Genomic DNA, 57,671 nt, shown 5'->3' on the forward strand with positions numbered 1-57,671 from the left:
CACGAAACAAAATCAAAAGACTTAGATATAGACTATACTCCGCCAAAACCAAAGAAGCCCCGCATTCCACCAATGAATCATCCCTGGCGTCGCCAACAGTTTGGAAAGTTTGTCAAACAGCAAGAACACCACCAGAATGATCAAGATACAAAAATTGCCTGAGGAATGAAACGAATCAATTTAACAAGCCCCAGCAAAAAGCCGGGGCTAATACTTCAATTATTTTAGGACATTTTCAAAAACGCTTGACATCAGAATGTATCAGGCCTCTATATCCTCAATATCCTCTCCATCCGGTACCGGCCAGATATTGATACAGTTTGGGGTCTCGATCTTACGTGGTTTGCCCTTCATCATAATGATGTTCTTCTCGTAGTCAACCTTGAAGGTTGTAATGCTGTTGCTGGAGTGGTTGGCAACGGCAATGTGCTGATTATCCGGGAAAATAACAAGGTCTTTCGGATAATCACCACTTACAGGAAGAACAAATTTACGATCCAGAAGACCAGTCTCACCATCTACCTCAAACATACCTACTGTATTCTCACCTGCTGTAGTGCAGAATAAATGCTTGCCATCCGGTGCAAGAGCAAGACCTGATGCGGCATTATGAGATACGCTTCCGTCTTCCTTCTTCGCAAGGGTGGAAACACTTTGAAGCAGCTCAAACTCCGGAGTATCACCCTCTCCATTGTAGCTGTACACTTTAATCTCATTGCTCAGCTCAAACAGAACATATGCATAACGTCCATCTGCGCTGAAACGGATAATACGCGGTCCGCTCTCTCTCGGGCAGCGGACAATATCAACAAGCTCCAGCTTATCTGTGCGCTTATTGATCCGGTAAACCTTGATCTGGTCAATTCCATTATCTACTGCGCAGAGATATTTATTATCCGGAGTAGGACGTACACAGTTTACGTGAGGACGGAAGTTACGCTCTGCAACACTTCCAAGACCAGTGTGGAAAACACCGTCCATAACACTTCCAAGACGTCCATCCTTATGAGTGTGTACAACGGTTACCTTTCCATCGTGATAACCTGCTACGTAAAGATATTTGCCATCTACGTCTGTAGCAAGGAAACAACCTCTCATGCCATCAATATCCACGCTGTTGATACGTGCCAAATCGCCATTATGATCACGCTTGAATACCGCAACGCCCTCATCCTCGATAGAATAAAGGTATTTTCCATTCTTGGATACCGCAGTATAAGACGCATTACTTACTTCCACTTCACTTCTCTCTGTGAGAGTACCTTCTTCCAGGTTCACGTCATAAACCTGAATTCCCTTGCTGGTTCCGTGAGTATAGGTTCCTACATAAGCCACATATTTCTTACCCATTTGTCTAGCCTCCTACAGTCTCTTTCTGGAAACCGTCCGTTCACGCTGTTCTTCCGATCTTTTTTACAGCGTAGCGGGTCACTGTGCAGCTCTGAATATTACTGCATTCTCTATATCAGTAAATCCTCTGCCACGGTTCATTTATTACAGCCGCATTTTATTACAGCAACTCGTATTCTGGTTTCTTTTATGTAATTGTGTCTAAATTATACCACACACATTTTCAAAGAACAAGCTTTACTGCATCCAGAGTTTCCATAATAATTTCATCTGTATGAGCCGCTGACAGGAACATGGCTTCAAACTGGGACGGAGCCATATGAATTCCCATATTCAGCATTTTTTTGAAATATTCTGCAAATGCCACTGTGTCAGAAGATTTTGCAGAAACATAATCTACAACAGGCTGTCCCGTAAAGAACAGGCTTCCAAGAGAGCCCACATAATTCATCTGGTAATTCAGACCTTTTTCTTTCACGATTTTTCCCATTCCACCGTAGAGAAGCTCTCCCTTTTTCTCCAGTTCCGTGTAAATTTCCTGATGGTCATACAAATATTTCAGCTGGGTAAGCCCGGCAGCCATAGCTACCGGATTTCCGCTTAAAGTACCTGCCTGATATACTTTTCCTGCCGGAGCAACCAATTCCATCACATCTCTTCTTCCGCCATATGCACCTACCGGCATTCCGGCACCAATGATTTTTCCATAAGTAACCAGATCCGGTGTTACACCAAAATACTGTGCTGCGCCGCCAAATGCAAGTCGGAATCCGGTGATCACCTCATCAAAAATAAGAAGGGCATGGTATTGGTCGCAAAGAGCGCGAAGTCCCTGCAGAAATCCTTCCCTTGGCGGAACTACACCCATGTTGGCTCCAACTGCTTCCACGATCACTGCTGCCACCTGGCCATCTGCCTGCTGAAAAAGAGTCTCCACACTGCCAAGATCGTTGTAAGCTGCCAGCATAGTATCCTCTGTACAGCCTTTTGGAACACCGGCACTGTCCGGCACACCACTTGTCATCACACCGGAACCTGCGCTTACCAGCATGGCATCACTGTGTCCATGATAGCAGCCTGCAAATTTGATGATCTTATTTTTCCCCGTATAACCTCTTGCAACACGGATTGCACTCATAACAGCTTCTGTACCAGAATTGACCATTCGGATCATATCCACATGCGGGATTCTGTCACAGATAAATTCAGCCATTTTCACTTCGATCTCTGTAGCGCATCCAAAGCTCAGACCTTTTTCACAGGCCTTCAGAACACTTTCCCGTATTGCAGGAAAATTGTGTCCCAGGATCATTGGTCCCCAGGAATCTATGTAATCAATATAGCGGTTGCCATCTACATCATAAATATAGCAGCCTTCTGCACGTTCAATAAATCTCGGTGCTTCTCCAATAGCGCCATATGCACGCACCGGACTGTTTACACCGCCAGGGATTCTTTTTACCGCTCTCTCAAAAAGCTTCTCAGACTTTGTCATTATCCGATTCTCCCTTCCTCCATCATTTTTGCAATTTCTTCTGCAAAATAAGTGATATAAATCTGGGCACCTGCACGATAAGCTCCCACAGCCATTTCTCCAATGATCCGCTCTTCGTCGATCCAGCCCATCTTTGCCGCCGCCTTCACCATGGCATACTCACCACTTACACTATAGGCAGCTACCGGAACATTCACAGCCTTGGAGATCTCAGATACCATATCAAGATAAGACATGGCAGGCTTCACCATAATAATATCAGCGCCTTCTTCAATATCCATAAGAGCTTCTTTCATTCCCTCTCTTCTATTGTGGAAATCCATCTGATAGCTCTTGCGGTCTCCAAAAGCAGGAGCACTTCCGGCTGCATCACGGAACGGGCCATAGAACGCAGAAGCGTATTTCACCGCATAAGACATGATTGGAATATTGGTATAACCGCCCAGATCCAGTTCTTTACGGATGGCAGCTACACGTCCGTCCATCATATCGGAAGGCGCGATCATATCAGAGCCAGCCTGCGCATGAGACAGAGCTGTTTTTGCCAGAAGCTCCAATGTCTTATCGTTGTCAACATCATGGCCGCAAAGAACGCCGCAGTGACCGTGAGAGGTATATTCACACATACACACATCTGTCACATAATACATCTCTGGAAATCTGCTCTTTGCTTCCCGAAGTGCCTTCTGTACAATACCATCCTGAGCGTAAGCGCCGCTTCCGACTTCATCCTTATGATCCGGGATTCCAAAAAGCATAATGCTGTTTACTCCTGCTTTTTCCAACTGCTCCAGCTTATAGGGAAGACGGTCCAGGCTGTAACGGTACTGCCCTTCCATGGAAGGAATCTCTTCCTGGATTCCATTTCCTTCCATTACAAACAGCGGATAGATAAGAGAAGATTTGTCCATTCTGGTCTCTCTCACCATTTTTCGCAAATTTGCACTGCCCCTTAATCTTCTAGGTCTCTTAATCAGTTCCATTTTTCTTCACTCCTCTTCAGTGTCTCAACCAGTTCGATCAGACTGTCGATGGTTGCTTTTTCTGACATATATGTCTGCATTCCATAAGAATCCGCCGCTGCACGAGTCTGTTTCCCAATACATGCAGCACGAACCCTGGAATAATCAAGTCCTTTGGTACTCTCCACAAAGCCTTTCACTGTGGAAGCACTGGTAAATACAGCCAGGTCAATGGTGCCCTCTTCAAATTCTTTCTTCTCATTAATAAGAGGACTGCTTACATATCCGGTCTCATAAGTCGGAACATCATCCACCTGTGCACCTGTTTTTTTCAGTTCTTCTGCCAGCTCCCTGTTTCCAAGGGAGGCTCTTGGAATCAGAATCTTTTCTGTTCCATTTAAAAGAGCGCCAAGTTCTTTTCCAAGGGTATTTCCATCATAAACAGAAGGCATGAAATCCGGATAGATTCCTCTTTCCAGAAACTTCTTCTTTGTGCCCTCACCGATCACCGCGATTTTTGCATTTCCAAGAGAACGCAGGTCGATCTTCTTTTTCTCCATTTGCCTGAAGAAAACTTCCACGCCTGCAGGACTTGTAAATACCAGCCAGTCATAGCTGCGGATATGAGAAAAGGCCTGGTACAGTCTGCTCTGATCCTCCAGAGGGATAATACTGATGGATGGAAGTTCCAGTACTTCTGCACCTTTCTCCCGAAGAAGGGCCGCAGTTCTGGAAATATTCTCCTTTGGCCGGGTGACAAGGATCTTCCAGCCTGCCAGAGGTAATTTCTCATACCAGGCAAAATCATCTGCCAGAGTGCAGACCTTTCCTACCACAATAATGGCCGGTGTCTGGATCTTCGCCTGGTCAGCCGCGGCTTTCAGGGTACCAACAGTAGCCACCACTCGTTTCTGACCTGCTGTGGTTCCTTTGGACAAAACAGCGGCAGGCATATCCGGTTCCATACCAGCTTTCATAAGACCATTGCAGATATCCTCCATGGCAGTGATTCCCATAAGAAAAACAAGAGTTCCCTTTGTATGCACCAGTGCCCCAAAATCAATGTCGTACTCCATACCCTTGCGTTTATGTCCGGTGATAACATGGACAGAGGAACAGAAATCCCGATGTGTCACAGGAATCCCATTGTATGCAGGTACGGAAATCGGGGATGTCACACCAGGAACTATTTCATAAGGAATGCCCTCCTTTGTAAGAAGCTCCAGCTCCTCTCCTCCTCGTCCAAAGAGAAAAGGATCGCCGCCTTTCAGGCGTACTACCTTGTTGCCCTTTTTTGCCTCTTCAGCAAGAACCTGATTGATCTTCTCCTGGGACATGGTATGGTGGCCGGCACGTTTTCCCACGTTGATCAATTTTGCAGAAGCAGGAATTCTGGTCAGGATTCCCTGTCCTACCAGGCTGTCATAAACAACCACATCTGCCTGTTCCAGCACCTGGGCACCTTTCATTGTAAAAAGTCCCACATCTCCAGGACCGGCTCCCACTAGCCAGACTTTTCCCGGTTCTTTTTTGTTGTCTTCCTGCAAGCCAGACTCTTTGTATTCCACTTTGCAGCGCTCCTGCAGTTCTTTTGCAAGAGAAGTTCCCAGTTCTTCTGCATCTGAAGGATTTCCTGTTTTATATCCTTTCAGGTAATGTCCGGTTTCTTCCTCGTAATAAAGGCCGGTAAGTTTCAACTGACCATCTTTGATTTCTCCATAGGCTGCCACAGGAGAAGTACAGCCTCCGTTTAAATATTTCACAAAGGCACGCTCCGCTGCTGCCGCCTGGTGTGCCTGCAGATCGTCATATCCTTCCAGATATTCATAATCCAGCCCTTTTCTTCCCTGGACAGCCAGGATTCCCTGACCTGCTGCCGGAACCATTTCTTCTGTATCAAAATACCGGCTGATTCTTTTTTCAAGTCCCAGACGCTTCAACCCTGCGGCTGCAAGAACTAACCCAGCATAATCTCCGTTATCCAGCTTCTCCAGTCTTGTCTGAAGATTTCCACGAATGCTTTTCACATTCATATCCGGATAAATTTCTTTCAGCTGCAGTTTTCTTCGAAGACTGGAACATCCGATGGGTTTGGATGGATCCAAAGTATAGCAGCCTTCTGGAAGAACCAGTACATCCCTTGCATCTTCACGTCTGGAAAAAGCAAGTATGGGAAGTTCCTCTGAGATTTCCATTGGCATATCTTTCAGACTATGAACCGACAACTGGCTTCTTCCTTCCAGAAGCGCCCGGTCCAGTTCTTTTACAAACAGACCTTTTCCTCCGATTTTATCAAGCGTACGGTCCAGAATTTTGTCACCTGTGGTCTTCATGGTAAGAATTTCCACATCTGTTTCCGGGTGCTTGCAGACAATATAGTCCCTCACCATCTGGCTTTGCAGTACGGCAAGCTTGCTTTCCCTGCTTCCGATCACAACTTTTTTATTCATAACTATCCTCATCTTTTTCCAGTTCTTCCAGAAGTGCCTGCATTTTTTCTCTTACTGCCTTAGCCTTTTTGTGATTGACACCGCTGGCCGTGATTCCCACTACAATATCATCCTTCAGACAAATTCCGGGAAAGTAAAAATCGCACAAATTCTTATCACTTGCAACATTTACATAAATTCCCTCTTCTTTACAGATACGGTAAATTTCCTCATTTAACTCACTGTTATTCGTAACAGCCAGCACCATATAAGCCATAGAGAAATCTGATTTTTTCACAGGGCGGGGCTGGATCTGAATTTTTCCCAGCTTGCCCAGTTCCCAGAGATCTGCTGTCATCTTCGGTGCGATTACTGTAATATTCCTGGTAAATAATAATAATGCTTTCACTCTTCTTGTAGCAATGGTTCCCCCACCCACTACCACAATATTCTTATCCGATAAATCCACATACAGTGGAAAATAACGCTTATTTTTCATATGTTTTCTCCAGTCCTGCTACACATTCCAGAAATGCCTGTTCATTCATGCTGTCCCTGAGTCCAAACAACATTTTGTTTACAACCTTTTCCATTGCACGGTCCACTGCACTCAACAGCTGCTCTTTTTCCTGCTCTTCCATATGAGTGTTTTTCAGAGGCTTCATAATTCTTAAATTAAAATCATTTACTGCATTTTCTTTAATTTCCTGTATACGCGGGATCAGATTTTTCCCTTCCAGCCATTTAAAAAATTCATCCATCTGCTCACGGACGATTTTTCCAGCTGCCTCCAGATGTTCCTGAAGCTCGGCAGGCTTCTCATCCGTTTTGAAGCTGTCCATATCATATAAAGTCACACCTTCAAACCTGCCCACCTCCGGTTCAATATCTCTTGGAACCGCCAGGTCAATAAGTACAATGGTTTTCTCCAGTTCCAGATCCTCAAACAGCTCTTCGCGCAAAGTGAAGTTTGGACTTGCCGTGGCGCTTACCACAAGATCGCATTTTGGCAGATATTCCATTCGTTCTCCATAATTAATTCTTTTACAGCCAAAAGGAATGCTTACCATACCACTTCGGTACTGGCGGACTGTTACTGTTACATCTGCTCCGCTCTCCATTAGGGTCTGAGCTGCCACCTTTCCCATCTCACCGTTTCCGATCACCATACAGACCTTTTCTTTTACTGAATAGCCTTGTTTTTCCAGCATTTGTATAGCCTGATGGATCACAGATGGATTTCCATGGGAAAATGGGACTTCTGTTTTGATCTTCTTGCCTGCTGTCACGGCCATTCGAAAAAGTACCTCAAGAGCTCCGTCTGTGGTAAAATGTTCTCTGGCAATTCCAAGGGCGTCCTTTACCTGCGTCAGGATCTGGTCTTCACCCAAAATCTGGGATTTCAGCCCTGATGCAAGATAAAACAGATGTTCTACAGCGTCATGACCTTCCCGTTTTATAAAATACTTCTCGTATTCTCTGTTCTGTATTTTTTTTAATCTGCAAAGCTCTTCATATAAAGAAATCTCAGTTTCCTCATCAACGCTTGCCCAGACTTCCAGGCGGTTGCATGTGGACAGGATAATGCAGCCGTTGATTCCAGGCTGCTCTTTTATTTTCTCCATTGCCTCTCCTGCATTTTTTCTGGTAAATGCAAATAAGGCTCTTATATCTATGGGAGCCATACTATGGTCGATTCCAATCATGGAAATACTCATCTTATGTAATTCTCCTTAAAAACATTTTGCTTTGGCGTTTTGTGTTTCTATCTTTTTTCCGCCACCGCTAATTTTACTAATTTGCAGGGAGATTGTCAATAAAACAACAATGAAAAACTTCCAGGCGGTTCGATTATGGGCTACTTATCCGTCTGGAAGTTTTCTTATATTCTTCTTATCTTTTCATTCCCTATGAGTGCCTCTAACCACCTGAATGCCTCTGTCTTCCAGCATTTCACAGATACGGGTTATTCTTGGGCACTCTTTTTTGCCGTCGATCAGACAACATACACCAACATGCATAACTTTTATGTCTTCACTGACCAGCCTGTCAATTTTTTCCAGAATTCCTTTGTCATCATCTGGTTCTGCAGGATTCATACTTTTACATCCATTGCATGTCATCATTGCTGCCAAACAGGTATCCTGGGAATATTCCTTAAAAAAGGCCTCCCGTTCCATAAAAGCCTTCAGACATCCCACCCTGGCACAGACATCGTTGGAATGAAGACAGGTCAAAGTTCCGATCTTTGTCATTTTTCTCACCTTTTAACTCTTGTGCCTGTTTATTTTATAAGAACAAAATATGCATTTTCCCCTGACTGTCATAGACAACTTCTGATTCCACCTTATAAATCCGTCGGATCAGCTCCGGTGTCAAAACTTCCCCAGGAGTACCCTCCCCCTCCAGAACACCGTCTTTTAAAACATAAATCCGGTCGCAGTATGCAGCTGCAATGTTCAGATCATGAATTGCAGAGATCACGGTAACATCCAGATTCTTTACCAGCTTCATCAGCATGATCTGATGAGTGATATCAAGATGATTGGTAGGCTCATCCAGGATCAGGGCAGGCGTCTGCTGTGCAAGAGCTCTTGCAAGAATCACGCGTTGCTGCTCGCCTCCTGATAAAGTGGAAAAGCTGCGGTCTGCAAATTTGTCCATCTGAACGGTTTTCAGCGCTTCCTCTACGATCCGGTAGTCATCTGCATTGTCTCTTTCCAGAGTTTTTTTATGAGGCGCACGCCCCATCAAAACTACTTCTCTTGCGCTGAAATCAAAATTATAGTAATTGTGCTGGGCTACCACCGCCATTTTCTTTGCGGAGCTTTTTGCATTCATAGCATAAAGTTCTTCCCCATCAAGATATACAGCTCCGGAATCTGCCTTTAATACACGGTAAATACATTTCAGCAAAGTGGACTTTCCACTTCCGTTAGGTCCAATGATTCCCACCAATTCCTTATCTCTGGTTTCAATGGAAATTCCCTTAAGGATTTCTTTTGCCTGAAAATTTACCCGGATATTTTCTGTGGTTATTTTCATCCCTTTTTCCCTCCGAAACCATAAGATTTGCGAACCAGTAAATAGATAAAACAAGGCGCTCCAATAATGGAAACCAGAACACCGATAGGCATTTCTGAGTTTTTCAGGATCACACGGCACGCCACATCACACCAGATCAGAAAGGAACTTCCAAGCAGAGCACTAAGGGGAATCAGGCGGCAGTGATCTGTTCCAAACAAGATTCTTACCACATGAGGAATCACCAGACCTACAAAACCGATCACTCCGGCACAATACACGGCAAATCCTACCATCACAGAAGAAAGAATCAGATATGCAGTCCGAAATCTGTGCAGATCTGTTCCCAGGGTAATAGATACTTCATCGCCCAACAGCATCAGATTCAAATTCCTGTACTGCGTCCAGAAAAGCACTACACACACCAGCGTCACAGGAAGCATCACACTTACCCTTGACCAGTTGGCCCCGGCAAGACTTCCCATGGTCCATTTCATAACCTCTGTGGCACCATTTTTGTCATTTGTTATGTAGATCACAAAATTGGAAAAAGCAGAACAGACTGCGCTGATTGCCATTCCTGCAAGAATCAGCTTCGCCGATGTTGCTTTGCCTCCCATATTGGCAATTGCAATAACCGCAAAGGATGTGAGCATGGCTCCTATAAATGCGCAAAGCCCTACGGAGTTTCCTCCAAGGAAGCTGCCGATTCCAAGCATGATCGCCAGAGTTGCCCCGAAAGAAGCACCAGAAGAAATTCCAAGTACATAAGGATCTGCCAAAGGATTCTGCACAATTGCCTGCATGACCACGCCACACACAGAAAGAGCCATACCTACCGCCAGTGCTAGAAGAACCCTTGGAAGCCGGATCAGCCATACAACATCATGAATGGCCCCCTCAGAGTAGGAGGCCATACTTTTTATGTGGAATATTTTGTACAGAATCACGCTGTATACATCTTTCAATGACAGATCTGCATTTCCAAATGTAACAGCTGCCAGAATGGAAAAAAACAGAAATGCGGCAAGTCCCACAAGAGCTGTTGCATAGATAGATGAACGAAAAATTTTCTCTTTTTTCACTGTTTTTTCCTCAATATATCCATTCCACAATCCAATTAATCAATTGCAACATCTGGATATAATCCCTTAGCAAATGTTTCCACTCCGTCCTGGGTACGGGTTGCACTTGCGTACATTTCGCTGAGCATAATTGGATATACACGGCCATTCTTTACTGCGTCAAGGCTCTGGAGGGCTTCATCATCCTGGATCACGGCCATCTGGCTTTCCAGAACACTCTGTGGATCGTCACCTGCATATGGCATGTATACCACAAAGATCACATCCGGGTTTGCTGCAATAATGTCCTCTTTTCCAACGGTAGAAGCATCTGGATTTGCAAGAGTTGCACCTAACTTGGTTACCATATCTCCTCCGAGACTGCTTGCGCCATAGTTTGTAATGTCCTCACCAAGTGGCTCAAGAACCATTACTGTAGGTTTCTCTTCTACATCTTTTGTTGCCTCAAGTGTGTTGTCAATTACAGCTTTGATATCGTCAACAATTGCTTCTGCCTTATCCTGTACGTCAAAAATCTTACCAAGGTTCAGAATATCTGTATATTCATTTTCCAGTGTTCTCTCACCGCCTGGACGGGTATTAGAGTTATAATAAGTGTTGCAGCCTTTATCGATCCAGTTGGTTACATTTCCAAGGTTCTTATCAGAAAACAGGGAACTCCAGGAAAGGATCATATCTGGCTCCAGCATAGTGACAGTTTCAAGGGATGGGGTAAATTCATCAAGATAATTTGTTTTAGAAAATGCTTCTTTCAGATCATCCGGAACTTCGTTGTCAAGACCTGCAGTTGCAACAAGGCGGTCCTCAAGTCCAAGTGCCAGCATTGTCTCAATGCTGCCCTGATATACTGCGATAACCTTTTCCGGTGCTTTTTCATAGATGGTTTCGATCTCGTTTCCATCGTAATCATAGGTAGTGATGGTTAAAGGATACTCGGTTCTGGTCTCACCCTCAGAAGCATCCTCTTCCTCGGAAGCATCTGCAGTCTCTTCAGTCGGCTGGTTATCCTCTTTGATGGTCTCAGAGTCTGCACGCTCTGCTGCATATACTGCAGGCGCTGCGGACATGGTCATAGCAGCAACCATCATCATAGCCATGATTCTTGTAGTTAAAACTTTGTTTTTCATTTCTTTTCCTCTCTTTTCGTTTGTTTTCGTAACCGAAAAGATGGGGCTTCAAAAAGCGTCACTGCTACCCGTGACTTAAAAGGCACTTTTTACGGAAGCTCCTCTTCTTACCTTCGTCAAGCAGGTTTCCTGACTCGCAGGTAGTAACAGCATGGCTTCCCTTCTCACGCATATACGCAATGGTTTTCATAAGCCAGCCTTCCTGTATACAGTGGCCGCAACCGTTCAGGCGTTGCACCTGATTCCCTCTCACAGCGAAATCGCCGTTCACTTAACTGGTATTCAATTACTTCAACAGTCTAGCATATCTCTTCTTTAAAAACAACAATATTATTACCAATTTGCAAATTTTTTGGTCAATTATCTGGCAGTTTTTATATGCTCTACAAACAGCCTCCGAATGCTTTCGTATTCGCCAAGACCCTTCAAAACAGTTTCTACTTTATAGCCTTTCGCTCCGATCACATTTTTCCAGGAATCCGCTTCCTCCCCTGCCATATCATTCTTGGCATGGTCACCTGCCACGATCATAAATGGTGCGATCACAACTTTCTTGGCATCGCTTTTCTCCAGCTGGTTCAAAGCCTGGTCAATTTCCGGATAACCCTCTACGGTTGCCACGATCACATTTTCATATCCCATATCTTTGAATCTGTAATCAAGAGCGGCATAAACCGTATTTGCATAATGCTCTGTTCCATGACCCATAAGCACAAGTGCAGTCTTCTTATCCTGAATTACAGGAAATACATCTGTAATTGTTTTTACCACATATGCATTGTCTTCTTCTGTGGTAAGCAGCGGATTGCCGAATTTCACAGACTGGAAGTGATTAGCAGCTGCAAGAACGTCTGCTTTCATAAGATCGTTCTCCACTCCATTCATTACGTGAGTTGGCTGAACGATCACCTCTTCGATTCCGTCCTGTGCCATGCGCTCCATAGCTTCTTTCACGTTATCATAATGAATGTGATCCCGTTTTTCAATCTTCGCCAGGATCATCTTGCTTGTCCAGGCACGATAAATCCTGTACTGGGGAAAAGCGGCTCCAATTGTCTCTTCAATTGCGTCAATAGTCACTTTTCTGGTATCCTCATGGCTGGTTCCAAAGCTTACCACAAGAATTGCTTTCTTGGTGAGATTACCCATTCTCTTACCTCCATAGTTTTATTTTTACACTGTAATTATAAGGTAAAAATAAATTTTTTCAACTCAATTTTTAATAGCTTTAGCGTCTTGTCCTTCCTTTTTATTTATGGTAAATTTTACCTTGGAGGTGTTACTTTTATATGAATAAAGAAAATCAGTCTAAGATCATAGAACTTGTAAGACAGACAAAGCCACTGATCTTTCAGGAAATGACACATGAAAAGGTTACAGAAAAAGGAGCTGCAGATTACGTCACAAACGTAGATGTAGCTGTGCAGAAGTATCTGAAAGAGGCGCTTGGAAATGAATTTCCGGATATCGCACTGATTGCCGAAGAGAAAGAGAACCTTGGGCTGGATCCGGATAAATCATACTGGATTCTGGATCCCATTGACGGGACTACCAATCTGATCCGGGATTATCACTTAAGTGCAGTTTCTCTTGGGCTTTATGAAAATGGGGAAATTACTTTCGGTGTAGTTTATAATCCATTTACCGAAGAACTGTTCTATGGGGCAAAAGGGGAAGGTGCTTACCTGAATAGAGCTCCTATCCAGGTTTCTAATCAGCCGGAATTCAAGGACGCGGTAGTATCCTTCGGTTCTTCTCCTTATGAGAAAAACAGGGCAAAGGAATTGTTCCCGATATTTTATAATATCTTTATGAACTGTGCTGACTTCAGACGTACTGGTTCTGCTGCTCTTGATATCTGCTATGTGGCATGCGGAAGACAGCATGCTTATCTGGAGCAGAATCTGAAGCCTTGGGACTACAGTGGGGCTTCTATTATTTTAAGGGAAGCAGGCGGCGTCATCACAGACTGGGGAAATAAGGAGCTGCCTTATCTGGCTAACTCAGATATACTGGCTTGTGTGCCACAGTTCCGGGAGATTTTGCTGAAGCTTATAAATGCGTAACAAGGCTGCAGCCTGTTCTCAAAAGCTCTAAGTTCTCATATAAACACGCTCTAGCTCGTTGTCCGCAAAATGAAAGACACCACTTCAGATTTTTATACATATAAAATCTAATAAAAATTGTTAGGTTTTATAAACGATCTGTTAAGGTGTCTTTTTTATTTAAACATATCTGCTTATATTCTTCCGCTTTTATTCTGCTGTATATTCACGCACTCTCAAGGGAATACCTAGCTTCTCTGCCACCTTGCGGCTTTTCTCAACATTTTCCTCGCCAATGCAGTCTACGACCGTAAATTTTACATTTTCTGTATACTGTTTGCAATCTTCTGCAAATTTCAACATGGCATCAAATGCTTTTTCTCCATAGGCCGGACGCACTACTTCATTGTAGGACTTTGCGTCTGGCATGTTCAGACTGATAGAAACAATGTCTACAGCCTGACAGACTTCCCTGGCTATAGAACGCTTATTGATCAAGTCACCAAGTCCATTTGTATTCAGACGTAACCTGATTCCCGGACAGAGCTTGCCATCTCGGTCTGAATGTGCAGGATATTTACTTCTTACATATTTGCTGACTGCGATCAGCTTATCTAATGCCATAGTCGGCTCCCCGTACCCGCAGAAAACAGCTTCCTTGTAACCGGAAAAATCAAACGCATCAATGGCCTTGTAGATTTCTTCCATTGTAGGTTCTTTCTCAAACCATAATGTTTTCGCACTGCCTACAGAATCACCGTTGTTTCGGATGCAGAAGGTACAGTTGCAGGGACATTTATTAGTTAAATTAAAATACACTTCATGATTATAACAATAAACAATATCAGCCATTATTCACTCACTCCTCCATAATTCGTGTTACGCCTCTCGCCATTCACAGCAGCTGTTTCATTTTTCTATTTTACACAATTCCTCAAGATATTTCTCGAAGCAGACTCCGTCATTTCGGTCCGTGCCCTCCTGTACAGTTTCCGCGATTGCTTTGGAAAGGAATTTTACTGCCAGCTCTACACAAGTCATCATAGACATTCTCTTCACTAACCCTGCACTGAGTACAGAGGCAAACAGATCACCGGTTCCCGAATAGCTGCCCCCGGTCTTTGGGGCAAAACACCAGTAGACCTGACCATTTTCCACCACCAGATTTCCCATCTGCATAGAGTTCTTCTCATTCCTATCTGAAATTAGCGCAGGTGCTGCTTTCTGCTCTTTCACATATTCGATTCCCGTAATTACAGCTGCCTGTAAACAATATTCATTTGCCAGCTTCTCGCCGATTTTTTCAATCTGCTCCAGACGTTTCTCCCCATCCAGTTCCAAAAGCCCGGTGTATCTTTTTTCCATCTCTTCTTTCCCATACAAAAGAAGCAATGCTTCTGTCAGATTAGGGGTGATCACCTGTGCGCTTCTCACCAGCTGGACCATCCGTTCCCGCAAACCTTCTGTATAAATCCCATAAGCACCGCCATTATCTCCCATAACCGGATCCACCAGCACCACGGTCTTCTCTTTCCGGAATCTTCTGAGAAAATCCAGGATCTTATCTGCCTGCTCCTCGTCAGCCAGAAATCCTGTATAAATTCCATCCGGGGAAAATCCCCGTTTCTCCCATTCATCCATGATCTGTTCCATGTGCTCTGTATAATTGTCACAGTAATAGGAAGGATAACCGGTCTGGTTGCTGAGTACTGCTGTTGGCAGCGGTACAGCCTGCACGCCCATCACCGAGATCACCGGAATTGCCGCTGTCAGGGAACATTTTCCAAGCCCTGACAAATCCTGAATTACCGCTATTTTTTTCAAATATATCACTCCTGATTTTTATTGTAAATTTTTCGTTTATATTATAAAATATCATCTAAGTGTATGTACAGAAATATCCAAATTCAACTTTTTTAGAAGGGACAGTTTTATGTTAGACATTGAAAAGAATCAAACCCGCACTACGCATCTTTATATGGAAGTTTACGAATACTACCGGAAACTGATCCTGGATGGAAAAATGACACCCGGAAGCAAAATGCCTTCTCTCCGCAAGTGTTCCCAGGAGCTGAAGCTTTCCCGCACTACTATTGAAACTGCCTATCTTCAGCTTGCCGCAGACGGCTACATTATGGCAAAAGCCCAAAGCGGCTATTATGTCACAGAGATTGCCTCCCACCAGCATAAAAACAACCAGCCGGGTACTCATAAAGAAACTCATTACCGCTATGACCTGGCATCTTCAGGTGTAGATAAAGAAAGCTTTCGTTTTGACCTGTGGAGCCGTTACATGAAAAGCGCCCTCCGGCAGAATGAACGCATGCTGACCTACGGCGAACCCCAGGGGGAAGCGGATTTCCGGGAAACTTTGTCAGATTACATCCGTGAGAGGCGGAACATTCTTTGTTCACCGGATGATATTGTAGTAGGCGCCAGTTTCCAAAGCCTGCTGCAGATTCTCTGTCCTCTTATTCATGAAGTATGTCCGGAATTTCACTGGGTATCCTTTCCAACCCCTTCTTTCGTTCACGGAAGCACAGTTTTCGGGGACTATGGATATGAGATCTGTTACCGTGACAAAGACTGTGATGTGGTCTATGTTTCTCCTGCACACATGACAAAGTGGGGCGAAATCATGCCGGTAAAGCGCCGTCTGGAGCTTTTGAAATATGCAAATGAGCGCCATCATCTGGTAATCGAAGATGATTTCGAAAACGAATTTGTCTATTTCCAGAAGCCTACCCCCTCCCTTTTCGGACTTTCCGGAGGACAGGGCGTAGTTTACATTGGTTCATTTTCCAGATTGCTGCTGCCTTCTATCCGTATCAGCTTTATGATCCTGCCTCCTGAGCTTCTCAATGCTTATAAAAAGAAAGCCGGATTTTACAACCAGACTGCTTCCAAGGCAGAACAGATTGCTCTGTGTCAATTTATCCGGGACGGTCATCTTGCTGCACAGACCAGAAGGCTGAAACGACTTTATTCTTCCAAATTAAAACAGCTTCGCAGCTCAGTCCGTCAGGTATTTGGCACTGGCTGTCAGATTCAGGTGGGCGCAGCCGGTACCAGTCTGGCTCTTACTTTGCCTTATGAAAAAAGCGGGGATGAATTAAAAAAACAGGCTTCTGAAAAAAGCCTGCATTTACAAATTTTAAAAGAAAGTGAAAAAGATGTGACGGTACTTATGTCCTGCTCTTCCATGCCAGTACAGGATTTCATCCCGGCCTGTGAACTGCTGAAGTCTGTAGTTTTTGACTAAACAGACAGCGTATACTTTGCCATTTACCATAGACAGAGTATACGCCGTTTTTTTATCCCCGGTTGTTGTCAATCATATACAGCAAGGCATTACAGATGCACGCTGCGATATTTGATCCACCCTTACGCCCGCGGGCTACAATGTACGGTACCTCTGTATGCATGATCAGTTCCTTGGACTGCACCACATTCACAAACCCCACAGGCACACCGATGATTAACTCCGGATCCAGCTTTTTCTCCTCGATCAGCTCATAAAGGCGAACCAGTGCTGTAGGTGCATTTCCAATGGCAAAGATCAGTTTTTTATCCAACCCGGCCGCCTTGTCCATGCTGGCTGTGGCACGGGTGGAACCATTTTCTTTCGCAATCTTCGCCACATCCTCATCTGACATAAAACAGTAAACCTCACCGCCATACCTTGCAAGGGCACGTTTATTGATTCCTGCTTTTGCCATCTGGGTATCGGTTACAATACAGGCGCCATCTTTAATTGCCTGAATCGCTTTTTCCACTGCGTTTTCGGAAAAGCAAAGATTTTTCGCGTAATCAAAATCAGCGCTTGTATGAATACATCTCTTTACCACCAGCTCTGTTCCCGGGATCAGAGGGGTATCACCAAGCTCCTCTGTGATGATCTCAAAGCTTCTTTTCTCTATGTCCATTGGTTTTACATTTTCCAGTTCTACCTTCATATTTATACCCCCTCTTCCAGGATTTCATATATTTTCTTCATATCCAGATGTTTCCGGAGCTCTGCTGCCAGAATATCATACTGGGTTTCCTTAAATGCCTGAAAATCCATTCCAGTCATTCCGGATACGTCCAGCCCTTTCTTTTCTCCAATGATCTGTACAACTGCCTCAGCTACTGCCTCTTTATCGAAAACACCATGGACATAAGTTCCGCACACATTGTCAAGATAAGCACCATCCGCCTTTCTCTCTCCGGTTACGCTATCCTGAATATTTGTAGATGGCTTTGCATCTCCCTTCAGGGCAGTCTCACCCATATGGATCTCATATCCTTCCAGAGCAGTATCACTAAGCTTTGCAAACGCACCAGTCAGCTGGCTAAAGGAGCCTTCCACTCTGGTTCTGGTCTTTTTCCTGGCAAAAACGGTATCCATTGGAAGAAGGCCCATACCTTTGATCGTTCCGCCAGCTTCCACTCCATGAGGATCGCTTAAAGTCTCGCCCATCATCTGATAGCCGCCGCAGATTCCAAAAATCAGCTTTCCTTTCGCAGCCTCCTTCAGGATCAACGCTTCCAGGCCATTTTCTCTCATCCACAGAAGATCTTCCATTGTATTTTTGGTTCCCGGCAGAATGATCATATCCGGATTTCCAAGCTCTGATGGATTTTTTACATAGCGAAGGGAAACCCCCTGGATACTCTCCAGCGGATTAAAATCTGTGAAATTAGAAATTCTGGGCACTCGGATCACCGCAATGTCAATCATGTCTACTGTCCGATTTGTCTCAAAACGTTCCGTCAGGCTGTCCTCATCCTCCACCTGAATATTCAGATAAGGAGCTACGCCCACAACCGGAATGCCGCTTCTCTCCTCCAGCATTTCCACTCCGGGATCCAGAATGGTTTTGTCTCCACGGAATTTATTGATGATCAGGCCTTTTACCATCTCCTTCTCGTCTTCTTCCAGAAGCATGACAGTTCCGATCAGCTGGGCAAAAACACCGCCACGGTCAATATCTCCCACCAGAAGGACCGGAGCCTTTGCCATTTTCGCCATACCCATATTTACGATATCATCACTTTTCAGGTTGATTTCCGCCGGACTTCCGGCTCCTTCTATAACAATAATATCATTTTCCGCTGCAAGAGCATTGTAAGCCTTCATAATATCCGGCACCAGTTTTTTCTTATATTTGAAATAATCTCTGGCGCTCATGTTTCCCAGAACCTCACCGTTTACGATCACCTGGGAGCCTACATCGTTTGTAGGCTTTAAAAGAACAGGATTCATCAGAACAGAAGGAGCAATTCCGGCTGCTTCTGCCTGCATCACCTGGGCACGTCCCATTTCCAGACCTTCTTTTGTGATAAAAGAATTCAACGCCATATTCTGGGACTTGAAAGGTGCCACACGGTAACCGTCCTGTTTAAAAATTCTGCAAAGGCCTGCTGCCAGAAGGCTTTTTCCGGCATTGGACATTGTCCCCTGCACCATGATTGCTTTTGCCAAAATGTGTTCCTCCTTTTATAAAATCACATTTTCAACTTTGGTTCTATCTATTTCTTTCTATTTCTTTCAATGCCCTGACAAGCTGCTGATTTTCTTCATGTTCCTTCACCGCAACCCTGTAATATCCTTTGGAAAGTCCGGTATAATTGCTGCAATCGCGTATCAGGATCTTCTTCTGCTCCAGCTTCTCATACAAATCCAGCGGACCTGTAAAAAACACATAATTTGCCTGAGATGGGTAAACCGGATAACCAAGAGCAGTCAATTGCTCTTTCAAGTAAGCTAGCTCTTCAAATGTCACCTGTCTGCCCTTTTCTACATATTCCGTTTCCTGTAATGCAGCCAGACCTGCTGCCTGTGCCATGGAAGAGACATTCCAGGGCTGACATACACCTTCTATTTTTTCCAGAAGTCCTTTATTTCCGCAAAGACCATAGCCAAGTCTCACACCTGCCATAGCATAGCGCTTTGTAAAAGCTTTCAGAAGAAACAGATTGTCATAGGTTTCCAGATATTCTTTTAGCGTATATTTTTCTGGTGATGGAACGAAATCCAGGAAGCATTCGTCCACAGCCATAAGAATATCAAGTTCCTGACAACGCTTCAGAATTTTTTCCAGCAACGGTTTTTCCACCAGAAGCCCGGTTGGATTATTGGGATTACACAGGAAAATAATGTCAATCTCTTTTGTCAATGCCTGTAAGAAGTCTTCCTCCAGCACAAACCCCTTTTTCCCATTCAGGGGAAAAAACTCCACCTGGCAATCCACACTATATAATGCCTGTTGGTATTCTGCAAAAGTCGGAGCCGGCACCAGAGCCCGTCTTGGATTCACCGCCCGGCAAAGGGAAAAGATCACCTCTGCAGCGCCGTTTCCGCAGATCACCTGATCCGGCTTCGTATTCTCATATTCTGCAATGGCTTTTTTTAAGGGAGTGCAGCCTACCTGGGGGTAATCGTTTATATGCTCCAGACTTTTAATGATTGCTTTTTTGATTCCCTCTGGGGTACCAAGAGGATTGCAGTTTGCTGAAAAGTCAATGCACCCCTGATGATGATACACATCACCGCCATGTATGTGTTTTTCCATTGTTGTCTCCATTCAAGTAATTGCACGCTCTAGATGTGCATCACAATTTTAAAACATACTTTAATCTTTTATTTGTTACTGTTTTTTCAGCAAAATCTGCTATAACACAGTTTTCAGAAGAACACTCAGCCCGAAGAATAAAATTGCTCCCACAATACAGGTTGCATAAAGCAGTTTATTCGCTCTTGGAATATCCTCGATTTCAACCGGGCGGATCGGATCCCCGATCGTCGGTTTTTCATATAGCTTACCAAAATAATAAGCATTTCCTGCCAGCTGTACATCCAGGGCTCCTGCCATAGCCGCTTCTGTCTGGGCAGAATTGGGGCTTGCATGATTGCGGCGGTCTCTTCTGTATATTTTCACTGCATTTTTGGTATCCATTCCAACAAATACTGTGGACAATGCCATCAGCCAGCCGGAAATTCTGGCTGGAATATAATTCGCCACATCGTCAAGTCTGGCTGCACATCTTCCAAAATACAGATATTTATCGTTTTTATATCCAAGCATAGAATCCATAGTGTTGATGCCCTTGTACAAAAACATCAGGGGAATACCGCCAATTGCCATGTAAAGCATAGGGGCAATAATTCCGTCAGAGGAATTTTCCGCAACCGTTTCCACAGCTGCCTTCGTCACTCCGATTTCTGAAAGTGCCTGTGTATCACGTCCCACGATCATGGAAACAGCATACCGTGCTTCCTCAATGGTTCCGTTTTTCAGGCGGTCATATACTTTCATACTTTCCACTTTCAATGATTTTGTTGCAAACAGCTGTCCGCACCAGAAAGTCTCCAGTGCAAAGCCCAGCCAGAAATTCCATTTATAAAGCAGATGGATTACAACGTAAGGAATAAAAAAGGTAATAAAACAGACAAGGACAACTTCCAGAATGCCTCCTACCCGCTCACCCTTATCTGTTTTCGGAAACACCTTTCGTATTCCTTTTTCCAGTATGCTGATCAGATTTCCTATAAGACATACCGGATGATATAGCCATCTTGGATCTCCCATAAGCAGGTCAAGAATAAAACCTGCCGGAAGAGTTAATAATCGTATCATTTTTGTAACTCCTTATACTCCAGACACTTTTTTAAAAATGCCTGTGGGATTTTCGGATTTGCGTAATAATATAAATGAGGAAAGCCAGCTAACAAATGATCAGAGCCGTGCATGCAGTCCCACCCGCGTTTGCTTTCCGGTTTGGAAGCATGAAATGCAGTTCCACAATTATCCGAATCAAAATAATGAAATTCATGGGCCGGACTTACTCCAAGATCTGACTCCCCAAGAATTGCAGTTTCCTGTTTTCCATGGGAAATCCCCTGATTCTGCTTCAAAGTAATATAGCCAAACCGGGTCAGTCTGGGTGTGCGCCATACCTTACCCGGAATAACGCCTGCCATTTCATAGAATTTCCCATCCATTCCCTCCATGCTTTCGTGGAGATACATGTACCCACCGCATTCTGCAAGACAGGGCATTCCATCCTTTATGGCTGCCGCAATTTCCTGCCGCATAGAAAGATTCTCCTCCAATGCTTTTCCATTTAATTCCGGATATCCACCATAGAGAAGAAGTCCGTCCAGATTTTCTGGTAAATGTCCGTCATGTACAGGCGAAAAAGCCACCAACTCGGCACCCATGGAACGAAGAAGATCCAGATTATCCTCATAAAAGAAGCAGAATGCCTCATCTTTCGCAAGACCGATCCGAAGCTTCTTTGGGCTTTTCCAGGTATACACCTGACTCATTTCAGTCAATGCATCCACTTCTCTTTTCACCTTTTCAGCTATTGCACTGGTTCCAGCTGGCTGACATAGGGATCTCTCATCTGTCTTTTCCAACAATGGATATTCCAACACTGGTGCCTCATTGGCCAGTTTTAAGATCTCTTCTATTTCCAGACTGTTTTCCAGCACTTCTGCCAGCTTCAAAAGCCGTCCCTTCAGTTCCGGGATTTCTTCTGGCAAAATCAGTCCCAGGTGTCGGCTCTCGATCACACAATCTTCCACCCTTGGCACATAGCCCAGCACCTTAATGCCAAGCTCTTCTTCTATCAGCTTTTTCATTCGGGGATAAAGCATGGGCGACATCTGATTAAAAATCACGCCTTTTATATGGCTGTCCTTTTTATATTCCATAAATCCTTTTATGTAAGCAGCAAGTGAAACACTCATTCCTTTGCTGTTTACGATCAGAAGCACAGGCGTATCCGTTACCCGGGCCAGATCATAGGCACTTGCTCTGGTTGTAATTCCTGCCACGCCGTCATAAAAACCCATAACGCCTTCCATCACTGCAATTTCACAGTCAGCACTGTTTTTTGCAAGAAGAGATCGGGTAATATCCTCTCCTGTAAAAAAAGTGTCCAGATTTCGGGATTTTGTACCAATTACCTGGGTATGGAACATGGGATCAATATAATCCGGTCCGCATTTAAAGGAGACTGCCTTTATCCCTCTGTTTACCAGTACCTGCAGCAGACCACAGGTGAGAAGTGTTTTTCCGCTTCCGCTGGCTCCTGCTGCAAGCAAGATCCTGGGTATTCTTTTTTTCATGATAGTCCTCCTCTTCTTTCCTCGCCAACAGCCTTTTTCTGCACTCTAAAAAAAACCACACCTGTCATATCCGCGCCCGGGGGCTCTGGCAAGTGATAATATAAATAGGATTCTCTCCCATCATTAGATGGTATTTTCCAATCTCTTTTGATCTGGAGGCTGTAAGCTGCACTGCTTCCTGATCTGCGAAATCGTATTCTTTCAATATTTCCAGTGCCTCACTGATAGTCTCCAGCGTAATGCAGTTGATCACGATCCGCACATCCCGATTCTTTTCTAAAAGCAGGGCAACGATTTCTTTCAGATTTCCTGATGAACCACCGATAAACGCATGAGTAGGAACCGGCAGTTCTTTTAGTGCTTCCGGTGCCTCGCCCTTTATAATTTCCAGATTATCCGCTGCAAACCGCTGTTTGTTTTCGTAAAGAAGAGCCACCGCGTCATCCTTTTTCTCAACAGCGAAAACCTGTCCCTGATCTGCGCGAAGAGCCATTTCCACAGAAACAGAACCTGTTCCGGCACCTACATCATAACAGATGGAATCTTCCTGAAGACGAAGCTTAGAAAGGGAAACACATCTCACCTCTTCTTTTGTCATAGGTGCTTTTCCACGGATAAATTTCTCATCTGGAATTCCATGAGTGGAAAATGCCGGTCTGGCTTTTTCATTAAAAGCACAGACAACGCTCAATGCCTGACCCTCATAGGAAGTCAGTTCACTGGCGTTCGCCTGGAATATTTTTTCATCTGGATAGGAAAGGTTTTCTCCAACATAAAGAACCACATCTCCCATCTCATATTCCACCAGTTTCTGTGCAAGTTCTGCAACCGCACTTTTTGTTCCCAGAATGGAAAATACCTTCTGATTCTGCTTGATCATGGAAACCAAATTGCAATTTTTGCCGTGGGCGCTAGTGATCTTCGCATCATCCCAGGATAAACCGATCTGGGACATAAAATAAACTACAGAAGAAATTCCGCAGATAATCTCAATGGAGACACAGCCATTTCCTTTTTCACTGTCCTCCTGCTCTTTAAAATCATCTGCTAAAACACCCTCTGGTTTCCTTCCATTCAACACATCCAGCAGCTTCTTCGCTCCGCTGTAGAATCCAACATCCCCGGACAAAGCTATCACAATATTCTCATATTCCGGATGGCTCTTAATATAAGCTCCAATCACATCACTGCGGTATTCATACACCACCGGCTGTCCCGGCTCCCGGATGGAGTCTGCCATGCGCCTGGCTCCAATGATCAGATCAGCTCTTTGAACTGCCCTTTTTCCCTGAATTGTGAGGGTTTTCTCACTTCCCATCCCAATTCCCAGAAGTGTAACGTGAGGTTTTAGAGTAAGTCCAAAATATTCCGTGAGCATATGTTTACATTCTGCCACAGAAAGACCCTCTTCCTGCAGCGGTCTTCCAATTATAACAGGAATCACATCGCACATAAGTGCAGCATCAATTTTCTCCTGGAAACCACCTGCTTTTCCTGTATCCTTTGTCACAAGGTATCTGCAGTCATACTGACGAAGCATGGCTGCGTTTAATTCCATGGAAAAGGGTCCCTGCATACCGATCAGATGTTTGCCCTCAAAGCCATACCCTTTGCAGGTTTCCATCACAGATGGCAAAGACAGAACACGGGCATAAATGCGTTCTCCTGCATCCGATAAAGCTGTAAATTTCCCAAGCTCTTTGCTGCCTGTGGTAAGCAGGATATTTCCTTTTGTACCTTCCAGAAATTCCACTGCTGCCTCTGTATTCTCCACATAAACAGCCTTATCCTGATAAGCACCGGCCTCTCTTAATACTCGCTGGTAGGAAAAACCTGTATTTTGGCAGGCAGCCCGAATATTCTCCGTTACCTCGGCAGCATACGGATGGGTAGCATCCAGCACCAGTCCGGGACTGAGTTCTTTCAGAAGATTTTCCATCTCCTCCCCATTCAGGCGGCCAGCGTGGATTTTCAGATATTCGCCCTCTTTTAATGATTTGCTGCCGTAATCGGTAGCGACACATGCAAGCACACTTACTTTATTTTTTGCCAGAAAGCTGCAGATTTCACAGCCTTCTGTGGTGCCTGCAAATACGACAATATCAAACATTTTTATATCCTCTTGGTGTTACCATTTTTCCATCAATATTTCTGGTCTGTGAATTTCCGATAAATACAGTGGTAAACATATCTACCTGTGTTTCTTTCAATTCAGCCAGAGTCATAACCCTGGCAGTTTCACCCTCGCGGTTAATATTCTGTACGGTACCGCATACTGTTTCCGGAGATTTGTGTTGAAGCATAAGTTCACAGGCTTTTTTCAGATAATCGTGTCTCTTGTGACTGGACGGATTGTAAAGAACAATCACAAAATCAGCTTCCGAAGCCAGAAGAAGACGCTTCTCGATTTTTTCCCATGGTGTAAGCAGATCACTGAGACTGATCAGACAGAAATCGTGGATCAATGGAGCACCAAGCACTGCTGCTCCTCCGGTTGCTGCTGTAACACCTGCAACTACTTCCAGCTCCACATCCGGATAGTTTGCGCCGATTTCATACATAAGACCAGCCATTCCGTAAACTCCCGCATCACCACTACAGATCATGGAGACTATCTGACCTTTCATAGCCTCATCAAAAGCCATTACACAGCGATCCACTTCCTTTCTCATAGGTGTGGTGAGAAAAGATTTTCCCGGAAAATGATCTTTTACAAGATCAATATAAACAGTATATCCAACGATCACATCACTTTTTTCAAGAGCTGTGGCTGCAGCTCCTGTCATTCCTTCATAAGAACCTGGTCCGATTCCTACCACATAAATTTTCTTTTCTTTACTCAAAACGTATCCTCCAATCTCCAAGGACAAGAGACGTAGTCACGCCCTCTGCTCCCCGTTTTCTCTGTATAAAATGAATGCCAGTATAATTTTCTGCGGCTTTCACCGCGCTTCGTTCACACACATTATCCACACCTACTGTCTTACTCACAAAAGAGGATGAGGTGAATTCACCCTGCACAGACAGAAGTTCCTCACTGGAAAATGTTTTGAAAGGAACTCCCAGCTTTTCTGAAAGAGCCAGAAGCCCGGGTTCTTCTTTTTTTACATCAATGCTTGCAAGAGCTGCAACTGCCTCCGGATAAATGTCATTTTCTTTCAGGCAGCTGAATGCTGCTTTTTCCACGGCTTCTGATTCTTTATTTTTCCGGCAGCCCATTCCAAGCGCAGCAGCTGGTGGAACTACATGCGTCGTTGAGGCAAAGGGATGACAGCTTTTATGTACGGTCACGGCAATTCCCACCTCTGGAAGTGGTGTGCCATCCACAGTTTCATACTGTATTTCAGAAAGTGATATGCCATTTTTTTGACACCCGATCAGTCCCTCTGGCAGTTCTCCCTCCCAGGGAAATTCGCTGTAGAATCCAACCTTCTCACCTGCCAGCAGCGCGGCAGAAACCTCTTTCGCCTCTTTCATTCGAAAAATGTGACAGTTATTTTTTTTTGCAAACACATCCACAGCAAATTTCCCCTCAAGATCTGTGGCAGTTGTGACTACAGGGATTGCCTGTAAAATGTCTGCAGCCAGACAGGCAAGTTCATTTGCCCCGCCAAGATGTCCAGACAGCAGGGATATCACGAATTTGCCCAATTCATCTACTACCAGCACAGCCGGGTCTTTCTTTTTGCTCTGTATAAAGGGGGCGATGCTGCGCACTGCGATTCCTGCTGCTCCAATGAAAATGATACTGTCTGCAGTTTCGAACTGTTCTCCCGTCCATTTCCCGCAACTGCCCTTTATAGAGTCTGGAATGTATTTACTCTTTGTAAAAAGAAAAACCATATTTCCTTCTTTTTCCAGTCCCTTTTTTAGTTTCTCTCCTGTCTGCTGCCCTGTCAGGGTGTAGCATATCATGGAAATTTTCATCCGTTTTCCTTTCATCTGGAACAGGCTCTAGAGTCTTATTCTTATTTCGTTGCTTCACGGAACTCAGTTGTAAATCCTGGATCGTATAATTTAGAACGATCATAATGAGCGGCATTTACACAGTCTCCAATGATCATAAGTGCAGTCTTCGTAATATGATTCTCCTTCGCGGTCTGCGCCAGAGTTCCTACCGTGCACACAAATTTCTTCTCATCCTCCCAGGTTGCCTTATACACAATCGCAGCAGGAGTATCTGCCGTATAACCGCCTTCGATCAGTCTTCTGCTCAGCTCTTCCAGCATTCCTGTGCTGAGAAAAACAACCATAGTTGCCTGATGCGCGGCAAAGGACTGAATGCTTTCCTTTGGCGGAACCGGAGTTCTCCCTTCCATACGGGTGATGATCACGCTCTGGGAAATATCCGGCAGCGTATATTCCAGATTTAAAGCACTTGCCGCACCGCAGAATGCGCTGACACCAGGACAGTAATCATAAGCAATCCCTTTCTCATCCAGCACATCCATCTGCTCACGGATGGCACCATAAATACAGGGATCACCTGTGTGGAGTCTTACTGTTGTCTTGCCTGCTGCTTCTGCCTTTTCCATAACAGAAAGCACCTCTTCCAGTGTCATCTTTGCGCTGTTATAAATGGTACAAATATCCTTTGTGTACTCCAGAAGTTTGGGATTTACCAGAGATCCTGCATAAATAACTACGTCTGCTTCTTCCAGATATTTCTTTCCTCTTACGGTGATCAGATCCGGTGCTCCGGAACCTGCTCCTACGAAATGAATCATGGCTTTCTCTCCTTTTTCACTATAATTTCTATTATGCGGCAAAGTTTTATAGTTCTTACTTTAATAAATTTTTACTCTGCCTACATTGGTTTTCATTTACATTATCTTACTTTTCCTTCACAATGATTAACGAATAATAACCTGCATCATCTGGAATTTCTTCCACACTTCTGTAAATTTTCTCATCTGGCATTCCGCAATTTTCGATCATCTCTGCCTTGTTTCCAGATGCTTTGATCTGTGCTTTCACTTCCTGCATTTTTTTGCCGGTTTTCATCAGAACCTTCGTTCCGGGAAGCTTCAATGCTTCTTCTATCTGATAGGAGGCAGGGATTACATGAAGCTGCTGGGATTTTTCCACCAGTCCTTCATTAAATCTGGCACTGACTGCGCAAAAGGATGTAATGCCGCTGACGATTTCCGTTGCATATCCCAGCTGCTCCACCCTTTTATGAACATAAATGTATGTAGAATATACGGTTGGATCTCCCAGGGTAAGGAATACTACATTTTTTCCTTTCTCAAGCCATTCTGCAATTATTTTTGCTCCTTCATCATGAACACGTTTCAGTTCTTCTCTGTCTTTGATCATGGGCATTGGCAGGGAAATCATCTGTTTGCTGTCAATTTCCGGGTACGCACCTTTCATGATCCTGTACGCTACAGATTCTTTTGGGTTTTCCCCTGGAAAAACCAGTATATCTGCTTCCTTTGTAAGTCTTAAAGCCTTTAAAGTGATCAGCTCCGGATCCCCCGGGCCAACTCCTACGCCATATAATTTTCCTGTCATAGATCTCTCTTTCTGAAATAGTTTTTAAGCATAACTACTCTGTTTTTTATTTTTCTCTTATAAATTGAACAAATCTTTATTCGCAAAACGCCTTACAGCATATTTTCCATATCCAGAGCCTGTTTACATTTGAAGTTTAAGCATTTCATCCTGCTTCTGAATTTCCTGAATCAGTTCACCGGCATCTCTTGTTTTTCCCAGATATCCATATACATTGTTAAAAACAACCGCACCAAGCTTAATTTGTTCATAGGAACGGTGATCCAGATAAAACTGGATTCTTTCCATAATTTCTTGCATTGCAGGCTCTAAAAGGCCTTTTTCGTGCAAAATATCAAGGGCTTCATCTGTGGTATTGCAATTCAGGATACCTCTTGCAGTATCTCCATCCGCTCCCACTCTGAGGGCATTGGCTGCAAGCACTTCCATACGGGCATCTGCACTGTGGGAATGGGTGTTCATAATTCCTGCTGCTACCTTTACAAACTTGCCAATATGGGCCACAAACAGAATTCCCTTCACGCCCATGTCTACAGCCATATCAATGGTTTCTCCCACATAATTGCTGCACTTGATATTTCGTTCAAAAGGTAAGGTCATGTGCTCACGCAGATAATCTGCCCCATAGTTTCCCGGAGTCACAAGAAGGTACTTCTCACCCTGGGTAAAGTGCTGCTTCATTTCCACATGAATGCTTTCTACAAGAGCTTTTTCACTCATAGGCTCCACAATTCCGGAGGTTCCAAGAATGGAAATTCCCCCTGTGATTCCCAGTCTGGGATTGAAGGTCTTCTTGCCGATTTCTACACCTTCCGGGACAGAAATCACAACCTTCAGACCGCCCTCATAGTCATGGGAAACTGCAGCTTCTTCTGCTTCCCGAAGGATCATTGCACGAGGAACAGGATTGATTGCCGCTTCTCCCACTTTCTGGGAGAGCCCGGGTCTTGTAACTCTGCCTACGCCCACTCCTCCATCTATAACAATTCCGGCAGTATCCGTCTTCCACACTGTAGCATAAACAAGAATGCCATTTGTTGTGTCCGGATCATCTCCGGCATCTTTTCTCACTGCACAGGTAACCTGATTTTCACTGATCTGAATGTCATGCAGCTCCAGGTCAAGGAGGATTCCCTTAGGAGTCATAAGCGGTACAGATGTTAACTTTTCTTTTCCCAGAAGCATCAGGCAGGCGCCCTTACAGGCTGCTGCCGCGCAGGAACCTGTGGTATAGCCAAAACGCATTTTCTTCTGTCCGCGGATCACATAATAATCTTCCAATCCTGTCTTATGTTCCATGTTTCTTGCCTCCAAAGCTATAAGGAACCCGCTATGCGGGCTTCCGGAATTGTGACGTCCCATCTGTTACGTAAATAAAAGAAGCCCTGTCCTGACAACAAAGCTTCTTTCCTATCAGTCTTATCCCGGTTGCCGCAGGAAATCCTGTTTCTGAAAAAGCAACCAGTATCTGACTGTACAGTAACGGACTTGTGCAGGAATTACACCTGGCTTCCTGATCATGCTTTTCCCTGTTTTTATCCGTTACATTATATAATTTTGCTATTTAAAAGTCAATAAAAGGGGATAGCTTTCCTTATCTTTTGCAGTTACCTTTTACACAACTTTATGTTCCATCCATTTTCCACTCTTAAACCGCAGACCGAACACGATCGCACGTACCGTCCAGTCTGTAAACATTCCAATCCAGACAGCCATCGGTCCCATGCCGCAAACCCGGATCAGATAAACGCACAGGCAAAAGCGGAAGGTCCACATAGTAATGCAGGAAGTAATCATGGAAAACTTCACATCTCCTGCTGCACGCATGCCGTAAGCCGGAATAAACGCAAACATCCATACGATTGGTTTCACAATGGTGATCCAGAACATCATATCCAGACACATTTCAGCGCTTTTGGCTTCCATTCCACCGATCATGGTAATCGGTCGTGCAAGGACATATACCACTGCACAGCAGGCGATGAGAAAGACTTCGGAAAAGATCATCAGTTTCTTCATGTAATAAACTGCCTCATCTTTTCTTCCAGCTCCAAGGCTCTGTCCCACTACCGTCATAAGTCCAATTCCAACACCAATTACAGCTGTTCCATTTAACATCTCCAGCATATTGGTCATAGCCTGGGCTGCAATTGCAGTGGTTCCAAGTGTAGAGACTGTAGACTGGATTGCCAGCTTTCCAAGCTGGAACATGCTATTCTCTATACCGGAAGGAATACCAAGAGCAAGTATCCTGCCAATCATTTTTCCATCCGGACGGATTTTCAGATAATCACGTACCACAATTGGCTGCCTGTCTTTTCTAAGCTGGTACAGCACTACTACTGCACAGAAAATTCTGGACACCAGCGTGGAAATAGCCGCTCCGGCAACTCCCATATGAAATACCCAGATCAGGATTCCATTTCCCACAATATTCATCACATTAGAAATAATGGAAATTACCATCGGTCCTCTGGTGTTTTCCTGTGCACGGAAAATGGATGCTCCGGCATCATAAAGCGCAATAAAAGGATAGGACAGCACAGTATAAAAGAAATATACCATGGAATTCTCCATAACATCCGCGTCTACTTTTCCGAAAATAAAGCTAAGAAGCGGTGCACGGAAAGCAAGTCCAAGCACAACGATGAAAACAGAAATAGCCGTTATAATAAAAAGTGCCTGCCTGGCTGATTTGTTTGCCATCTCGTGATTCTTCTGTCCAAGATACTGGGTACAGATAATAGTACCTCCTGCTGCCAGTGCAGAAAAGGCCTGAATGATCAATACATTGATGGAGTCCACAAGAGAAACGGCGGAAATGGCCGCAGAACCTACATTGCTGACCATCATGGTATCTACCGTACCCATCAAGGCATTTAATAGCTGTTCCATAATAATAGGAACAAGAAGCGCCCGGAGCATTTTGTTTGTAAAAAGATGTTGCTGTTGTTTCATATGTTTCCTCTTTTTCCTTAAATGTATAAATAGTTCCTGTCGCATGGATGTATATCTCATAAAACTGCTTCAGATACTTCCATACAAATATTTTCTGTGCTATTATACACCTTGAGCAAAAAAATTACAGTATTTAATTACGCACAATCCTTATGTTTCCGCATAATTTTAATACAATTTCAGGAGGAACACCTTGGACAGAATTCTTACATACACTATAAAGCCAGAGCAGGAAGGAATGCAGCTTCTTGATTTTCTCAAGAGCAAGGGCTTTTCCCGGGGAATTTTATCTTCCATGAAGGCAGATAAAAATGCGATTCAGCTAAATGGTGAGCGGGGATTTGGGAAATCAGTTCTTCAGGTCGGAGATTCTCTTCACATACATATTCCGGAAGCGGACAACACTGAGAATATCCTGCCTGTGAGAATGGACCTTTCTATTCTATATGAAGATGAAGATATTTTAGTCATAAATAAGGCGGCAGACATGCCTGTGCACCCTTCCATTGGAAATTATGATAATACACTGGCTAATGGAGTTGCCTGGTATTTTAAAGAAAAAGGACAGCATTTCGTCTACCGCTGCATCAACCGTCTGGACAGAGACACCACAGGAGCCCTGATTCTGGCAAAAAACCCTTATAGTGCAGCAGTTCTCTCTGCCCAGATGAAGCAGCGTCAGATCCGGCGTACCTATCTGGCAATTGTACAGGGACTCACACCAGAGCAGGGAACTATTGATGCGCCTATCGGGCGTGCAGCAGATTCCACCATCAAAAGACAGGTGGATTTCGCAAATGGGGAGAGTGCGGTCACACACTATGAGCAATTAGCCACCTATCATTCCTACTCTCTCATCGAGCTCCATCTGGAAACCGGACGCACTCATCAGATCCGTGTGCATATGAAGTACATTGGACATCCGCTGCCAGGAGACTTTCTCTACAATCCAGATTACAGAATTATAAAAAGACAGCCCCTGCACTCCTTTCAGCTGGAATTTACTCACCCTGTTACAGGAGAAAACATGTGTATGACTGCCCCTGTCCCAGAAGATTTTGCAGATGCCTTTCATCGTTCCTAACGGCAACCGAATTCGGGCAAAACAGGTCAGAACCTCATAACCGTGAAGTTCTGACCTGTCTCATTTTTCATTCTCAGAAAGCTTATAATTCTTTTCTGTTCTTCTCATATATAATGAGCAAACCTTTTAACAAAAGATCCTCATCCAACAAAATCTCCCGCTTGCAATGTGGGATAATCTTACGGGCAAGGCCACCAGTTGCAACAACTGTAATTTTCTGTCCAAGCTCTTCTTCAATTCTGTCAACAATTCCGTCAAGGGCTGCTGCATTGCTATAAATCACACCGCTTTTCATGCATTCAATAGTATTTTTTCCAATGATGCGCTTCGGTGCTTCAATACTGATTCCGCTAAGCTGAGAAGCATGGGCTGTAAGGGCATCCAGGGACACTCCCATTCCGGGAAAAATCATGCCTCCCACATAATGCTTCTTCTCATCTACTACGCTTACCGTACTTGCAGTTCCCATATCAATAATTGCCAGTGGAAGAGAATATTCATGAATTCCTGCAACTGCATTTGCTACAAGATCTGCTCCAAGCTGTCCGGGATTATCCATCAGGATATTCAGTCCTGTTTTTACACCTGGTCCCAATACCATAGGTTCTTTTTTCAGAACCTTTTCAGCTGCAAGCTTCACGGCATTGGTAATCTGCGGTACTACAGAGGAAATAATGCAGCCTTCAATATCAATCCGCTTAATATGATATAAATCCAAAACTGTCTTCAGGTCAACTGCGTATTCCAGTTCTGTTTTTGTACGGACAGTGGAAAGTCTCTCAATGAAATAGGTTTGCTTTGAATCAATGCAGCCAACCACAATATTTGTGTTTCCAATATCAATTGCTAAAATCATTTTTTCCTCCATGATTTCTCTATCATCAGCCAGACTGCTTTCAGCCGCAATCAGCGGCCATTTTTGCAAACAGTCTGTCTGTTTCCAATTTTCTTAAACTTCTGCTGTTTTTACCACTTTCTCAGATTTCTTCTCTGTTTCCGGAAGAAGCCTTGCCTTGTAAAGGGCTGCACCTACAGCGCCTGTGATAACGGTAGCGGAAAGCATTTCACATACTGCGTTGATTCCTACAAATGTACAGATGAACAGAATCACGTTTTTTCCACCCATAAGTCCCTGTACATACTCGGTATTTCCGAAAAGGCCAACTAATAACCCCATAAAAAACAGAGTATTTAAAAATGCGGAAAGAAATCCTGTTACAGCGCAGGAAAGATAAATATTTTTTGATTTTCTGCGGACTCCCTGGAAAATATATCCAAGAAGAAGTCCGTCAACCAGTCTTGGAATAAATCTCTGAACAAACGCCAGGAATGGATTGATTCCGAATAAGGTAACACCCATAAGGCTGGTACCGCCAATGCCGATACACTGTCCAAAGCTGGTAAGTCCGAATACGGCTCCCGCAATGGCTCCGCCTACAGGTCCCATTGTAATTGCGCTGATGGCAACCGGAATAATATTAAAGGTGATTGCAAGAGGCCCGATATTCAGGTAGCCAAGAGGTGTGTAAGCCATAAGAAGCAGAATTGCGATCATAAGGCCCAGTAAGGTGATTTGAGATGTTGTAAATTTTTTGTTCATATTGTCCTCCTTGTTATCGTTCCCTATATTAGAGCCTGTTCAGCTCCAGGGATACAATACGGTATGGAACAGCGGGCATGTTTTTTTGGTATTTACCCGCCACTCTGAAAAATGTGTTATCCTCTGTCCAGATTTACAAAATACAATCTGCGAATATAACACCAGTGCCACTGCCTGCGGCTTCGCAAAAGATTTATAAATGCTGCCAGAATGACAGCCTGTAAATAACTATCTGCGAACTCTCTCAAGCAGTATTTTATCCAGGATCTTACCGGCTGCATCCTCCTTGCTCATTAGCGGGAGTGATACTTCCTCATCCTGTGTAATCAGAGTCAGAACATTGGTGTCCCCCTGGAATCCGGCGCCTGCCATTTTTACATTGTTGGCAGCCACCATATCCAGATTTTTCCTGGTAAGTTTGACTCTGGAATTACCGATCATATTCTCTGTTTCCATGGAAAATCCACAGAGAAACTGTCCATCCGGTTTGTGCTCTCCAAGATATTTCAGAATATCATCTGTTCTCTCAAGGGCAATGGACATGTCATCGTCTTTCTTTTTAATTTTTTCATCGCTCACACTGGCCGGACGATAGTCTGCCACTGCTGCTGCTTTAATGATAATATCCTGTTCCTGACTGACAGAGGTTACAGCCTCATACATATCTCTGGCTGTTACCACTGGAACCACTCTCACAAATGGTGGCGGTGCAAGTGCAGTACGTCCACTTACCAGTGTGACATCTGCTCCGCGCAACATAGCCATTTTTGCAATGGCATAGCCCATCTTGCCGGAAGAATGGTTGGTAATATAACGGACAGGATCAATTGCCTCCTGGGTAGGACCGGCGGTAACCAACACCTTCAGCCCTTTCATATCCTTCTCACAGGCACACTCTCTCAAAATATAGTTTAAAAGAGTCTCAGGCTCCGGCATTTTTCCCGCTCCGGTATCGCCGCATGCAAGATAGCCTACAGCAGGATCGATTACTTCGTATCCATAATGCTCCAAGGTTTTTAGATTATCCTGGACAATGGGGTTCTCGAACATATTGGTGTTCATCGCCGGAGAAATAAATTTCTTGCATCTGCATGCCATAATGGTGGTTGTAAGCATGTCGTCTGCAATTCCATGAGCCAGCTTTCCTATCACATTGGCACTTGCCGGTGCGATCATCACAACGTCAGCCTTTTTCGCAATGGACACATGCTCTACCTGGAACTGGAAATTCCGGTCAAAAGTATCCACAAGACATTTATTCCCGGTAAGTGTCTCAAAAGTAATGGGATTAATAAAATTAGTGGCATTTCTGGTCATTAGCACATGAACGTCTGCCTGCTGTTTCTTCAACGCGCTTGCAAGATATGCAATCTTATATGCTGCAATACTTCCTGTAACTCCCAGAAGAACTGTCTTTCCCTCTAACATTATCTTCCCTCATCTCTCTTTGAAATCTTTTGGACAAAATTTATCTGTAATTTTATATTTTTTGTCCGTTCCGTTTATTATAATGCAAAGAGACGTATGAATGCAATGTATTTTTTATATGTTCGGCTTTTCATACATAATTTACCTTTATATGCATCTTTTCTTTGTTTTTTTATCTGTTATAATAGCCTTGGATTTTTAACAGCCATTCCAGAGCATGTAAAAAAATCCTTCCCGTAACGTGCACGCCCCACTTTGCGGGAAATTTTGCCATCTGTTTTCGTCTTTTATAATAAGGATACTACAAAAGAAAGGAACCATTATGAACTACCAGATCACACAGTGGTGCGCCCACTTTATCTCAGAGCATGTAAAAGAGGGAGATCTTTGCATTGATGCCACCATGGGTAACGGAAATGACACTCTGCTTCTTTCCCGTCTTTGTGGGAAAAAAGGGCATGTACTCGCTTTCGATATTCAGGAAATGGCACTTGCCAATACCAGAGAGCGGCTTGAAAAGGAAAATGCTCCCCACAATTATGAACTGTTTCTGGATTCCCACGTAAATATGGGGAAATACGCAGAGCCTGTGAGTGTAAGCTGCATTGTATTCAATTTCGGCTATCTGCCGAAAGGCGATCATACTCTTGCCACGAGAGCAGAATCCAGTATTCAGGCACTTACCGTATCCCTGTCCCTTTTGAAAAAGGGCGGGATCCTGATGCTGTGTATCTACAGCGGCGGAGATTCCGGGTTTGAGGAACGGGATGCACTGCTGGAATGGCTGAAAGTGCTGGATTCCAGGAAATTTCTGGTTATTAAAACAGAATATTACAACCGGCCTAATCATCCGCCTATGCCCGTACTTGTAGTCAAACTGTAACTTGTATACAAAAAGCAACAACTTTTTTCCCATGTATTTACTCAAAAAACACCCCTTAGACAAACTGTAATTATTTGTGTCTGCCAAAGGGGTGTTTTTATCTTCGGTATTCTCAATCTGTACTTTGTCAGTCAATAATGGTAACGCTTGTCATCACCGGCTGCTCATCTGCTGAAATGGTTCCATTGTTATCTGTAGGCTTTGCATCCTTGCAGATCTGGTCAACAATGTCCATGCCCTCTGTCACATGTCCGAAAGCGGCATACTGTCCATCCAGATAGGTACTGTCGGACTGCACGATAAAGAACTGGGAGCTTGCACTGTCCGGGTCTGAGGATCTTGCCATGGAGATCACACCTCTCTCATGGGAAATGTCGTTCTTTACGCCATTCTCAGAAAACTCACCCTTAATAGTCTCATCAGAGCCTCCTCTTCCAGTTCCTTCCGGATCTCCGCCCTGGATCATAAATCCATCAATAATACGGTGGAAAGTAAGTCCGTCATAGAAATGCTCCTGTGCCAGTTTCACAAAGTTGGTTACACTGATAGGTGCTGTGTCCGCATCCAGTTCCACCTTAATGGTGCCGTAGTCCTTCACCTCAATCTCTGCATGATGAAGACCCGTAAGAGGCTCTGAGGTATCCAGAACAGTGCTGGTATCGTCTGCTGTCTCATCTGTACCTTCTCCATCCCCGGAACCGTCTGTAAAGCCGGAAACTTCTTCCTCCGTTCCTTCTGACTGGTCAGCACTTTCCTCTGTACTTTCCTCTTTTGTTTCTTCTGTGTCTTTATTTTCTTCTGTATTCTCCTTAGTATCTGCTGCTTCTGTGCTCTTGCTTTCCTCTTTCGTATCATCTGAACCACAGCCTGCCAGCATTCCTGCGGAAAGAGCTGCCACCATCAGCATTGCCAGAATTTTTCTTTTTTTCATGATTTTATGCCTCCAATTCTTGATGCCATCTTTTTCTATTATAACGAAAATCACGTAAAAAACAATTGTTTTCACAGATTGTTCAATTTCTTTTTCTTTGTCTTGCCACAGCTTGTATTGTCTGCTAAAATCAAGAAAGAATTTATCAGAAAGCGAGGTCTTTTTTATGGAAAAGATTACCAGTTTCACAATAGATCACATCAAACTTCAGCCAGGCGTTTACGTTTCCCGCAAGGATCCGGTTGGAAATAGTGTGATCACCACTTTTGACATCCGTATGACTTCCCCAAATGAGGAGCCTGTTATGAACACAGCAGAGCTTCACACCATTGAGCATCTTGCTGCTACTTTTCTTCGCAACCACAAGGAATTCGGACCGAAGATGATCTACTGGGGACCAATGGGCTGCCGTACCGGCAATTATCTGCTGCTGAACGGAGATTATGAATCTAAGGATATTGTTCCGCTTATGGTTGAAACCTTTGAGTTTATCCGTGATTTCGAGGGCGAGGTTCCTGGTGCTTCCCCGAAAGATTGTGGAAATTATCTGGATATGAACCTTGGAATGGCGAAATATCTGGCTAAGAAGTTCCTGGATGAAGTGCTGTATGATATCAAACCAGACAGACTGGTTTATCCGAAATAATTTGATTTGATATATTCAGAAATCTCCCTCTTACCATTTCATGGCAGGAGGGAATTTCTTTAGTACTCAAAAAACGCTATGCAAACGATAATATCATCCATTTACATAGCGTCTTTCATCTCATCATTTCATCGCTTAAATTTCCAGCCTGTCAGCCTGCGACAGCCTCATCAGCTGCAGCATCTGCGCTTCCTTCTGTAGCTGCCTGATCAGCAGTTCCATCTGCGGCTGCACCGTCAGCTGCCACTGCACTTACATAATCACCGGATACATAAGCAGTCTGTCCCTCATAGGAAACCTCAATCCAGCCATTGTCGCATACACCTGTACTTGTAAGCTGTGTACCGCTTGTTACACCTGCGATCCAGGTAGCATCTGCACTTGCATCTGCACGAAGGTTAATATCTGCATTCGCAACATATGTACCATCCTGCTTGGTTACATTCACACCGCTTGCAGTCTGCTCTACAACTGGTTCTGGAGTAGGCGTAACTTCTGGTGTAGGAGTTGCCTCAGGGGTTGGTGTTGGAATAGGGGTCGGGGTTGCCTGTATAACTGTAACGCTTGCTCCTGCACCTTCCTCAAATCCACATCCAGGGATGCAAAGCGCTGCGCCCAGAAGCAAAACGGCCAAACCTACTTTTTTCATAATATAGTTCCTCCTTTACAAAGCAATGGTGCTTTGAATTGATTCATCTTCTTTTAAATAATATTACAAAAACAGACTCATTTCGCGAATCGTTACAATTAATATACAGTATTATTACAAATTATGCAACCCCTAAGTGTATCTTTGCAATAAAGCATATCCTTCAGATTCCCAGAACAGCAGATATCTTAATCTCCTTTTCCGTTTCACTGAGATCAAAGTCGCCGCCATCTTCCACAGTCATGTGTACCTCATACAGTACATCTTCGGATAATGTATCCGGTGTTTCACCATCTTCTGTCTGGATATGCCATTTCTCTGCCGGAACTTCTTTCAAGGTACCATCTGTGCCGTATGCATACAGCTTCAGAGAACCTGTTTCCCCAGAGATTCCTTTCATACGTATTGCAACGGTTGTATTCGGATGTACGTTCTCAATTGTGATCGTATTCAGCCATCCTTCCACATCTCCCAGACCACCATCTGCCGCAAATTTCTCCTGGCTTAACACATTGCGCATTGCCTGATCCAGATCAACCTTACGATAAGGCATTTCCGGCAGATAAACGAATCTGTCCTGAAGTCTCAGAAGTTCCAGATAACCGGTAGGACAGTAAAGTGCATTTCCGCTGTTTCCGGCATACATTCCGATAGCCATGTTGTTGTACATAGGCTTGCTGGCAACATCCATGGAAAAAACAGTTTCACCGGTCTCAAAATCAAGTATAATATACTGCCACATACCGGTTTCCAAATTCTGTACATATCCGTAGATATATCCGGTTGCCGTAGATAATTTCAGCATGGAAGTATCTGACAGATCACTTCTGCACCAGATACTCTTCATTTCGTATCCATCCTCAGTCTTAATCGTATCTACGCGTTCCACACCCGGCGTGATCATTTTATTTCCCTGTTTCAACCAATTTTCATCATAAATATTTGTATAACTCTGAATGGAGGAATCACTGTCCTCTTTTCCCAGGTTGGCACTTCCTGCACCAAACCAGTTACATACGATGGTACTTACGGTTCCTGCACCGTTATCATACACGATCGCAGAATTTTCAACAGATACCTGACTGCCCTCCGGAAGTTCATCGATTACAGGGAGACTTGCAACAACTTCTCCTGTTTTCATATCCAGGGCAAGAAGATTTACGGTCTCCTGATTATCAGTAAACATCACCAGATCTTTTGTAAGGGATGGAGAGCATCCGCTACCCCAGGCAAGACCTCCGCCAGTTGTTTCATCCCCTTCTTTGCTTTCTTTCGCACCAGCACTCTCGTAAGGAGTTTCCCAGATTTTCTTCACCCCATTGTCTGCCTGAAGCAGATAACAGTTCTGATTCGTCAGGATCACTGCTCCATCCTTGGATGCTGCAATTCCGTTCTCTGCACCCTCTCCCGGAGCCAGCTCATATACGAAGACTGCATCTGACAGATCAGTTTCCTCTCCATTTAAAATGGCATCAATAGCTGTACGGGAAATATAGCCCATAGCACCCTGCTGTTTCCTGTCAGGGTAAATGCGGAATCCTCCGGTTGCAAACCAGAGATTTCCTTCATAGTCAAACACTACCGCAAGAAGATTCTGATCCAGTGTTTTTCCAAGTGCTGCCTCTGCCGCTGCTTTAATATCAATATCCAGCACTTTCTCAAATTCCGGAAGTACGTTTCCGTCTTCATCTGTTGCCTTCAGCATCAGCACATGGTTATTATTGGTCGGACACACCAGACGGTTACTCTCATCTACAAAGGAATAGGAGCTCTGGATCAGATATTCTCCATTGTCATGCTGTTTTGGAGAAAAATATCCCAGTGTCTGTGTTTCCTCTGCATTGATATCACGAATTGCCAGTCCACCAAGCAACGGAACCACTGCATGTCCATAAGAATCGAAAAAGATAGCAGGAGACGCATTTGCATTGGTTTTTTCATAAGAAACATTAATTTCTGAATAAATGCCTATCGGTAATACCTCGTCTGTGGAATCTGTATTGTAGCAGTCATGATGAATATTGGAATCACTTGCTGCCATATAAGGATTCTCGTCAATAACCTTCTGTGTAAGTGTCTTTATGGGCAGTTCTGATGTCTGACCTGTATTTTCCTCTGTCTGTATTTCTTCTGCCTGTGTTTCCTCTGCACGTACCATATTTATTGATGGTTCAGATGTTGCAGCAGCTATAAAAGTAATCATTGCAAGAATTAAAGCTCTTTTCTTCATATTGTTTTCCTCCAAAGTGTTTTTGTCATATTACATTGCTGCGTTCAAACCAAATGGAAAGTCCTTCTTTTATTTTTTGCTCTTCCACAGGTTTCATAAAAAAATATTCTATCCGCATCCTGAACGCATGAAGCGAAAAATCAAGATCACTGCACCAGATGATCCCACATTTGGGATATAAGGAACGAAGATGTTCTGCAGCATTCAGCCCGGACACACCAGGTAATGCAAGAAGCACCACTGCCGGTACTGTTTTTCGTGTCCACTCAAAAAATTGTTCCTGATCCTGATAAATTTCAATCAATGGAAAAACTTTCTTTTCTGTACAGTAATTCCTGATATATTCCGAACATTTCTGTCCTTCCTGTTTCTGATCAGTCAATATAGCAATACAATACACGACATCCCTCCTTTTCCATCTGATGTCTCCCATTTGTTATTCTCATTATAAAAAAGTCGAAAATTATTTCAATAATTCTGTCACGAAACGACAGAAAATGACACGAATTGTAAATCTATGGTATTTAGATAATTTTAAGTTTGGGGAATTGTCTGTCGGAGCGGACAGGGATTAATTTCTTTTTTTAGCAGTGGCATCACATCTATATTTTATATACTCAAAGAAAACAGACTGATCCACATATCTTCTGTAGAAGCCAGCCTGTTTTCTTATTGTTTTACAATGTGATCTTGTACGTGTTACAGGAACATTTTCCCATTCCATAACTTATACCCGCTCAAATACCACCGTCACCTGCCCGCCGCAGATCATTCCAAGACTGTCCTGGCCGTCTGCTGTTAAGGCATAGTGTTTTACTTCTTTTTCTTTTACTTCTTTACAATGACTGATGGCTTCGTACTCTACTTTGCCGCCGCCAATGCTGCCTGTAATGTGTCCGGACGGTTCTACGAACATTTTGCTTCCTACTCCTCTTGGAGAAGAGCCGGATTTCTCTGCGATGGTGACCATGACACCATGACGACCTTCCAGAACTGCTGTCTCTACTTTTTCATCACAGTAGGCGGAATAATGCTGATTTTTTACCTTAATAATCTCTGCCATAATGCTCACTGCAATTTCCTCCGGAAGCTGTCCGCCAAGAGGGATTCCAATCGGTGCATGGACTTCATCCAACTGCTCTTTTGTATAGCCTTCTTTCAAAAGATTTTCCCTGGTGATCCGTACTTTGTTTTTGCTGCCGATCATGCCAAGATATTCATAGGGACGATGGAGAAGCCTGCGAAGGCAATCAGCATCACCAATGTGGCCTCTGGTAAGTATTACATAGTAGGCATTTTCATAAGGAGTAATATATTTGTCCAGTTCTTTGAAATCACCATAGACCAGCTGGTCTGCTTCCGGGAATCGCTCCTTTGTCACGAAATCTTCTCTGTCATCCATGATCGTTACATGAAAGCCAAGCATTTTTCCCAGATGGGCAGTTGGCTGTGATACGTGACCACCGCCAAAGATCACAAGCCTTGGATTCTTACGGTAATCTTCTACGAAAAGCCGGTGACTGTCTGCTTCTGTTACTTTTGTCTCTTTCGTCTCACTCAGAATATTCAGATAATTATCCCATATGGAAGCATCTTCCGTTTTCTCGGGGATCAGCTGTACACCTGATTTTTTTTCAGCAGCTTCACCACAGTTTTCTTCTCTAATAACCGTTTCCGGTTTCAAAATGCACTTCTTTCCCATATATGGTCCATCCAGAAAAATTCCAGTTTTTGCCCTGCCTTTTTCATCAAGAATCTGATAAATTTTATTATACATGATTTTTCACTCCATCCTGTCATATCAACTACCCAGCCCTTCCTGCCATCATTACCAGGCATTCTTTAATCAATCCCTTTTATTGTTACTGTTCACTCCGTGACCAGTAACACGCTTCGCGATGCACAGAAATCATGCATTCGCATGATTTCGCGCTGAGATTCTCGGGTTTTCTGTGAACTTTGTTCACAAAAAACACCTCGCGGAATGTTACCAGTGAACAGTAACCTTTTATTAGCAAGAGGATGATGCAGCGGTTAAAATTTCATTGCACCTTTCATTCCTATATATTATAATACATCCGGAGGAATTTTCACAATGAAGAAAAAAAGAATTATGGCCAGTTTTCCCATTCGGATTCTGGCAGTCAGTATACCCGGCCTCCTTGCAGGCCTGTTTTTAAATGCCACAAGAACTATGGGGCTGACCTCCGGGGCTTTGAATCTGGTGGTTACAGCCCGTTATGTGCTAAGTCAGATAATCACCTTTCTGGCACCGCTGATCATTATCGGTCTTGTGGCATCTTCCATTATTTCCGTAAAAAAAGCTCCCACACCAGCCACCGCGCCAGTTGTCCGGATCACTTATTTTTCCATGCTTGGAGCCGCAGCTTTCGCATCCGTTCTTGGATATCTGATCATTCCAAGACTTCCGGTATCCACAGACAGTTTATCTTTCCGCTTCCTGCCGGATACCTTGTTTGAGCTTCCCATTCCAGCACCGGTTTCTGCACTGAGCGCGTTAGTACTTGCTATTTTGCTTGCCCTTGGTGCCTGCTGGACCAATGCAGTGCGAACCAAAGAGCTTTTGCAGGAGTTTCGGGGAATTACCCTTTCCCTGATGTCCAGAATTCTTCTTCCACTGTTACCTGCTTATATCGGGCTTTCTCTTTGTACACTGGCTTATCAGGGATATTTCATCAAGTATCTGCCACTGTTGCTTCTGGCACTTATTATTATAATTCCGGCTTATATGGTCTGGGTGTTGGTTCTGTATCATATTGCAGGATCTTATGCCGGAGAAAAGGCATGGGGAATTCTGAAAAATTATATACCGGTCTGTAAAATGGCTTTAAGAACCCATTCTTCCACAGCTGTGGAAAAATATTCACAGAAAGCAGCTGACAAATGTGTGCCGCTTGATTCCGAGCTTATCAAAGAGGCAATTCCTCTTTTTACCCAGATTCATCACTGTGGTTCTGTGCTTGCAGAGGTATTCTTCGCTATGATGATCTCCCGTATTCTGTACGGCTCTGTTCCTGCACCGGGAACTATGTTGATCTTCAGTATTTTGCTTGCCACCTGTTCCATTGGTACACCCGGGCTTCCATGGGGAACCGTAATGGTATCCCTGGGAACCCTGACCGGAATCCTGAAATTCGGAGATTCCGGTATGGCGCTGATGTTCGCTGTTTTTGCACTGAATGATGCTTTTGCAGCAGCATGTAATGCCACATGTGACGGAGCCGCTGCACTGTTTCTGACAGGATATGTAAAAAGACATGATTTTTCAAACAGGCTCTAGGCCAGCGGCTGTCTCAGCCCTCTCTTAATATAAGCTCCAAGTTTCTCCTGCACCAGTTTTCCTTCATCCACAGCAAGGTTTCCGCGAAGGAATACTTTATCAATATCTCCATGGACTTCAAAACCCTCATAGGGGTTGTTATCTGTATTATAGGCATGTGTTTTCGCAGAGATCACGTTCTCTTTTTCCGGATCAAATACTACAATGTCTGCGTCGCTGCCTTCGGCGATAGCTCCTTTGTTTGGATATACACCGTACAACTTAGCTGGATTTTCACACAGAAGCTGGCACATTTTCTCTACTGTAATTTTTCCGGTGCGCACGCCGTAAGTGTAGAGAAGAGTTCCCCTTGTCTGAACTCCCGGCAGGCCGCCTGGAATCTTGGTAAAATCCGCTTTTCCCATTGCTTTCTGGGCAAGGGTAAAGCTGCACTGGTCCGTAGCTACTGTCTGGATATCTCCATCCGCCAGAGCTTTCCACAGGCAGTCCTGATCCTCTTTCTTGCGGATTGGCGGAGCGCACACATATTTGGCACCTTCGAAATCAGGTTTGGAATAAACGCTGTCGTCCAGAAGAAGATACTGAGGACAGGTCTCTGCAAATACGGTCTGACCATTTTCCCGGGCACGGACGATTTCTTCGTATGCCTTGCGGTTGGTCAAATGTACCACCATGACCGGAGCTCCTGCTTCCTTCGCAATTACAAGAAGACGGTGTACTGCCTCGGCCTCCATAGTATCCGGACGTACAAGAGGATGATTCTCCGGACCCAGTTTTCCCTGTGCTTTCGCTTCCTGGATCAGTGCGTCGATCACGCCTGCATTTTCACAATGTACGCCTGCGAAACAGCCTTTTTCATTTAAGGCCTTTATGATCTTATAAAGATCCTCGTCGTCTACGATCATTGCCGGGTAAGTCATATATAGCTTGAAGCTGGTAATGCCCTCATTGATCATGTCCTGAATTTCTTTCTTTGTCTCCTCATTCCATTCTACAATGGACATGTGAAAAGAATAGTCACAGGAGCATTTGCCATCAGCCTTTTTGTGCCACTTCTCAAGACCCTCTTTCAGGGTATGACCTCCTTTATCCTGTGAAGCAAAATCAATGACCAGAGTGGTTCCTCCAAGGATTGCCGCTCTTGTTCCTGTCTCGAAATCATCTGCTGTTACAGTACCAGCAACCTCCAGGTCAAAATGGGTATGTCCGTCAATAAATCCCGGGAAAAGAAGCTTGCCGGATACATCCACCACTTTGGCATCTGGCTGTGAAAGATCCTCTCCTACTTTTATGATCTTTTCGCCTTCCACCAACACATCCTGTTTCCTTGTGCCTGCACCTGATATTACGGTTCCGTTTTTCAAAAGATATTTCATACAACAGATCCTCCCTTCACATTTCTATGGTTATCTGCAATTTCCAAACCAGTCCTGTATTTATTTTTCTTCCACATTGACTTGCATTTATACAAAATAACCAATTTTATTTACCTTATATCTTATTTTAATGTAAATATACCACATGTAATTTCCATCTTCAACAAAATAAATACGAATTTTTTTAAGCCTTCAATAATTTTTTTGTAAAATTGTCTTTTTATTTTTTTTCTGACATGTTATTATAAAAGAAACAAGTCATTCGTTACTATCTGCAATATACGAATACAGGTTACTGTTCACTACGTTCACAGCAACCCGCTTCGCGATGCACAGAAATCATGCCTTGCATGATTTCGCGCCGACATTCTCGGGTTTTCTGTGAACTCTGTTCACAAAAAACACCTCGCGGAACGCTCCCAGTGAACAGTAATAAATACAGACAGGATGCCCGGATTCTATGCGGAGATTTCAGGCATCGACCCATGGCAGGATTTTCCTGCTCTTAATAAAAAAATCAAATCCAAAACAGGAGGGAACAAATATGGGAAGATTAACTGTCTTAGAGCAGATTGCGCAGGATATCGCAGCAGAATTCGGGAACGACTGCGAGGTCGTCATCCATGATCTGAAGACAAAAGAACCGGAACATTCCATTATCTATATAGTAAACGGACACATAACCGGACGAAATGTAGGTGACGGTCCATCGGACGCAGTTTTCGACGGCATCCGCCAGAAAGGACGGGGAAGTGACTGTGCTCCAGCCGACCACAATGGTTACCTGATGAAAACAGCAGACGGCAAGATTTTGAAGTGCAGTACTTCATATATAAAGGACGATGACGGCAGCCTTCACTATGTATTCGGCATCAACTACGACATCACCAAGCTGACCCTGATCAACAGTGCCCTTGATGATCTGATCACCCCGAAGAACAAAGAAGAGAAGCCGAAGCAGATTACTCACAGTGTCAACGATCTTCTGGATCGTCTCATTGAAGAATCCGTGAAGCTTGTAGGCAAGCCGGTAGCTCTCATGAATAAAGAGGATAAGGTAACTGCGATCCAGTTTCTTAATGATTCCGGAGCTTTCCTTATTACAAAGTCCGGAGACAAAGTAGCGAATTATTTTGGAATCTCTAAATATACGCTTTATAGTTATATTGATGTAAATAAGTAATATTTTAGTCATTTTCTTTTTATTTTATAACAAAAATAACATATTGGATACATGTTGTAAAAAAGCCATATAATACCGTCTCCTCATTACAGGATTTGGTTATTATATGGCTTATTTCATCATAATCAAGTCATAACACTCTCTGCAAGCTTTACTCTCTGCAAGCATGAAGCAGCAAGCGGTTTCTTACACCCCTTTGTCGGATGCTGCCAGCAGGCAGCTGCTACTCTTCCTCGCTTCCTAACCGGTGCGCTTCTTTAAAAATTTCACAGACACCCTGATTTACACATCTTTTATAGGCACAGTCCATAAAGGTAAGTATCCTTTTCCCATCTTTTTCTTCATATTCACAGCACACTGTCTGACTGCCGTTACAGGTTCTGCAAAAACCTGAAATAAATTCTTCGGTTTCCATTTTATCATCCTCTCAGCTTATGCACAAAGATCCCGCTTCGCAGCTTCGGCTCAAACCAGGTGGATTTCGGCGGCATAAGCTTACTCTCATCTGCAATCTGCATCAGATCTTCCATAGAAGTAGGATAAAGCGCAAACGCAACGCCTCTGGTCTCATCTGCCATACCCTGAAGCTCTCTTAACTTATGACTTCCGCCTACAAACTTAATACGCTTGTCAGTCCTTGGATCACCAATGCCAAGAACCGGACCTAAAACCACATCCTGAAGAATCTGGGAATCCAGCTGACCAACCACATCTTTTCCCTCATAAAGCTCCGGCTTCGCTTTCAGAAGATACCAGAAACCATCAAGATACATACCAAAGCAATGCTTCTCCACTGGCTTTGCAGGAAAACCCGGAATAATCGTCATGTCGAAGTTCTCCTTAATTTTCTCAAGGACATCTTCCACGCTCTGCCCATTCAGGTCCCTTACCACACGGTTATATGCCAGAATGGTAAGCTGGTCATATGGAAAAACAACGGAAAGAAAATAGTTAAACGCTTCTTCCCCTGTATAATCCGGATTCTCCTGGCGTCGCTTCAGCCCCACTTTCACAGCAGAAGCAGCTCTGTGATGTCCGTCTGCAATATAAAGTGCAGGAATTTTCTCCATCTCAGCCTGGATCTGGCTGATTGCCTCGTCCTCATCGATCACCCATACACGGTGTGTGATCTCGTCCTCTTCAGTAAAATCATAGGCTGCTTTGTGCTCTTTTTTCCATTGCGCAAGAAGGGCAGTCAGAACATCTGTATAACGGCATGCAAGATAAATGGGGCCTGTGTTAGCATCACATACATCCACATGATTGATTCGGTCCAGCTCTTTATCTGATCTGGTAAGTTCATGCTTTTTCACCACATTATTCAGATAATCGTCAATAGAAGCGCAGCCTGCAATTCCAGTCTGAACTTTCCCCTTTCGTACCAATTCATATATGTAATAGCACGGCTTATGGTCCTGGACCAGAACGCCAGTCTCCTCCATCTTATGAAGGTTCTCTTTCGCCTTCTGATAAACCTTCGCATCATAAAGGTCCGTCTCTGCCGGCAGATCCATCTCCGCTCTGTCTACATGGAGAAAAGAATCCGGATTCTCTTTCCCAATGGCTGCTGCCTCTTCTCTATTCACTACGTCATATGGAAGGGCAGCTACTGCTGCTGCCTTTCCCTCTGTAGGTCTAAGTGCTTTAAATGCACGAAATACTGCCATAAAATCTTGCTCCTTTCCCGGAGCGTGTTGAAAAAATCATTCCAGCGATCTGCACGCTCCATACATCCGGTTTGAAAGTATTTTCATCATTTTTCTTCGGCTTTTTTCAAATGCCATACCTTATATTATACCACAATCAGAAGGCTCTTGCAATTAGGCTAAATATTTTTTGAGAAAGCTAAATTTTTTTGTATTTTTCTATTGCAAATTGATTTATTTATGTTATTATACTTATAAGGAAAACAAAAATGTAGTTAAGATGTACTCTAATAACTAAAACCACGAAGGAGGTTTTCACCATGACAGACGGACTGAAATGGACGGTCAATCATGTTCCGGGATCTGATGATAAATTCCTGGACCTGATGTCCGAAGAAAACGTAACCAAAGCAAATGAATTCCACAAAAGTTTCCCCCAGTACTCCGTAACACCACTGCAGAAGCTTTCCGCTCTTGCTTCCTATCTTGGAGTAAAGGGCATCTACTGCAAAGATGAATCCTATCGTTTCGGATTAAACGCCTTTAAGGTTCTTGGAGGCTCTTATGCAATGGGACGTTACATAGCGAAGGAACTCGGTCGCGATATCAGCCAGCTTCCTTACAATGTTCTCTCTTCTGATAAATTAAGAGAAGAATTCGGACAGGCTACTTTCTTCACTGCTACAGATGGAAACCACGGCCGCGGCGTTGCATGGGCTGCTAAACGCCTTGGACAAAAAGCCGTAGTCAGAATGCCTAAAGGAACCACTAAGACACGTTTTGACAACATCGCCAAGGAAGGCGCCGAAGTAACCATCGAAGAAGTAAATTATGATGACTGCGTAAGAATGGCTGCCGCAGAAGCAGCTAAGACAGAACATGGCATCATCGTCCAGGATACTGCATGGGCCGGCTATGAGGAGATTCCATCCTGGATCATGCAGGGATACGGCACTCTGGTACTGGAAGCAGATAAACAGCTGAAGAAGAACGGCGTTGACCGCCCGACACACGTATTTGTACAGGCAGGTGTTGGTTCTCTGGCAGGTGCAGTTGTAGGATATTTTGCCCACAAATATAAAGAAAATCCTCCGGTAATGGTTGTCTGCGAAGCAAGTGCTGCCGACTGCCTCTATCGCTCTGCTGTTCAGGCCGATGGCAATCTGGTAAATGTAACCGGTGATCTTCAGACCATTATGGCAGGTCTTGCATGCGGCGAGGGAAATACCATCGGATGGGACATCCTGAAGAATCATGTAACCGTCTTTGCGTCCTGCCCAGACTGGATGAGTGCCAAGGCAACACGTATTTATGCCAATCCTCTTGAAAACGATCCACACATCATATCTGGTGAATCCGGTTCTGTTCCGCTGGGGCTTGCATATACAGCGCTTCATGACGAAGATGCCAAAGATCTGAAAGAGGCCCTGAAGCTGGATGAGAATTCCAACATTCTGGTAATCTCCACAGAAGGTGATACAGATCCAGTTCGTTACCGTGAGATCGTATGGGATGGCTTATACGGAACAACCGAATCATTAAGCGAATAATTTTTTATAACAATATGATACTTTTTTACAAAAAACGGAGGTAAAAAGTTATGAATTATAACAAAATCAAAGAAGCTGCACAGAATTATGAAGCAGATATGACCAAATTTCTTCGTGATCTGGTTCACTTTCCAGGCGAGAGCTGCGGTGAGAAGGATCATGTAATGCGTATTAAAGAAGAGATGGAGAAGCTTGGCTTTGATAAAGTTGAGATTGACCCAATGGGAAATATCCTTGGCTATATGGGAACTGGAAGCACTCTCATCGGTTTTGACGGACATATTGATACTGTAGGTATCGGAAACAGAACCAACTGGGAATTCGATCCCTATAAAGGATTTGAGACTGAGACTGAGATCGGCGGACGTGGAACTTCTGATCAGATGGGTGGTATCGTATCTGCTGTTTACGGTGCTAAGATCATGAAAGATCTTGGTCTTCTTAATGACAAATATCAGGTTGTTGTTACAGGAACTGTTCAGGAAGAGGACTGCGATGGTCTTTGCTGGCAGTACATCATCAACGAAGACAAGGTTCGTCCGGAATTTGTTGTTTCCACAGAGCCTACAGACGGCGGTATCTACCGTGGACAGCGCGGACGTATGGAGATCCGTATTGATGTAAAAGGTGTTTCCTGCCATGGTTCTGCTCCTGAGCGTGGCGACAACGCAATCTATAAGATGGCTGACATCCTTCAGGATGTTCGTGCATTAAATGAAAATGATGCTGCAGATGAGACCGAGATCAAAGGTCTTGTAAAAATGCTGGATAAGAAATATAACCCGGAATGGGAAGAAGCAAACTTCCTTGGAAGAGGTACGGTTACTACTTCTGAGATTTTCTTCACATCCCCAAGCCGTTGTGCAGTTGCCGACTCCTGTGCCGTTTCCCTTGACCGTCGTATGACAGCAGGTGAGACCTGGGAGAGCTGCCTGGATGAGATCCGCGCACTTCCATCTGTCAAAAAGTATGGTGACGATGTTAAGGTTTCCATGTATGAGTACTCCCGTCCATCCTGGACAGAGCTGGTATATCCAATCGAGTGCTATTTTCCAACATGGGTAATCCCGAAGGATCACAAGGTTACTTCTGCTCTTGAGGAAGCTTACCACAATCTGTATGGCACAGAGCGTATGGGCAATGCTGAGACAGAAGCTATGAGAAAAGCCCGTCCTCTTACCGACAAGTGGACATTCTCTACCAACGGTGTTTCCATTATGGGACGTAACGGAATCCCATGCATCGGATTTGGACCTGGCGCAGAGGCACAGGCTCACGCTCCAAACGAGAAAACATGGAAAGATGATCTGGTAAGATGTGCAGCTGTTTACGCAGCACTTCCTACTGCTTACTGTAAATAATCCGGAAATATCTGTTTATCAGAACTACAGAAACTGCAACTGTTCCGCACGTTCAGAGCTACACACCTTGCGTAACAGTACCTGTGAATCGTTATCAGAAATTATAAACTGCCATGAGGTTATACGTGTGCCCCAAACGCTTTTCCGCAAGCTGCACACCCTTGGAGCAGACAGCTGTTACAATGTGTCTGCTCCATACCTCCACTTTACACATAGTACTTTTCACAATTAACCAGTACAGCGAAAATTAAGTATCTGCGATATTGACCCAGTATTGAAAAATCAGACCAATCAATATAACGGTTCCTTAATATTCTCTGTACCAGATAAATTTTATTTATATAAGGAGAAAATTCATGAAAACATTACAGGATTACATCGACAAGCTTAACAGCCTTAACTTCAAAGAAATGTACAACAACGACTTCTTCTGGACATGGGATAAAACAGACGAGGAACTGGAAGCTGTTTTCACAGTTGCTGACGCTCTCCGCTTCATGAGAGAGCACAATATCTCCACGAAAGTATTCGAGAGTGGTCTTGGAATCTCCATTTTCCGTGACAACTCCACACGTACCCGTTTCTCCTTCGCTTCTGCCTGCAACCTTCTTGGACTTGAGGTACAGGATCTGGACGAGAAGAAATCCCAGATTGCACACGGTGAGACCGTTCGTGAGACAGCCAACATGGTATCCTTCATGGCTGATGTAATCGGTATCCGTGATGATATGTACATTGGTAAGGGACATACTTATCAGAAAGATTTTATGGATGCTGTAACAGAAGGAAATAAAGATGGCATTCTTGAGCAGAGACCTACTCTTGTAAACCTTCAGTGTGACGTTGATCATCCTACCCAGTGTATGGCAGATATGCTTCACATCATCCATGAATTTGGCGGTGTCGAGAATCTGAAAGGCAAAAAGCTTGCTATGACATGGGCTTACTCTCCTTCCTATGGTAAACCACTCTCCGTTCCACAGGGTGTCATCGGACTTATGACACGTTTCGGTATGGACGTTGTTCTGGCGCATCCGGAAGGATACGATGTAATGCCAGAGGTTGAGGAAATTGCTAAGAAAAATGCTGAGAAGTCCGGCGGTTCTTTCACAAAGACAAACAGCATGGAAGAAGCATTCAAAGATGCTGATATCGTTTATCCAAAGAGCTGGGCTCCATTTGCAGCAATGGAAAAACGTACCAATCTCTATGGTGAAGGCGACTTCGACGGAATCGATAAACTGGAGAAAGAGCTTCTTGCTCAGAACGCAGAGCACAAAGACTGGGCTTGCACAGAAGAACTTATGAAGACTACCAAGGACGGCAAAGCGCTTTACCTGCACTGTCTGCCAGCTGATATTACAGGCGTAAGCTGTGAGACCGGTGAGGTTGATGCAAGCGTATTTGACCGTTACCGTATCCCGCTTTATAAAGAAGCAAGCTTCAAACCATATGTAATTGCAGCAATGATCATGCTCTCCAAATTTGAAAACCCACAGGATATCCTGAAAAAACTGGAAGTAAAGGCTGCTCCGAGAATTATGGAATAATGCTTTTCAGGGGGCTGTAGGAATACAGCCCTTTTTTGTTCTCATTTTGATGGTATTTCTTATACTTGATATATTTTTAGTATATCAAATGTTACTGTTCACTCCGCGACCAGTAACTATCAAATTGCCATTATATAGATTGTTTACGATAATATTTATAGAAGTGATTATATTAGAGTATCGCCCACACAGGCTTTCTGCGGAATATTTATCGCAATTCGCAGGAATGATTTTTTTAAACAAACTCTGGTTTACTCCTTCCTAAATATTTATCAGAGGAGGTTTTTATGATATATAAAAGAAAACGTATCGTGGTTGCCCTTGGCGGCAACGCACTTGGAAATACACTTCCAGAACAGATGATAGCAGTAAAATCTACTGCAAAGGCGCTCTGCGACCTTATTGAGGAAGGTCACCAGGTAGTTGTGGTTCACGGAAATGGACCACAGGTAGGTATGATCAACAACGCTATGACTGCGCTTACCCACGAAGATCAGGCACAGCCAAACACTCCGCTCTCTGTCTGTGTAGCTATGAGCCAGGCTTACATTGGCTATGACCTTCAGAACGCACTCCGTGAAGAGCTTCGCAAGCGTGGCTTCATGCGTACACCGGTTGTCACCGTTGTCACACAGGTTCGTGTCGATCCTGAGGATCCTGCATTTGAAAATCCAAGCAAACCAATTGGTAAATTCCTTACCAAGGAAGAAGCTGATTTCCAGGCGAAAGCCTACGGGCATGTTATGAAAGAAGATGCAGGCCGCGGCTACCGCCGTGTGGTTGCTTCTCCCAAGCCAGTGGAAATCGTAGAGCAGGATGCCATCAACAGCCTTGTAGATGCCAACAAGATCGTTATCTGCTGTGGCGGAGGTGGAATCCCGGTCACCTTAGAAGGTCACCATCTAAAAGGTGCTTCTGCTGTCATTGACAAAGATTTCGCAAGCTGTCTGCTTGCAAAGCAGCTGGATGCAGATATGCTGATCATTCTGACGGCTGTGGAAAAAGTTGCCGTTAATTTTGGCAAAGAAAATGAGAAGTGGCTGGACGATCTTACCGTTTCCCAGGCCAGAAAATACATTGAAGAAGGTCAGTTTGCCGCTGGATCTATGCTGCCGAAGGTTCAGGCCTGCGTAGACTTTGCAAGCTCCGGCACCGGCCGCACAGCTATGATCACGCTGTTGGAAAAGGCAAAAGATGGTATTATGGGAAAGACAGGGACACAGATTCATTTGTAAGAAGTGTCTGGGACTGATAGAGTCACCAATAATAGAATTTGACCTCAAAGGTCACTTAGATTACTTAGCAGGGTATGGTTTACACCATACCCTTTTTATACGCCAGAGCGTGTTTAAAAATCATTTATGATGTTTCTCTTCCTCTTCTTCCACCAATCGCGCTGTTTCTTCTGATGGTGCTGAAATCACGGCTGCTGCCACGATTTCACAAGGCGGATTCTCTTTCACCGCATCTACCGCAGCCTTCACTGCGGCTACATCACCGCTTAAAAATACAGTTGCATGACCTCCGCACTTGGTATGCCAGGTACGGAATTCTACATCTGATGTTTTCAGCATCTGGTCAAGGACAACTACTGCATTGCAGCTTCCCAGAACCTCTACCAATCCTAATGCTCCATAAGACATCTTCTATTTCCTCCTGACATGTTCTATTTGTTAATGGTCATCTTAAGTGCTGTTTCCGTGTCTGCTGTGGGGGATGCAATTACCGTATGGGAAACGATTTTACCAAGGGGCTTCGCAGTCTCCAATGCCACTTCCATAGCTGCATTTACATCGGAAACACTGCCGCGCATTTTTACACAGGCTCCACTTTTCAGTCGGTTTCTCTCTACGCTCTGGATCTTTACATTTGCAGCCTTGGATGCTGCATCAAGAGCCACAAAGCAGGCTACCAGGTTATCCAGTTCAAACACCCCAACTGCCATGCCATCATAGTTATCTGCCATTTTATCCTCCTTGTAAGACGGGAAAATGGGGTACTGCTCACTCTGTTCACGTAAAACACCCACGGAACTCTTCTTGCAAGCAGAAATAAAAACACTTCTCCCGACTGCTTTCTTTTCCATTAGTATACCTTGTTTTTATCATAATTACAAGTAATTTCTGGCTGGAATCTCACACGAATTCACAAAATACAACAAAATCCCACATTTTATATTCAAATATCGTTTTCAACTGCTTCCGTGTATAAAAGATTCCATACTTTTGCTCATTTTTTCTGAAATGTCATATATTAGACAATAGCTTTTAAAGAGAGCGTTCTTTACAATTTAACATCCATATCAGTAAGTTCCTTCACATCATTCACCTTCAAAACAACCGTATCATCTCTATGTGCAGTTATCACAGCTTTACCACCTTTATCTCCATTAATGGAGAGCAGGGAGTCGTAGTATTTTTTTGTAAAAATGCAGGGGTTTCCAAGTTTTCCTTCGCAGGAGACACAGGCGATTCCTTTGCCTGATGTTTTTAGGAGGGTGATGAGCTGGCGAATTGTGGCGATGGTGAGCCAGGGCTGGTCGGAAACGGTGAAAAGGCAGGCATCAACGTCTAAGTTGGCTTTTAAGCCGATTTTCAGGGAGGAGGAGATTCCCTCGTCCGGATGAGGGTTGATGTATACGTTTACACCCATGGATCTTGCGCCCTGCTCTATTTCTTCATACTGAGTGACTACTGTTATTCTTTTATAGCACTCTCTCTGTTTAAATAATTTCCCCTTTATTTCACCAAGAGGTGCAATTACTTTATTGCATTCTATATGTTCTTCTTTATAGCCTTCCTCATTCTGCTTTTCCAAATGTTCACCGCATTCCACTTTTTCAATACACTCTGTTTCTTCAAGCCATTCTGCCACGATCATCAGCTTCTCCAGAATATGCCGGTACATGGGCTTCCCTTCGATCTCATATAAAAGCTTATTACTTCCAAACCGCCGACTGTTTCCAGCTGCCAGCATGATCAATGCAATCTTCATAATTTTTCTGCCTCTCTTAAACTGCCATATGCAGCTATTGTGCCTTGCTTTGCCAGGTCTTCTACTATATGCTCTGCCGGAGAAGAATCGGGCAATATGTCTGCTTTATTTAAATATACACGGTAAACTTTATGGTCTACATTTTTATACAAACCGTGAACAGAGGTTGCTATTTTTTCTATGTCTTCTGCGGTAACAGGTGCTTCCAGATTTTTTTCAAGAAAAGAGCTGGTGTATTCGGCACGGTGGGCGGTCTCGCAGATGGGTTTGCCAAGACAGTCCAGACCGATCACACTTACTACTACGTCTGCAAAATCCGGAATTGCCGGTTCCCAGTCGGCTGGAACCTTCAAGGGTTTTCGTTTCGCTCCATCTGCTTCGATCAGCATAACATCACAAAATGGAACCAGTTTCTTCAATGCGGCTTCCTCTATGGCACACATTTTTCCAGAGGTTTCTTCAATATCGGCAACTGCTGCAAAACCGTGTTCTTTCAACATTTCCGAGACTTGCTCAAGATCAGTACTCTTTACCAGAGGCAGCATGGGATCATATGCCATATGGGTAGTTGTGGAAATAATCACTTTTTTACCCAAAGCCTGTAATTCTTCATTCAGACGGTAAATCAGACTTGTCTTTCCACCACCACCGACTACAGCGATCACTGGGTATTTCTCTATATCAAGTTTTAATAAGTCCAGAAAATAACCGTATCTTTTCATCCTGACCTCCTTCACGCCAATTATTTTCATGCAATGATTCATTGCCTGACTTCGTAACCATAAAAAACAATTCTATAAAAAGTACATAGGCTTCATAACATTCCCCAAGCGAAAACATGTTAATAAATGCAATGTGACCAAACAGGATCTAGAGCGTGTTTGGCAATACACCCTCACTGAGCAAAATCTCCACCACACTTCCAGCAATACATCTGGCCTTATCCGAAATGGTAAAGCAGTTCTTCTTCTCCTCTTTTCTGGGATCAATATCGGCGATTTTCATTCCAACAGGAACATTGTAGCCTTCCTTTATAATTCCCCTTAATACGCCTGTTATAGAGGCTTCTACAGGGGTTTCTCCCACGTAGGCAAGGATCTGTCCTTTCTCTACAATATCGGCAATATGGGCCATATTATGGATTCTGCCGACACCCGGGGAGTGGATCACACGTTCTTTGCTGACACCGCCTACCATTCCGGGGACACCCGTATTTGGAATTGCCGGACCCTCAGTAATGATTCTGGCAAGATCGTGACCTCGCATGGTTTCCACAACGTAATCCACGTCTTCCCCGGCAAAAAAGCCTGGTCCAAGACCAATGGTAAGAGGTGCCATATTTCTTGAAGTTCCAAGATTTCTCTTTGCAAGAATTGCATCTACCAGAGCAGCTACCTTGCCTTGCGCAGAAAGTTCAATCATACAATCGCCTGCCGGATCGACCATAAGTGGAATTTCCCCTGCTTGCCAGACTTGCTCGCATTCTTCCAGAGAATCTATTCTTCTGCAAAGAATCCCTTCTACTGCTGCTGTCCCATCATACACAGCTTCGCAAAACGCTACCTTTCTGCGGATTGCACTTGGTTTTTCACATTCTAAGATCAGTACACGATAGCCACAGCGATGCAGTCTGTGGATCACGCCGCTTGCCAGGTCTCCGCCGCCGCGGACTATTATACACTTGTCACTCATACTTTTTTCCTGCCCATTTTTAATATTTTAGAAAAGGCGGGGAAGTCCCCGCCCTCTGATATTTTTGTATTATAACAATATTGCTACATGCTAATCGTTTTTCATTTGATTCAATCAATTTCATAACAATATTGTGTTGCAATTAATATTATAACACTTTTCCCATTTACAGTATAGTATAAAATACATTTTTAATATAGAACCCACAAACAGTAGATTACTGTTCACTCCGTTCACAACAACATGCTTCGCGATGCACAGAAATCATGCATTCGCATGATTTTGCGCCGCACTTCTCGGGTTTTCTGTGAACTATGTTCACAAAAAACAACTCGCGGAATGTCACCAGTAAACAGTAACAACAGCAGCACTTAAATTATTTACCCTCAGCTGTCATATTCTCCTTATTCACCTTCTCCACTGCATTCACAATATTCTCATACCCTGTACAGCG

At 44.0% G+C, this 57,671-nt stretch carries 53 protein-coding genes, 1 pseudogene and 1 riboswitch (1 of these 55 running past the window's edge); of the genes and pseudogenes, 11 read left to right on the forward strand and 43 right to left on the reverse strand.

What is annotated here, in order from left to right:
* Window positions 1-261: 261 nt before the first annotated feature.
* From AB5170_RS11710 to AB5170_RS11760, 11 genes are all read right to left on the reverse strand, one after another.
* On the reverse strand, window positions 262-1,350 hold the full coding sequence (locus AB5170_RS11710) for a lactonase family protein (protein WP_118579985.1): 1,089 nt from the start codon (window positions 1,348-1,350) through the stop codon (window positions 262-264).
* A gap of 223 nt (window positions 1,351-1,573) precedes the next feature.
* Window positions 1,574-2,845, reverse strand: coding sequence for a glutamate-1-semialdehyde 2,1-aminomutase (hemL, locus tag AB5170_RS11715; RefSeq protein WP_173773556.1), 1,272 nt, complete (start codon window positions 2,843-2,845; stop codon window positions 1,574-1,576).
* Entirely contained in the window at window positions 2,845-3,828 is a 984-nt protein-coding gene (gene hemB, locus AB5170_RS11720) for a porphobilinogen synthase (RefSeq protein ID WP_173773557.1), read from the reverse strand. Before hemB ends, hemL begins: the two co-directional genes overlap by 1 nt.
* Entirely contained in the window at window positions 3,819-6,257 is a 2,439-nt protein-coding gene (gene cobA, locus AB5170_RS11725; protein ID WP_173773558.1) for a uroporphyrinogen-III C-methyltransferase, read from the reverse strand. The genes hemB and cobA overlap by 10 nt, the downstream gene beginning before the upstream one ends.
* Complete coding sequence (locus AB5170_RS11730) at window positions 6,250-6,735, reverse strand: bifunctional precorrin-2 dehydrogenase/sirohydrochlorin ferrochelatase (RefSeq protein WP_148462846.1); 486 nt, start codon at window positions 6,733-6,735, stop codon at window positions 6,250-6,252. The genes cobA and AB5170_RS11730 overlap by 8 nt, the downstream gene beginning before the upstream one ends.
* A complete protein-coding gene (gene hemA / locus AB5170_RS11735; RefSeq protein WP_173772422.1) occupies window positions 6,725-7,954 on the reverse strand; it encodes a glutamyl-tRNA reductase in 1,230 nt (409 codons plus the stop codon). Before hemA ends, AB5170_RS11730 begins: the two co-directional genes overlap by 11 nt.
* A gap of 183 nt (window positions 7,955-8,137) precedes the next feature.
* Entirely contained in the window at window positions 8,138-8,491 is a 354-nt protein-coding gene (locus AB5170_RS11740; protein WP_173769685.1) for a CGGC domain-containing protein, read from the reverse strand.
* Between the two features lie 34 nt (window positions 8,492-8,525).
* Complete coding sequence (locus AB5170_RS11745) at window positions 8,526-9,281, reverse strand: ABC transporter ATP-binding protein (RefSeq protein ID WP_173769684.1); 756 nt, start codon at window positions 9,279-9,281, stop codon at window positions 8,526-8,528.
* Complete coding sequence (locus AB5170_RS11750) at window positions 9,278-10,345, reverse strand: iron ABC transporter permease (protein ID WP_237963630.1); 1,068 nt, start codon at window positions 10,343-10,345, stop codon at window positions 9,278-9,280. The genes AB5170_RS11745 and AB5170_RS11750 overlap by 4 nt, the downstream gene beginning before the upstream one ends.
* A 35-nt stretch (window positions 10,346-10,380) precedes the next feature.
* Window positions 10,381-11,472 carry an ABC transporter substrate-binding protein gene (locus AB5170_RS11755; protein WP_233456053.1) on the reverse strand — a complete coding sequence of 364 codons (1,092 nt, stop codon included), beginning with the start codon at window positions 11,470-11,472 and terminating at the stop codon, window positions 10,381-10,383.
* Between the two features lie 101 nt (window positions 11,473-11,573).
* Window positions 11,574-11,762: riboswitch (cobalamin riboswitch) on the reverse strand.
* A gap of 70 nt (window positions 11,763-11,832) precedes the next feature.
* Window positions 11,833-12,621, reverse strand: a complete 789-nt coding sequence (locus AB5170_RS11760; protein WP_173769683.1) for a sirohydrochlorin cobaltochelatase — start codon at window positions 12,619-12,621, stop codon at window positions 11,833-11,835.
* A gap of 140 nt (window positions 12,622-12,761) precedes the next feature.
* Here AB5170_RS11760 and AB5170_RS11765 point away from each other — a divergent pair, with 140 nt between their 5' ends.
* A complete protein-coding gene (locus tag AB5170_RS11765; RefSeq protein ID WP_173772419.1) occupies window positions 12,762-13,538 on the forward strand; it encodes an inositol monophosphatase family protein in 777 nt (258 codons plus the stop codon).
* A gap of 189 nt (window positions 13,539-13,727) precedes the next feature.
* On the opposite strand, the gene AB5170_RS11770 is transcribed toward AB5170_RS11765, so the two are convergent.
* Both AB5170_RS11770 and AB5170_RS11775 read right to left on the reverse strand, forming a co-directional pair.
* Window positions 13,728-14,369 (reverse strand): TIGR04100 family radical SAM protein, encoded by a 642-nt coding sequence (locus AB5170_RS11770; protein WP_173772005.1) that lies wholly within the window; start codon window positions 14,367-14,369, stop codon window positions 13,728-13,730.
* A gap of 57 nt (window positions 14,370-14,426) precedes the next feature.
* Window positions 14,427-15,341 carry a pyridoxamine kinase gene (locus AB5170_RS11775; protein ID WP_173772003.1) on the reverse strand — a complete coding sequence of 305 codons (915 nt, stop codon included), beginning with the start codon at window positions 15,339-15,341 and terminating at the stop codon, window positions 14,427-14,429.
* Between the two features lie 109 nt (window positions 15,342-15,450).
* Between AB5170_RS11775 and AB5170_RS11780 the strand changes: the two genes are divergently transcribed.
* Entirely contained in the window at window positions 15,451-16,779 is a 1,329-nt protein-coding gene (locus AB5170_RS11780; RefSeq protein ID WP_173772000.1) for a PLP-dependent aminotransferase family protein, read from the forward strand.
* Between the two features lie 52 nt (window positions 16,780-16,831).
* On the opposite strand, the gene AB5170_RS11785 is transcribed toward AB5170_RS11780, so the two are convergent.
* The 12 genes from AB5170_RS11785 to AB5170_RS11840 all read right to left on the reverse strand — a co-directional run bounded on the left by AB5170_RS11785 (window position 16,832) and on the right by AB5170_RS11840 (window position 31,113).
* Complete coding sequence (locus tag AB5170_RS11785; RefSeq protein ID WP_173771998.1) at window positions 16,832-17,473, reverse strand: precorrin-8X methylmutase; 642 nt, start codon at window positions 17,471-17,473, stop codon at window positions 16,832-16,834.
* A gap of 2 nt (window positions 17,474-17,475) precedes the next feature.
* Entirely contained in the window at window positions 17,476-18,984 is a 1,509-nt protein-coding gene (locus AB5170_RS11790) for a cobyric acid synthase (RefSeq protein ID WP_173771996.1), read from the reverse strand.
* A gap of 43 nt (window positions 18,985-19,027) precedes the next feature.
* Entirely contained in the window at window positions 19,028-20,074 is a 1,047-nt protein-coding gene (locus AB5170_RS11795) for a histidinol-phosphate transaminase (RefSeq protein WP_173773559.1), read from the reverse strand.
* A 99-nt stretch (window positions 20,075-20,173) separates the two neighbouring features.
* Complete coding sequence (cbiB, locus tag AB5170_RS11800; RefSeq protein WP_173773560.1) at window positions 20,174-21,139, reverse strand: adenosylcobinamide-phosphate synthase CbiB; 966 nt, start codon at window positions 21,137-21,139, stop codon at window positions 20,174-20,176.
* On the reverse strand, window positions 21,136-22,638 hold the full coding sequence (locus tag AB5170_RS11805; protein WP_173773561.1) for a cobyrinate a,c-diamide synthase: 1,503 nt from the start codon (window positions 22,636-22,638) through the stop codon (window positions 21,136-21,138). Before AB5170_RS11805 ends, cbiB begins: the two co-directional genes overlap by 4 nt.
* Before the next feature lie 64 nt (window positions 22,639-22,702).
* Window positions 22,703-24,748 carry a precorrin-6A reductase gene (gene cobK / locus AB5170_RS11810; RefSeq protein ID WP_195478512.1) on the reverse strand — a complete coding sequence of 682 codons (2,046 nt, stop codon included), beginning with the start codon at window positions 24,746-24,748 and terminating at the stop codon, window positions 22,703-22,705.
* On the reverse strand, window positions 24,741-25,481 hold the full coding sequence (cobJ, locus tag AB5170_RS11815) for a precorrin-3B C(17)-methyltransferase (RefSeq protein WP_195478513.1): 741 nt from the start codon (window positions 25,479-25,481) through the stop codon (window positions 24,741-24,743). The genes cobK and cobJ overlap by 8 nt, the downstream gene beginning before the upstream one ends.
* Window positions 25,474-26,580, reverse strand: coding sequence for a cobalt-precorrin 5A hydrolase (locus AB5170_RS11820; RefSeq protein WP_368365068.1), 1,107 nt, complete (start codon window positions 26,578-26,580; stop codon window positions 25,474-25,476). Before AB5170_RS11820 ends, cobJ begins: the two co-directional genes overlap by 8 nt.
* 26 nt (window positions 26,581-26,606) lie before the next feature.
* Complete coding sequence (gene cobM / locus AB5170_RS11825; RefSeq protein ID WP_118579928.1) at window positions 26,607-27,365, reverse strand: precorrin-4 C(11)-methyltransferase; 759 nt, start codon at window positions 27,363-27,365, stop codon at window positions 26,607-26,609.
* A gap of 106 nt (window positions 27,366-27,471) precedes the next feature.
* The gene (cobI, locus tag AB5170_RS11830; RefSeq protein WP_195478514.1) at window positions 27,472-28,155 is read right to left on the reverse strand and encodes a precorrin-2 C(20)-methyltransferase; all 684 of its coding nucleotides are present in this window, start codon (window positions 28,153-28,155) and stop codon (window positions 27,472-27,474) included.
* Between the two features lie 123 nt (window positions 28,156-28,278).
* The gene (gene cbiD / locus AB5170_RS11835; RefSeq protein ID WP_195590930.1) at window positions 28,279-29,454 is read right to left on the reverse strand and encodes a cobalt-precorrin-5B (C(1))-methyltransferase CbiD; all 1,176 of its coding nucleotides are present in this window, start codon (window positions 29,452-29,454) and stop codon (window positions 28,279-28,281) included.
* A 315-nt stretch (window positions 29,455-29,769) separates the two neighbouring features.
* On the reverse strand, window positions 29,770-31,113 hold the full coding sequence (locus tag AB5170_RS11840; RefSeq protein WP_187565975.1) for an MATE family efflux transporter: 1,344 nt from the start codon (window positions 31,111-31,113) through the stop codon (window positions 29,770-29,772).
* Between the two features lie 193 nt (window positions 31,114-31,306).
* Here AB5170_RS11840 and AB5170_RS11845 point away from each other — a divergent pair, with 193 nt between their 5' ends.
* The gene (locus AB5170_RS11845; RefSeq protein ID WP_173773565.1) at window positions 31,307-32,197 is read left to right on the forward strand and encodes an RluA family pseudouridine synthase; all 891 of its coding nucleotides are present in this window, start codon (window positions 31,307-31,309) and stop codon (window positions 32,195-32,197) included.
* A gap of 82 nt (window positions 32,198-32,279) precedes the next feature.
* Here the strand turns inward: AB5170_RS11845 and AB5170_RS11850 are convergent, their stop codons facing one another.
* The 3 genes from AB5170_RS11850 to coaBC all read right to left on the reverse strand — a co-directional run bounded on the left by AB5170_RS11850 (window position 32,280) and on the right by coaBC (window position 35,225).
* A complete protein-coding gene (locus tag AB5170_RS11850; protein ID WP_173773566.1) occupies window positions 32,280-33,053 on the reverse strand; it encodes a type III pantothenate kinase in 774 nt (257 codons plus the stop codon).
* A gap of 93 nt (window positions 33,054-33,146) precedes the next feature.
* Window positions 33,147-33,797: an ECF transporter S component gene (locus tag AB5170_RS11855; RefSeq protein WP_173773567.1), complete on the reverse strand. Its 651-nt coding sequence runs from the start codon at window positions 33,795-33,797 to the stop codon at window positions 33,147-33,149.
* 228 nt (window positions 33,798-34,025) lie between these two features.
* Window positions 34,026-35,225, reverse strand: coding sequence for a bifunctional phosphopantothenoylcysteine decarboxylase/phosphopantothenate--cysteine ligase CoaBC (gene coaBC, locus AB5170_RS11860; RefSeq protein WP_173773568.1), 1,200 nt, complete (start codon window positions 35,223-35,225; stop codon window positions 34,026-34,028).
* A 322-nt stretch (window positions 35,226-35,547) separates the two neighbouring features.
* Between coaBC and AB5170_RS11865 the strand changes: the two genes are divergently transcribed.
* Window positions 35,548-36,108, forward strand: coding sequence for a class I SAM-dependent methyltransferase (locus AB5170_RS11865; RefSeq protein ID WP_179988294.1), 561 nt, complete (start codon window positions 35,548-35,550; stop codon window positions 36,106-36,108).
* Between the two features lie 127 nt (window positions 36,109-36,235).
* Here the strand turns inward: AB5170_RS11865 and AB5170_RS11870 are convergent, their stop codons facing one another.
* Window positions 36,236-37,039, reverse strand: coding sequence for a peptidylprolyl isomerase (locus AB5170_RS11870; protein ID WP_226837980.1), 804 nt, complete (start codon window positions 37,037-37,039; stop codon window positions 36,236-36,238).
* A gap of 166 nt (window positions 37,040-37,205) precedes the next feature.
* On the opposite strand from AB5170_RS11870, the gene AB5170_RS11875 reads away from it, so the two are divergent.
* Window positions 37,206-37,685 carry an S-ribosylhomocysteine lyase gene (locus AB5170_RS11875; RefSeq protein WP_173769671.1) on the forward strand — a complete coding sequence of 160 codons (480 nt, stop codon included), beginning with the start codon at window positions 37,206-37,208 and terminating at the stop codon, window positions 37,683-37,685.
* 151 nt (window positions 37,686-37,836) lie between these two features.
* Here AB5170_RS11875 and AB5170_RS11880 read toward each other — a convergent pair whose 3' ends face one another.
* From AB5170_RS11880 to AB5170_RS11895, 4 genes are all read right to left on the reverse strand, one after another.
* Window positions 37,837-38,334, reverse strand: a complete 498-nt coding sequence (locus AB5170_RS11880; RefSeq protein WP_173773569.1) for an SH3 domain-containing protein — start codon at window positions 38,332-38,334, stop codon at window positions 37,837-37,839.
* A 163-nt stretch (window positions 38,335-38,497) separates the two neighbouring features.
* Window positions 38,498-40,564 carry a hypothetical protein gene (locus tag AB5170_RS11885; RefSeq protein ID WP_368361570.1) on the reverse strand — a complete coding sequence of 689 codons (2,067 nt, stop codon included), beginning with the start codon at window positions 40,562-40,564 and terminating at the stop codon, window positions 38,498-38,500.
* A 25-nt stretch (window positions 40,565-40,589) separates the two neighbouring features.
* Window positions 40,590-40,964: a response regulator gene (locus AB5170_RS11890; protein ID WP_173771983.1), complete on the reverse strand. Its 375-nt coding sequence runs from the start codon at window positions 40,962-40,964 to the stop codon at window positions 40,590-40,592.
* A gap of 327 nt (window positions 40,965-41,291) precedes the next feature.
* The gene (locus tag AB5170_RS11895; RefSeq protein ID WP_173773571.1) at window positions 41,292-42,341 is read right to left on the reverse strand and encodes an XdhC/CoxI family protein; all 1,050 of its coding nucleotides are present in this window, start codon (window positions 42,339-42,341) and stop codon (window positions 41,292-41,294) included.
* Between the two features lie 318 nt (window positions 42,342-42,659).
* Between AB5170_RS11895 and AB5170_RS11900 the strand changes: the two genes are divergently transcribed.
* The gene (locus tag AB5170_RS11900) at window positions 42,660-43,865 is read left to right on the forward strand and encodes a cation:dicarboxylase symporter family transporter (protein WP_173771981.1); all 1,206 of its coding nucleotides are present in this window, start codon (window positions 42,660-42,662) and stop codon (window positions 43,863-43,865) included.
* Here AB5170_RS11900 and hydA read toward each other — a convergent pair.
* Window positions 43,862-45,241, reverse strand: coding sequence for a dihydropyrimidinase (gene hydA / locus AB5170_RS11905; protein ID WP_173771980.1), 1,380 nt, complete (start codon window positions 45,239-45,241; stop codon window positions 43,862-43,864). The genes AB5170_RS11900 and hydA overlap by 4 nt on opposite strands.
* 544 nt (window positions 45,242-45,785) lie before the next feature.
* On the opposite strand from hydA, the gene AB5170_RS11910 reads away from it, so the two are divergent.
* Window positions 45,786-46,424 carry a transcriptional regulator gene (locus AB5170_RS11910; protein WP_173718096.1) on the forward strand — a complete coding sequence of 213 codons (639 nt, stop codon included), beginning with the start codon at window positions 45,786-45,788 and terminating at the stop codon, window positions 46,422-46,424.
* 223 nt (window positions 46,425-46,647) lie between these two features.
* Here the strand turns inward: AB5170_RS11910 and AB5170_RS11915 are convergent, their stop codons facing one another.
* The 3 genes and pseudogenes from AB5170_RS11915 to AB5170_RS11925 all read right to left on the reverse strand — a co-directional run.
* The gene (locus AB5170_RS11915; RefSeq protein ID WP_173718095.1) at window positions 46,648-46,839 is read right to left on the reverse strand and encodes a hypothetical protein; all 192 of its coding nucleotides are present in this window, start codon (window positions 46,837-46,839) and stop codon (window positions 46,648-46,650) included.
* Between the two features lie 4 nt (window positions 46,840-46,843).
* Window positions 46,844-48,091 carry a DUF1015 domain-containing protein gene (locus AB5170_RS11920; protein WP_173718094.1) on the reverse strand — a complete coding sequence of 416 codons (1,248 nt, stop codon included), beginning with the start codon at window positions 48,089-48,091 and terminating at the stop codon, window positions 46,844-46,846.
* Window positions 48,069-48,152 (reverse strand): annotated as a pseudogene (locus tag AB5170_RS11925) (DUF6783 domain-containing protein); the annotation flags it as partial. The pseudogene AB5170_RS11925 and the gene AB5170_RS11920, both read right to left, overlap by 23 nt.
* 238 nt (window positions 48,153-48,390) lie before the next feature.
* Here AB5170_RS11925 and dpaL point away from each other — a divergent pair.
* The 4 genes from dpaL (at window position 48,391) to arcC (ending at window position 53,766) form a co-directional block, all read left to right on the forward strand.
* Window positions 48,391-49,620, forward strand: a complete 1,230-nt coding sequence (dpaL, locus tag AB5170_RS11930; protein WP_173771979.1) for a diaminopropionate ammonia-lyase — start codon at window positions 48,391-48,393, stop codon at window positions 49,618-49,620.
* Between the two features lie 50 nt (window positions 49,621-49,670).
* Window positions 49,671-50,981, forward strand: coding sequence for a YgeY family selenium metabolism-linked hydrolase (locus AB5170_RS11935; RefSeq protein WP_173718092.1), 1,311 nt, complete (start codon window positions 49,671-49,673; stop codon window positions 50,979-50,981).
* 356 nt (window positions 50,982-51,337) lie between these two features.
* Window positions 51,338-52,531: a knotted carbamoyltransferase YgeW gene (gene ygeW, locus AB5170_RS11940; protein WP_118583376.1), complete on the forward strand. Its 1,194-nt coding sequence runs from the start codon at window positions 51,338-51,340 to the stop codon at window positions 52,529-52,531.
* Between the two features lie 287 nt (window positions 52,532-52,818).
* Window positions 52,819-53,766 carry a carbamate kinase gene (gene arcC / locus AB5170_RS11945; protein WP_179988296.1) on the forward strand — a complete coding sequence of 316 codons (948 nt, stop codon included), beginning with the start codon at window positions 52,819-52,821 and terminating at the stop codon, window positions 53,764-53,766.
* Between the two features lie 120 nt (window positions 53,767-53,886).
* Here arcC and AB5170_RS11950 read toward each other — a convergent pair whose 3' ends face one another.
* From AB5170_RS11950 to xdhC, 6 genes are all read right to left on the reverse strand, one after another.
* Window positions 53,887-54,174 (reverse strand): BMC domain-containing protein, encoded by a 288-nt coding sequence (locus AB5170_RS11950; RefSeq protein ID WP_173771978.1) that lies wholly within the window; start codon window positions 54,172-54,174, stop codon window positions 53,887-53,889.
* A gap of 23 nt (window positions 54,175-54,197) precedes the next feature.
* Window positions 54,198-54,497 carry a BMC domain-containing protein gene (locus tag AB5170_RS11955; RefSeq protein ID WP_118583374.1) on the reverse strand — a complete coding sequence of 100 codons (300 nt, stop codon included), beginning with the start codon at window positions 54,495-54,497 and terminating at the stop codon, window positions 54,198-54,200.
* Window positions 54,498-54,814: 317 nt separating this feature from the next.
* Window positions 54,815-55,525: an NTP transferase domain-containing protein gene (locus AB5170_RS11960; protein ID WP_195380238.1), complete on the reverse strand. Its 711-nt coding sequence runs from the start codon at window positions 55,523-55,525 to the stop codon at window positions 54,815-54,817.
* Window positions 55,522-56,247, reverse strand: a complete 726-nt coding sequence (gene yqeC, locus AB5170_RS11965; RefSeq protein ID WP_195380239.1) for a selenium cofactor biosynthesis protein YqeC — start codon at window positions 56,245-56,247, stop codon at window positions 55,522-55,524. Before yqeC ends, AB5170_RS11960 begins: the two co-directional genes overlap by 4 nt.
* Before the next feature lie 148 nt (window positions 56,248-56,395).
* Window positions 56,396-57,217: a selenium-dependent molybdenum cofactor biosynthesis protein YqeB gene (yqeB, locus tag AB5170_RS11970; protein ID WP_148463358.1), complete on the reverse strand. Its 822-nt coding sequence runs from the start codon at window positions 57,215-57,217 to the stop codon at window positions 56,396-56,398.
* Window positions 57,218-57,593: 376 nt separating this feature from the next.
* Window positions 57,594-57,671: the final stretch of a xanthine dehydrogenase subunit XdhC gene (gene xdhC, locus AB5170_RS11975; protein ID WP_118583364.1), read on the reverse strand. 414 nt of this gene lie beyond the right edge of the window; only the last 78 of its 492 coding nucleotides appear in the window; the start codon falls outside the window, past its right edge — the gene reads right to left on this strand; its stop codon occupies window positions 57,594-57,596.

Source organism: Ruminococcus sp. RTP21484sp1_RTP21281st1_A8_RTP21281_210402 (genome assembly GCF_040914025.1).
Classification (GTDB): Bacteria; Bacillota; Clostridia; order Lachnospirales; family Lachnospiraceae; genus Blautia_A; species Blautia_A faecis.

What these genes read in the sequence shown, in the direction of transcription:
- AB5170_RS11710 (WP_118579985.1), bottom strand. Translation starts at nt 1,350, where the DNA reads ATGGGTAAGAAATATGTGGCTTATGTAGGAACCTATACTCACGGAACC.
- hemL (WP_173773556.1), bottom strand. Translation starts at nt 2,845, where the DNA reads ATGACAAAGTCTGAGAAGCTTTTTGAGAGAGCGGTAAAAAGAATCCCT.
- hemB (WP_173773557.1), bottom strand. Translation starts at nt 3,828, where the DNA reads ATGGAACTGATTAAGAGACCTAGAAGATTAAGGGGCAGTGCAAATTTG.
- cobA (WP_173773558.1), bottom strand. Translation starts at nt 6,257, where the DNA reads ATGAATAAAAAAGTTGTGATCGGAAGCAGGGAAAGCAAGCTTGCCGTA.
- AB5170_RS11730 (WP_148462846.1), bottom strand. Translation starts at nt 6,735, where the DNA reads ATGAAAAATAAGCGTTATTTTCCACTGTATGTGGATTTATCGGATAAG.
- hemA (WP_173772422.1), bottom strand. Translation starts at nt 7,954, where the DNA reads ATGAGTATTTCCATGATTGGAATCGACCATAGTATGGCTCCCATAGAT.
- AB5170_RS11740 (WP_173769685.1), bottom strand. Translation starts at nt 8,491, where the DNA reads ATGACAAAGATCGGAACTTTGACCTGTCTTCATTCCAACGATGTCTGT.
- AB5170_RS11745 (WP_173769684.1), bottom strand. Translation starts at nt 9,281, where the DNA reads ATGAAAATAACCACAGAAAATATCCGGGTAAATTTTCAGGCAAAAGAA.
- AB5170_RS11755 (WP_233456053.1), bottom strand. Translation starts at nt 11,472, where the DNA reads ATGAAAAACAAAGTTTTAACTACAAGAATCATGGCTATGATGATGGTT.
- AB5170_RS11760 (WP_173769683.1), bottom strand. Translation starts at nt 12,621, where the DNA reads ATGGGTAATCTCACCAAGAAAGCAATTCTTGTGGTAAGCTTTGGAACC.
- AB5170_RS11765 (WP_173772419.1), top strand. Translation starts at nt 12,762, where the DNA reads ATGAATAAAGAAAATCAGTCTAAGATCATAGAACTTGTAAGACAGACA.
- AB5170_RS11770 (WP_173772005.1), bottom strand. Translation starts at nt 14,369, where the DNA reads ATGGCTGATATTGTTTATTGTTATAATCATGAAGTGTATTTTAATTTA.
- AB5170_RS11780 (WP_173772000.1), top strand. Translation starts at nt 15,451, where the DNA reads ATGTTAGACATTGAAAAGAATCAAACCCGCACTACGCATCTTTATATG.
- AB5170_RS11785 (WP_173771998.1), bottom strand. Translation starts at nt 17,473, where the DNA reads ATGAAGGTAGAACTGGAAAATGTAAAACCAATGGACATAGAGAAAAGA.
- AB5170_RS11795 (WP_173773559.1), bottom strand. Translation starts at nt 20,074, where the DNA reads ATGGAAAAACACATACATGGCGGTGATGTGTATCATCATCAGGGGTGC.
- cbiB (WP_173773560.1), bottom strand. Translation starts at nt 21,139, where the DNA reads ATGATACGATTATTAACTCTTCCGGCAGGTTTTATTCTTGACCTGCTT.
- AB5170_RS11805 (WP_173773561.1), bottom strand. Translation starts at nt 22,638, where the DNA reads ATGAAAAAAAGAATACCCAGGATCTTGCTTGCAGCAGGAGCCAGCGGA.
- cobK (WP_195478512.1), bottom strand. Translation starts at nt 24,748, where the DNA reads ATGTTTGATATTGTCGTATTTGCAGGCACCACAGAAGGCTGTGAAATC.
- AB5170_RS11820 (WP_368365068.1), bottom strand. Translation starts at nt 26,580, where the DNA reads ATGAAAGGAAAACGGATGAAAATTTCCATGATATGCTACACCCTGACA.
- cobM (WP_118579928.1), bottom strand. Translation starts at nt 27,365, where the DNA reads ATGATTCATTTCGTAGGAGCAGGTTCCGGAGCACCGGATCTGATCACC.
- cobI (WP_195478514.1), bottom strand. Translation starts at nt 28,155, where the DNA reads ATGACAGGAAAATTATATGGCGTAGGAGTTGGCCCGGGGGATCCGGAG.
- cbiD (WP_195590930.1), bottom strand. Translation starts at nt 29,454, where the DNA reads ATGGAACATAAGACAGGATTGGAAGATTATTATGTGATCCGCGGACAG.
- AB5170_RS11840 (WP_187565975.1), bottom strand. Translation starts at nt 31,113, where the DNA reads ATGAAACAACAGCAACATCTTTTTACAAACAAAATGCTCCGGGCGCTT.
- AB5170_RS11850 (WP_173773566.1), bottom strand. Translation starts at nt 33,053, where the DNA reads ATGATTTTAGCAATTGATATTGGAAACACAAATATTGTGGTTGGCTGC.
- AB5170_RS11855 (WP_173773567.1), bottom strand. Translation starts at nt 33,797, where the DNA reads ATGAACAAAAAATTTACAACATCTCAAATCACCTTACTGGGCCTTATG.
- coaBC (WP_173773568.1), bottom strand. Translation starts at nt 35,225, where the DNA reads ATGTTAGAGGGAAAGACAGTTCTTCTGGGAGTTACAGGAAGTATTGCA.
- AB5170_RS11865 (WP_179988294.1), top strand. Translation starts at nt 35,548, where the DNA reads ATGAACTACCAGATCACACAGTGGTGCGCCCACTTTATCTCAGAGCAT.
- AB5170_RS11870 (WP_226837980.1), bottom strand. Translation starts at nt 37,039, where the DNA reads ATGAAAAAAAGAAAAATTCTGGCAATGCTGATGGTGGCAGCTCTTTCC.
- AB5170_RS11875 (WP_173769671.1), top strand. Translation starts at nt 37,206, where the DNA reads ATGGAAAAGATTACCAGTTTCACAATAGATCACATCAAACTTCAGCCA.
- AB5170_RS11880 (WP_173773569.1), bottom strand. Translation starts at nt 38,334, where the DNA reads ATGAAAAAAGTAGGTTTGGCCGTTTTGCTTCTGGGCGCAGCGCTTTGC.
- AB5170_RS11885 (WP_368361570.1), bottom strand. Translation starts at nt 40,564, where the DNA reads ATGAAGAAAAGAGCTTTAATTCTTGCAATGATTACTTTTATAGCTGCT.
- AB5170_RS11895 (WP_173773571.1), bottom strand. Translation starts at nt 42,341, where the DNA reads ATGTATAATAAAATTTATCAGATTCTTGATGAAAAAGGCAGGGCAAAA.
- AB5170_RS11900 (WP_173771981.1), top strand. Translation starts at nt 42,660, where the DNA reads ATGAAGAAAAAAAGAATTATGGCCAGTTTTCCCATTCGGATTCTGGCA.
- hydA (WP_173771980.1), bottom strand. Translation starts at nt 45,241, where the DNA reads ATGAAATATCTTTTGAAAAACGGAACCGTAATATCAGGTGCAGGCACA.
- AB5170_RS11910 (WP_173718096.1), top strand. Translation starts at nt 45,786, where the DNA reads ATGGGAAGATTAACTGTCTTAGAGCAGATTGCGCAGGATATCGCAGCA.
- AB5170_RS11915 (WP_173718095.1), bottom strand. Translation starts at nt 46,839, where the DNA reads ATGGAAACCGAAGAATTTATTTCAGGTTTTTGCAGAACCTGTAACGGC.
- AB5170_RS11920 (WP_173718094.1), bottom strand. Translation starts at nt 48,091, where the DNA reads ATGGCAGTATTTCGTGCATTTAAAGCACTTAGACCTACAGAGGGAAAG.
- dpaL (WP_173771979.1), top strand. Translation starts at nt 48,391, where the DNA reads ATGACAGACGGACTGAAATGGACGGTCAATCATGTTCCGGGATCTGAT.
- AB5170_RS11935 (WP_173718092.1), top strand. Translation starts at nt 49,671, where the DNA reads ATGAATTATAACAAAATCAAAGAAGCTGCACAGAATTATGAAGCAGAT.
- ygeW (WP_118583376.1), top strand. Translation starts at nt 51,338, where the DNA reads ATGAAAACATTACAGGATTACATCGACAAGCTTAACAGCCTTAACTTC.
- arcC (WP_179988296.1), top strand. Translation starts at nt 52,819, where the DNA reads ATGATATATAAAAGAAAACGTATCGTGGTTGCCCTTGGCGGCAACGCA.
- AB5170_RS11950 (WP_173771978.1), bottom strand. Translation starts at nt 54,174, where the DNA reads ATGTCTTATGGAGCATTAGGATTGGTAGAGGTTCTGGGAAGCTGCAAT.
- AB5170_RS11955 (WP_118583374.1), bottom strand. Translation starts at nt 54,497, where the DNA reads ATGGCAGATAACTATGATGGCATGGCAGTTGGGGTGTTTGAACTGGAT.
- AB5170_RS11960 (WP_195380238.1), bottom strand. Translation starts at nt 55,525, where the DNA reads ATGAAGATTGCATTGATCATGCTGGCAGCTGGAAACAGTCGGCGGTTT.
- yqeC (WP_195380239.1), bottom strand. Translation starts at nt 56,247, where the DNA reads ATGAAAAGATACGGTTATTTTCTGGACTTATTAAAACTTGATATAGAG.
- yqeB (WP_148463358.1), bottom strand. Translation starts at nt 57,217, where the DNA reads ATGAGTGACAAGTGTATAATAGTCCGCGGCGGCGGAGACCTGGCAAGC.